The organism is Nocardia sp. NBC_01329 (genome assembly GCF_035956715.1).
In the GTDB taxonomy this organism is placed as follows: Bacteria; Actinomycetota; Actinomycetes; order Mycobacteriales; family Mycobacteriaceae; genus Nocardia.
This window is the reverse complement of record NZ_CP108381.1, coordinates 2,297,834-2,354,008: the sequence shown is the minus strand read 5'-3', so window position 1 is coordinate 2,354,008 and position 56,175 is coordinate 2,297,834. Positions and strand designations below refer to the sequence as shown.

Genomic DNA, 56,175 nt, shown 5'->3' with positions numbered 1-56,175 from the left:
TGGGTTCGTCGAGGACATAGATTCCGCCTTTTTCGGCCATCTGGGTGGCCAGTTTGATGCGCTGCCGTTCACCGCCGGACAGGGTGGTGAGTTGCTGGCCGAGGCGGAGGTAGCCGAGTCCGACATCGGCGAGGCGGTTGAGGATTTTGTGGGCGGCGGGGATGCGGGCGTCGCCGGTGGCGAAGAACTCTTCGGCTTCGGCGACCGACATCTCGAGTACTTCGGCGATATTGCGGCCGCCGAGCGTGTATTCCAGGACTGCGGCCTGGAATCGCCTGCCTTCGCATTCTTCGCAGGTGGATTCGACGGTGGCCATGACGCCGAGGTCGGTGTAGATGACTCCGGCGCCGTTGCAGGTGGGGCAGGCGCCTTCGGAGTTGGAGCTGAAGAGGGCGGGTTTGACGCCGTTGGCTTTGGCGAATGCTTTGCGGATGGGGTCGAGGAGGCCGGTGTAGGTGGCAGGGTTGCTGCGGCGTGAGCCGCGGATGGCGCCCTGGTCGATGGTGACGACGCCGTCTCGTCCGGTTACCGAGCCGGTGATCAGCGAGCTCTTACCGGATCCGGCGACGCCGGTGACGACGACGAGGGTGCCGAGCGGAATGTCGACGTCGACGTTGCGCAGGTTGTGGGCGTCGGCGCCGCGCACTTCGAGGGCGCCGGACGGGGTGCGCACGGTTTTCTTGAGGGCGGCACGGTCGTCGAGGTGGCGGCCGGTGAGGGTGTTGCTGGCGCGGAGTCCGTCGACGGTGCCTTCGAAGACGATCTGGCCGCCTTCGCTGCCGGCGCGCGGACCGATATCGACGATATGGTCGGCGATTTCGATGGCTTCGGGTTTGTGTTCGACGACGAGTACGGTGTTGCCTTTGTCGCGCAGTTGGCGCAGGAGGTCGTTCATGCGCGCGATATCGTGCGGGTGCAGGCCGATGGTGGGTTCGTCGAAGACGTAGGTGACGTCGGTGAGCGAGGAGCCGAGGTGGCGGATCATTTTGGTGCGTTGCGCCTCTCCCCCGGACAGGGTGCCGGAGGGTCGTTCCAGGGAGAGGTAGCCGAGTCCGATATCGGTGAACGAGTCGAGTAGGTGTTGCAGGCCTTTGACCAGCGGTGCGACCGAGGGTTCGTCGAGTTCGCGGACCCAGTCGGCGAGGTCGCTGATCTGCATGGCGCAGAGGTCGGCGATGTTCTTGCCGTTGATCGTGGAGGACAGGGCTTCTTTGGTGAGCCGGGTGCCGCCGCATTCGGGGCAGGTGGTGAAGGTGACGGCTCGTTCGACGAAGGCTCGGATGTGGGGTTGCAGGGCGTCGACGTCTTTGGACAGGAACGATTTCTGGATTTTCGGGATGAGGCCTTCGTAGGTGAGGTTGATGCCCTCGACCTTGATCTTGGTGGGTTCTTTGTAGAGCAGGTCGTGCAGTTGTTTCTTGGTGAACTTCTTGATCGGCTCGGCGGGGTCGAAGAAGCCGCAGCCGCGGAAGATGCGGCCGTACCAGCCGTCCATGCTGTAGCCGGGGACGGTGAGGGCGCCGTCGTCGAGGGAGAGGTTCTCGTCGTAGAGCGCGGTCATATCGAAGTCGGTGACCGAGCCCATCCCTTCGCAGCGTGGGCACATGCCGCCGAGGCGGCTGAAGGTGGCTTTTTCGGAGACCGTTTTGGCGCCGCGCTGCACGGTGATGGCGCCGCTGGCGGTGACCGACGGCATATTGAAGGAGTAGGCGTTGGGTGAACCGATATGCGGGTCGCCGAGGCGGCTGAACAGGATGCGCAGCATGGCGTTGGCATCGGTGGCGGTGCCGACGGTGGAGCGCGGGTTGGAGCCCATGCGTTCCTGGTCGACGATGATCGCGGTGGTGAGGCCTTCGAGCAGGTCGACGTCGGGTCGGGACAGTGTGGGCATGAAACCTTGGACGAAGGCGCTGTAGGTTTCGTTGATCATCCGCTGGGATTCGGCGGCGATGGTGGCGAAGACCAGGGAGCTCTTACCTGAGCCGGAGACGCCGGTGAACACGGTGAGCCGTCGTTTCGGGATCTCCACGCTGACGTCTTTGAGGTTGTTCACGCGCGCGCCCTGGACCCGGATCAGGTCGTGGCTGTCGGCGGCGTGTGTCGCGGACGCCGGAGTGCCGGTCTTCGTGGCGGTGCTCATCTATCTCCCTCTGGTCGGTCGCCGTTGTCTCCGGCCGATCGGGTGGAGCGGCGCGGTCTTCTCTCGGCGGCCCGCAATGTATCAGCGGGCCGGTGGTGAACAGGTGTTTCTCCGGCCGTTCGCGTCGGCCGGAGAGTTGTGTGGTGTCGGTCCGGTGGTCAGCTCAACTGCTGGATGCGGACCATATTGCCTGCGGGGTCGCGGACGGCGCAGTCGCGGATACCGTAGGGCTGGTCGGTGGGTTCCTGCACGATTTCGATGTCTCCGGCCTGGAGGCGTTCGAAGGTCCCGTCGAGGTCTTCGGTGGCGAGGTTGATACTCGCGTAGGTGCCTTTGGCCATCATTTCGGCGATGGTTTTGCGTTCGTCGTCGGTGATGCCGGGGTCGGCGGCCGGTGGGTGCAGGACGATGGATGTGCCTGGTTGGCCGGTCGGGCCGACGGTGATCCAGCGCAGGCCGTTGTAGCCGACGTCGTTGCGGATTTCGAAGCCGAGGGTGTCGCGGTAGAACCCGATGGCGGCTTCGGGATCGTTCTGCGGCAGGTAGCTGGCGTGAATGGTGATGTCCATGCCGATCACGCTAGCTGCGGGTCGGTCACCGGGGCTTCTCGATTCCTGATCGGTCTGGTCACCTGTTTCGCCGTGCACGACGGTATGCCCGCGGTGGCGTCGGTCTCCTGGCGTCGGTAGGCGCTCGGTGGCATCCCGACGAGTTCGGTGAAGCGAGTGCTGAAGGTGCCCAGCGAGGAGCAGCCGACGGCGAAGCAGACCTCGGTGACGCTGAGGTCGCCGCGGCGCAGCAGGGCCATGGCACGTTCGATGCGGCGGGTCATGAGGTAGCCGTAGGGTGCTTCGCCGTACGCGAGTTTGAACTGGCGGCTGAGATGTCCGGCGGACATGTTCACGCCGCGGGCGAGTGCTTCGAGGTCGAGAGGTTGCGCGTACTCCCGGTCCATCCGGTCGCGGACGCGGCGGAGCAGCGCGAGGTCGCGGAGGTGCTGTTCCGCGGTGGGTCTGCTGGTCACGTGGCCGATCGTTCCATATCGCGCCAGTGTTGCCCAGTTTCCAACGGTGGGGTTGTCGGTGCAGCGCCGGGCACGGGCGGTTCGGGGTGAGCAGGTGCGGCGTCAGAGGTGGTCGGTACTGCCGTTCTGTTCGCCGACGGGTGTCGCGCTGCCTGTCTCGGTCTCCGGGCGGGATGCGCGGCTTCGTCTGCGGCGACGCGGGGGGTGGCCGCGGAGGGCCGCGGCGAGGCGGGTGTGCGGCTGCCAGTTCAGTCCGTTGGGCAGCCCCCAGCCGAAGCGGACCGCGGCGAGGCGCAGCAGCAGGGAGCAGCAGATTCCGGCGACGATGCCGACTGCGGGGGCGCCGAGGTAGGTGCTGATGACCATGGTGCCTGCGACGACGGCGGCGACGGTGGCGTAGAGGCCGTTGCCGCCGAAGACGGCCGGGACCCGCCGGAGCAGGACGTCGCGGGTGGCGCCGCCACCTACTGCGGTGGTGATGCCCAGGAGTACCGCGGGGAGCCAGCCGAGGCCCGCGGCGAGGGTTTTCTGGGCGCCCGTGACCGCCCAGAAGCCGATGACGGCGGCATCGAGGGCGGTGAACAGCCGGTCCCAGGAGTGTTCGCTGAGGTGGATGAGGAATGCGATGAGGGTTCCGGCGACGGCGGTGGGCAGGTAGGCGTAGTCGGTGAGCGCTACCGGTGGTCCTTGTTGGAGCAGGGTGTCGCGGATGATGCCGCCGCCGAGTCCGGAGACGATACCGACGACCAGGAATCCGAACAGGTCGAGTCCTTCGGTGCGGGATACCGCGCCGCCGAGCATGGCGCAGGCGAAGACACCGGCGAGGTCGAGATATCTGGTGACCTGGTCGAGGGTGTCGATCGGCGCGGTCACCGGAGCAAACTAACACGGGGACGGACGGTTTTTCGGGGGTGGCGGGTGCCGTGAGTGAGGTGGACCACAGCGTCTGGCGGGTGGTCAGACGCGCGGTTTCACGGCCGCTCCCCCACCGGTGGCGAGCCGCATGAGGTCGGTGTCGAGGTCGACGGTGGTTTCGCTGCCCCCGGCGCTACCGAAGCTGTGCTGGTAGCTGTTCCATGATTGGTCTTTGACTTGGTGGGCGAATCCGCTTTCCATCAGCAGGACCAGTTCGAGGGCGGCGCGGTCGATGCGTTTGTTCAGGTCGTTGTCGCTCCAGTCTTCGGAGGCGGCGAACAGTGAGGTGGGCACTGTCATGGTGCGCAGGAAAGCGAACAGGGCGCGCATCTGTTCGTCGACGACCAGTGCGTGCCGGGCGGTGCCGGCGGTGGCGGCCAGGATGACCGGTTTCGCGATCAGCAGGTCGTTGTCGAGGACGTGGAAGAAGGAGGTGAGCAGCCCGCTGGGTGCGGCCTTGTAGACGGGTGCGGCGACGATCAGACCGTCGGCGGCGGTGAGGGTGTCGATCGCGGCGGTCATTTTCGGGCCCATGAGCTGGGAGACGAGCGCGGTGGTGATCTCGGTGGCCAGTTCCCGCAATTCGATGACGTCGATGGTGACGGTGGCGCCGCGGCGGCGGGCGAGTTCGCCGGCGCGTGCGGAGACGCGGTCGGCGAGCATCCGGGTCGAGGACGGGTTGCTCGTGCCGCCGCTGACCACGACCAGCCGGTAGGGGGTGGTGCCCTGGCCGTTGGTGGTTGTCATATCTCGTTCCTTTTCGTGGTGTCGGCGAGTTTGCCGCAGAGGTGTTCGAGGGTGCGTAGTTCGTCGTCGCTGAGGGCTCCGGTGAGGGCTCGGGCGACGCCGACGGCGTGGCGGCCGCCGATGCGGCGCTGCCGGGTCCGGCCCTCGGTGGTGAGGGAGAGCCGGACCCCGCGGCCGTCGTGCGGGTCGGGGGTGCGTTGCACGAGGCCGCGTTCGATGAGCCGGTCCACCATCCGTGACAGCGCCGGCTGGGTGAGCAGGACGTGCCGGTTCAGTTCGGCGGGCCGGATGGGTTCGGGGCATTTGGACAGTGTGTAGAGGACGTCGTATTCGCGCATGGTGAGCCCGTTCCACACGTCCTGTGCCGCGAACTGTTTCATCAGGACCGCGTGCGCGGTCAGTACCGTTTCCCAGGCGTCGTTGGCGAGCCGTCCGCTGGTTCTGGTCTTTTCGCGGCCGGGGCCGGTCTCGCTCATGCGGTGGCGTCCTGGTACGGGCTGGCGCCGGCCAGGTTGTCGCCCTGGTTGGCGTTGGGGCGGGCCTGCCGGGCCGGGTTGTCGCCGTATTCGGCGGCGACGCGGGCGAGGTGGGTGGGCGCGGGCGCGGATTCGGGATCGCGGCGGGCGTCGAGTTCCTTGCGCAGGACGGGGACCACTTCCGCACCGAGCAGGTCGAGCTGGTTCAGTACGGTTTTCAGTGGCAGCCCGGCGTGGTCCATCAGCCACAATTGGCGCTGGTAGTCGCCGAAGGTGTCGTGGAAGGTGAGGGTTTTGTCGATGATCTCCTGCGGGCTGCCGACCGACAGCGGGGTCATTTCGGCGAAGTCCTCCAGGGAGGGGCCGTTGCCGTATACGGGGGCTTCGTTGAAGTAGGGACGGAACTCGTTCCGGGCGTCCTGGGATTTCTCGGCGATATAGGCCTGTCCGCCGAGTCCGACGATGGCCTGTTTCTTGGTTCCGTGCCCGTAGTGTTCGAAACGCTGCCGGTAGAACTCGATGAGCTGCAGCGAGTGGGCGGTGGGCCAGAAGATGTGGTTGGCGAAGAACCCGTTGCCGTAGTAGGCGGCTTGTTCGGCGATCTCCGGAGTGCGGATGGATCCGTGCCAGACGAACGGCGGTACGCCGTCGAGGGGGCGCGGGGTGGCGGTGAAGCTCTGTAGCGGGGTGCGGTAGTTGCCTTCCCAATCGACGACATCTTCGCGCCACAGCCGGTGCAGCAGGTTGTAGTTCTCCAGGGCCAGCGGTAGTCCGGCGCGGATGTCCTTGCCGAACCAGGGGTAGACGGGTCCGGTGTTGCCGCGGCCGAGCATCAGGTCCATGCGGCCCTTGGACAGGTGTTGCAGCATGGCGTAGTCCTCGGCGATCTTCACCGGATCGTTGGTGGTGATCAGGGTGGTCGCGGTGGTGAGGATCAGCCGTTCGGTGGTGGCGGCGATATGCCCGAGCAGCGTGGTCGGTGAGGAGGAGAAGAACGGCGGGTTGTGGTGCTCGCCGATGGCGAAGACGTCGAGGCCGACCTCTTCGGTTTTGCGGGCGATCTGCACGATCGCGTCGATCCGTTCCGCTTCGCTGGGTGTCACGCCTGTCACGGGGTCGCGGGTGATATCGCTGACCGAGAAGATTCCGAACTGCATCTTGTGTCACTCCCACCGTAGTTTCTATGCGTTTGCATCTACTTGAACGGTGGAGTGGGTGGAGTTATTCCGTGCCGTGTACTCGGTCCGCCGCGATGGCGCCCCGGCAGATCGCGTCACCGCGGCCATCGCGCCCCGAGACATCAGGCCCGGTTCGGCTCACCACTGACCGGGCCGGGCTCGGGCGAGCGCAGCGGGGCCGGTCGCTGCGACAGGGAATCCAGATCGCGGATCGCGGTACAGCTGCGGCGGATCATGGCGGCGAACATGGTGTCGCCGCGTTCCGACGCGGTGCCGTAGGCGGCGCCGAACACCGTCACCAGCGGCCCCTGGAGGGCGGCGAACCGGTAGTCCTGCCAGCAGTCCTCGCGGGTGTATTCGGTGACACCCAGTTCGGTGAGGCGCTGATGATATGTCGCAACCAGGCCCTTCTCGACGGTCCGGCGGATTCCGGGGTCGAGGCCGGTGGTGACGAAATAGGCGAGGTCGCGCGCCGGTAGACCGAGGTTGACCGTTTGCCAGTCGACCGCGGTCACCTCCGGGGTGTTTCCCGGACCGAACAGTAGGTTGTCCAGGCGGTAGTCACCGTGGACGAGCCCGAACCGCTCGGGACGGGCCACCAACCAGTCGGCGATGACCTCGCCGCAGGCCCGCAGGGTGTCGCGATCCTCGTCGGTGAGCCGGTCGCCGAGGCGGTCGAAAAAGATATCGGTGGTGGGCGCGTAGAGCTCGCGCAGCGTTTCCGCCTCTTCCGGCTCGTTGCGGGTGAAACCCTCGATGTCGAGCAGCGTCTCGTCGCACCAGCGGGGTGCGTGCAAGCCCGCGAGGTTGGCCACGGCCGAATGGGCGTGATCGACCGGGCAGCCGGCGATCTGGTCACCTTGGCGAGCGGGTGCGAGATCTTCCAGCAGTAGAACGAATTCGGCTCCGTCGCTGTGCATCTCGGCATGGTGGCAACGCGGGGTGCGGACAGCGACGGTGGACGCGATATCGGTGTAGAAGCGGACTTCCTGACGGTAGGCGCCAGCCAGCATGGCGCGGACGCCCGGATCGGCGGCGGGGAGTTTGGCGAGCAATTGTTCCGGCACGGCATCTCCGGTGAGCCGTAGCCGGTGCACGGTGCCGATCTGGCCGGTGCCGACCGGTTCGGTGGTGACAGCGGTGACACGGCGGCCGAGGATGGCGGTGAGCCATTCGGGGGTGAGGTCGGCGATATCGGTGGGGCTGGTCATGCGCGGCTCCTGCCGGGGTTGGTGGGCAGGCCGGCGAACCGGGCAGGGGTGCGGCGCCGCCGCCACGCGTCGAGGACGGGAGCGAGTTCGGTGGGGGTGTTGCCGTGCAGGATGACTCCGTCGGCGCCGGCGTCGAACTGGTCGGCGATCCGTGCGGCGCATTGTCCGGGTGTTCCGGTGGCGGAGGCGGCGAGCCATTCGGCGGGCAGCAGATCTTCGACAGCGGCGAGGGTGGTGGTGTCGGCGACGGCGTCGAGGGCACCACCGGCTCCGGTGACCAGGGGGTGCGCGCGGAAGTCGTCGAGCACCTGTGGGTCCCAGCCGTTGGCCTGGGCCAGGACATCGCCGTACCCCTGCAGGTAGGTGCCGAGGCGGCCGACGAGTTTGCGCAGGCGGGCGGTTTCGCCCTGACTGTCGTCCACCACGGCCAGCACCGACCAGACGCGGATTGCCGCGGGGTCGCGATCGGCGGCTTCGGCGGCACCGCGGATGGTGTCGACGGCGTGGGCGGTGGTGTCGTCGGTGAAGAAGGTGTGCAGGACGACGGAGTCGGCGATCTGTCCGGCGAGACGCAGGGTGTTGTCGCCGATCGCGGTGAGGGTGATCGGAATGGCTTCGTCGTAGGTGGGGTTCAGGTGCAGGATCGGGTATTTCCCGGCGGGCCCGTCGTGCCCGACGACGGTCTCGCCGCGCCAGAGTCGTCGGTAGAGCTCGGCGGCGTCGCGCAGCTGGGCGGAGGTGATCCGCGGTAGGCCGATGACATCGAAGAGAGCGCCGAAGCCGCGGCCGAGGCCCAAGCTGTAGCGCCCCTGGGTCAGTCGGTGCAGGGTGACCGCACCGGAGGCGGTGATCAGCGGGTGCCGGGTGTTGTGGTTGGTGGCGGCGGTACAGATACCCAGGTCGGTGGTCACCGCGCCTGCGGCGGCGGCGAGGGCGAAGGCTTCTTTGGTGTTGAAGCGTTCGGACAGGAACATGGCGCCGAGGCCGAGTCGTTCGGCGTCGCGGGCTTCGTCGAGCAGGATGTGCGGGTCGGTGGCGTGTCCGGCGAGGCCGTAGCAGCCGAGTTCGGGGAATTCGGTCACTTCGACGCCCCGGCGTCGCGGCCGCCGATCATGCGGTGCAGTTCGTCCTGAGTCCAGGGCGGGGTGTCGTTGTGGTCGCGGAAGCCGAGGATGCTGGGCGTGGGACGGTCGTAGCGGCCGACGAATCCGCCCGCGGCGACGAAGATCTGCCCGGTAACCTGTGCGGCGGCGGCGCCGGCGAGGTAAAGGTAGAGCTGGGCGACGTAGTCGGCGGGCGGAGCGTCGAGGGCGGCGTTCTTGCTGATCTCGTCGAGCATGCCGCGGCGGTAGAGCTCCATGATCTTGGCTTCGTAGTCGAAGCCGCTGGAGAGCCGGGTTTTCGCGCCCGGGCAGATGACGTTGGCGCGAACCTTGTGTTCGGCGAGTTCCGCGGCGATGGCGAGGGTCAGGGAGTTGACCGCGCCTTTGCCCGCGGCGTACCCGGTGCCGCCGTAGTCGCCCAGATAGGCGAAGGAGCTGGTGTTGATGATGCTGCCGCGCCCCTGGGCGACCATTTTCGGGGCGGCGGCTCGGCAGGTGTTGAACGTGGTGGTGAGGTGGGAGTCGAGCAGGGCGCGCCAATCGCGGGTGCTGACGTCGAGGATGGAGGATCCGGTGGGTTCGGCGATGCCCGCGCAGTTGACGAGGACGTCGACGGCGCCGAAGGTGCGGACGCAGGTGTCGACGAGTTCGGTGGCGGTGGTTTCGTCGGCGGCGCTGCCGGTGACGCCGATGGCGCGGTGCCCGGCGAGGGTCAGGGAGTTGACTGTGCGTTCGACTGCGGGGGCGTTGCGTCCGTTGACGACCACGCCGGCGCCGTGTCCGGCCAGGGCGTGGGCGACGGCGTGGCCGATGCCGCTGGTGGCGCCGACGACTACGGCGCCGCGTCCCCACAGGGTCTGGTTTCCGCTCATGGGCCTGTTCTCACCCGCCTCTCTCACCCGAACACTATTCCGTACAGGTGTCCGGACAGTATCGCATCCCGACCGCGCGCCGGTGGTCGGTCGAGGCGTTGCGCAGACAGTCGTGCACCTTGCCCGCACACAACACCCCGTAGTACTGTCCAGACAGGTGTCTACCATAGATCCTGGACAGCAATCTGGGGAAGGATTTCCACATGACTTCGGTGAAACCGCCGCGGGTGTCCGGAGGCGAACACGAACACGGCCACCTGGAGGAATTCCGGACCGACCCGATCGCGCTGATGCGCCGGGTACGGGAAGAATGCGGGAACGTCGGCCAGTTCGAACTCGCCGGCCGCCACGTCGTCCTGCTCACCGGTGCCGAAGCGAACGAATTCTTCTTCCGCGCCGCCGACGAGGACCTCGACCAGGCCGCGGCCTACCCCTTCATGAAACCGATTTTCGGCGAAGGCGTGGTATTCGACGCCAGCCCGGAACGGCGCAAGGAGATGCTGCACAACTCCGCACTGCGCGGCGACCAGATGCGCGGGCACGCGGCGACCATCGAGAAAGAAGTCGACCGGATGCTGGCGACCTGGGGCGACGAGGGTGAGATCGACCTGCTCGACTTCTTCGCCGAACTCACCATCTACACATCCTCGGCCTGCCTGATCGGCACCAAGTTCCGGGAGGAACTCGACAGCCGGTTCGCACAGCTCTACCACAATCTGGAACGCGGAACCGACGCGCTGGCCTATGTGGACCCGTACATGCCGATCGAGAGCTTCCGGATCCGGGACGAATCCCGCGCCGCCCTGGTAGAACTCGTCCAGGAAATCATGAACGGACGGATCGCGAACCCGCCGGCCGACAAAGAGGACCGCGACCTCCTGGATGTGCTGGTGTCGGTGCAGAAAGAGGACGGCACTCCACATTTCAGCGCCAGCGAGGTCACCGGCATCTTCATCTCGATGATGTTCGCCGGGCACCACACCACCTCCGGCACTGCCGCCTGGTCGGTGATCGAGCTACTGCGCCACCCGGAAGCACTGTCCGGCGTGGTGAAGGAACTCGACGAGCTCTACGCCGACGGCCAGGAGGTGAGCTTCCACGCGCTGCGCCAGATCCCGCAACTGGAGGCGGTACTCAAGGAGACGTTGCGGCTGCATCCCCCGCTCATCATTCTCATGCGGGTCGCCCAGGGCGTGTTCGAAGTGTGCGGAAACCGGATCGAGCCCGGTGATCATGTGGCGGCGACCCCCGCGATTTCCAACCGGCTGGCCGAGGATTTCCCGAACCCGGACAGCTTCGATCCCGGCCGCTATATCGACCCCAACCAGGAAGACCTGATCAACCGCTGGACCTGGATCCCGTTCGGCGCCGGCCGCCACCGCTGTGTCGGCGCGGCCTTCGCGCTGATGCAACTCAAAGCGATCTTCTCGGTGCTGCTGCGGGACTGGGAATTCGAGATGCTGCAGCCCTCGGAAACCTACCGCAACGATCACTCCAAGATGGTCGTGCAGTTGCAGCAGCCGTGCCGGGTGCGGTACCGCCGCAGGCAGCCGGGAAACTAGACGGCCTACGCCATCACCCAGCGCTCCTGCAACGACGCCAGTTGTGGCCGAACCTGTCACCACCAGGGGTTCCGGTAGTAATCGCGCGAAAAACAACGAAGTTGCCTCGACCAGCGCTTATCCGCGCTCTGAGGTCCTGTACGAGGAGGGCGACCGCGCGCTGGAGGCCGAAGCGCGCAGACGTGTGGCGCAGCTGTCGCGCTGACCGGCGACTGAACCGCCCCGGGTGCAGAAAGGATTTCGATGGCCTGTTCGAGTTCGGCGATCTTACGTCTCTGCTCACGGATCGTCCGCGCCGCCCTGCCGTCGCTCCCTCGGAGTCACACGATCGATCTCGGCCTGCCGGACCACTTGCGCAGGGTGTCGGTGGTCATCTCCAGCAGGGCCGAGACCGTTTCATCGCGGCCCACTAGCTGTCCTAGTCGCCACGATGGTCGATACCAGCCGGACAGCCTTGGCCTTGGTCGCTTCGTCGTACTTCGCAGGCATGATCTGTCCATCTTTCCCGAGAAAGAAGGTGAGCACCAAACCCGGGGCGGTTCAAAAGGCATGGTCATCGTGGGTTTGTATCCGATCTGAGGACCGTGATGTAACGGTGCAAATCGGCCGATTGTTGCCGTCTTCCTCGTGCTCTGGCGAGGCATCGTCCAGCACCGGATCACAGAGCGGCGGGTTGTCTCGCGGCGCGGCTATGGAGGTCAGAGTCGTCCGACGACCTTCTGTGGTCGGACCCGGACGGTGGTGATGGCTACGTCTCCGTGCCGCGCTGCGGCGTCGGGGTTGTGCTCGGCAAAGGTCTGGCCTGTGTATTCGAGGGCGAGCTGATCGCGAAGTTCGTGGGCGCCTTCGGTACTCAATGTTGCGATTCCGCTGATCGCGGCATATGTGTAGGGCGCCTCGGGAGGACTGATCAACACGCTCACCCGCGGGTCGCGGCGCAGGTTTTGTTCTTTGCGACTGCCCACGGCGACGATGAACAGCACGTCCTCACCGTCTCGGGCCACCCACACGACCGACTGATGGGGGCTGTTGTCGGGCTGCAGGGTGGCGACAGTGGCGAACACCGGTGAATCGAGGACGCGGCGCAACCGGTCCGGCGAGACCCCCGGCGCGGCGTCGGCTACCCTGCCCAGCAGCGTGACGGTCTCGGTGAACAGCCTTCGGGCCGCGTCCGTGTCGAAAGCTGTCCCATCCACATCGAGTCGTTGACCGGTCACGATGGCGGTCAACGACTCCTGGGGTGGGTTGGCGAGCACTTCGAGGATCGGCACGATGGCTTGTTCGATGGGCTGCGCGCTCGCTCGCATCGCCTCGACCTGCGCGGCGGTCGAAGGGTCGTAGTCCCCGGAAAAATTGGTGTTCACCATGCCCGGGTGTAGCAGCACATAGCGAACCTTCCGTGATGAGTGCCGCCGGGCGAACTCGATCCCGAGGAGGTCGTTGAGTTGACCGCCTTGCGCCATCGCCCGCATTCCGTGATAGTCGGTCTCGCTCCCCAAGTCATCCCAGCGGATCTCGTCGGTCCCGCTGCCGGGTCCGGCGATGTTGAGAATCAACGGTCGTTCAGCCGCTTCGAGTAGGTCCAGCATCTCGTAGCTGATCACGAATCGGCTCAGATAGAACAGCGCGAATGTGTACTCGAAACCTTCGGTGGTGACCGCTCGGGTGGAGCGGTAGTGCCTGGCGCACAACACCACCGCATCCACCCTGGTGAACCTGACTCTGAGTTGCTCGATCGCCTGTCTTGTCTCCGCCACCGAGCTCAAATCGGCGGGCACGAAATATGCCTGATCAATCCATCCGAGTGCCGTCGCTTCGGCCAGGAATGCGCGGCCCTTCTCTGGATCGCGGCCGATGACAGCGACCCGCTGCCCTCGGGCCAGCCGGTCGAGCGCCACGGGCTTTGCCGATCCCGTCTGTACCGCCGAAGACCACTGTAGTTCCCACTTCGGCGCTACCGAATGCGGAGTGGGATTGCCGCGTATTGACTTCTGAACTCATTGGTTCATTTTATCGTACTGATCAGACTGCCTCGGCGGAGGAGGGTAGATCTTCCTCTCGGAGAAGCAGCCACCCGGATCCTGGTGCGTCGCATGAACGAGTTGTGGCTGACGGTTCCTGCGCCACGCATTCGGACAGTTCTGGGAGGGCTACCGCGAACACGCCGAACAAGGCTGGAACATCGACAAACCACTCCACGGCTACGTCAGCGAGCGAGTGCCACACCCAATCGCGGCCAAACGACAGGAAGGCCGCACCAAGTCCCCGACTCATCGTGGACCCCGACCGAGCATCGGCGGTGGCGCGGATCTTCCAGTTGCGACACGACGATCACCTTGCCTACGCAGTGAACCCGCCGTCCAACCTTGTATCCGATTCGGACCCGACTGGGCCGAACGAACCGGCCTGGTCGGTGTGTACGACAGCAATAGCCTGTGTTTTCCGTGCGATTACTACCGGAACCCCCACCACCGCCGGTGTGACGGCTCGCCAAGTACTTGGGGCCACTGCGGGTCGCGATCGTCGGTGCCGGGCCGGTCGCGTACGTCGGCGCCCGGCTGCGTGAACGCGGCCCGCTGCGTCCGACCATGGCGATGTTCGCCAGGCTGGCACGCTGGATGAAACAGGCCGACAACCGTTCCCGGGTTCTCGCCGGTTTGCATGAGCTCAGGGACCTGGCCGGCCGATCAGAACCCGGTGACCGATCCGGTGCTGTCCGACAGCTCGATGTCCGCACATCGGCATTACCGCGCGTTCATCAGCGGGGATGCCGGCAAACTCCGACGATGCGGCACCGCTGCCCGACTACGCCACCGCGCGGCGAGCGTAGGCGCGGACGTCGGCGTCCGGGTCGTCGACGGCTTTGCGGAGCAGGTCATGGGCCGGTTCGTGATCCGGCCACGACGCCAGCGCGAGGACCGCGGCCTTACGGACGTCCAGGTGGGGGTCGGTGAGCGCGGCGGCCAGCTCGGTGATAGCCGGGCCGGGTTCGGCGCCGGCGAGCCCTTTGGCCGCGCCCACCCGGACCTGCCAGGCGGTATCGCGCAGCGCCGCGGCGCAGGAGGCGATATCGGGTTCGGTGGCGCCGATATCGGCGAACGCGGCCAGTGCCGCCGCCCGCACCAGCGGGTCACGGTCGATGACCAGTCCGCGCACGGTCTCCGCGCCGCCGGTGCCGATGGTGGCCAGACCCTGCGCGGCGGCGATCCGGACCTCACGGTCGGTATCGGCGGCGGCGACGGCCAGCGCGTCGTATTCGTCCAATGAGACCAGCGCCCGCACCGCAGCGATCCGCACCCGGTGGTCGGGGTCCGCCAGGGCCGTACGGTAGTCGGCTGCCTTACCCGCGCGGGCAGCGCGCAACAGGTCGAGTACGACCGCGCGGACGACCGGATCCACCGATAGCAGTCGTTCGGCGAGACCCTCGGCGGACGGCAGCACCTCCACCAGTTCACGCAGCGCGGCCGCGGCGGCGGCACGCACCGGTGCGGCGCCATCGTCGAGCGCACCGACCAGCAGTGCCGCGAAACCGTCGGGGGTGTTCTCGGTGAGGGCCGCGATCGCCGCGACCCGGACCCGTTCGTCACTGTCGGAAAGGTATTCCGCCAATTCCCCGGCAGTGGGAGCGTCCAGCGCCAGCAGCGCGAGCAACCGGGGCGAAGCAGTGGGCGCCGGTTCGGGTGCGGCGGCCCGGGATGCGGGGGCTGGACTGCTCGGGGCGCGGCGGTGGCCGACGAGTTCGGGTTGCTCGACCGGCACCGGATCGCCCAGGGACGGCAGATCGTCGAGCCCGGGAACCGGCACCAGATACGGGGCGACCGGGCGTTTGAGGAACTGCATCGTGCCGTCGGCACCCTTGCACAGGTTCAGGTGATAGCGCCAGGCGACGTCGTCGCGTTCCGGCAGGTCGGCGCGTTCGTGGTAGAGACCCCACCGGGATTCGGTGCGGGTCAGTGAACTACGGGCCGCCATTTCCGCGCAGTCGCGGATGAAGGAGACCTCGGCCGCCCGCATGAGTTCGTGCGGGGTACGCGCGCCCATCTCGGCGAGATCGTCGCGCATCCGTTCGAAGGTTTCCACTGCCAGCGAGAGTTTCGCCGCGGTTTTCGGCGGTGCCACATAGTCGTTGACGAATCGGCGCAGTTTGTATTCGACCTGCGGTTGCGGTGGGCCGTCCGGATGGCGCAGCGGCCGGTAGACGAGTTCGTGGGCGGCGGCCACTTGATCGGTGGGCAGATCTGCGGGAGCCGCGGTATCGGCCAGCGTGCCGGCGGCGTGCGCGCCGGCGAGTTCGCCGAAGACGAAGGCGCCGATCATATAGTTGTGCGGGACGCATGCCAGATCACCGGCCGCGTATAGGCCGGGGACGGTGGTGCGGGCGTTCTCGTCGACCCAGACACCGGATGCGGAATGCCCGCCGCACAAACCGATTTCGGAGATGTGCATCTCGATATCGTGGGTGCGGTAATCGTGGCCGCGGTTGGCGTGGAAGGTGCCGCGGGTCGGGCGTTCGGTGGTGTGCAGGATGTCTTCGAGCGCCGTCAGCGTCTCGTCCGGCAGATGCGACACCTTCAGGTAGATAGGGCCGCGCGCGGAATCGATCTCCCGTTTGACCTCGGCGATCATCTGCCCCGACCAGTAGTCGGAATCGACGAACCGCTCCCCCTGCGCGTTCACCTGGTAGCCGCCGAACGGGTTGGCGACATAGGCGCAGGCGGGACCGTTGTAGTCCTTGATCAGCGGGTTGATCTGGAAGCATTCGATACCGCTGAGTTCGGCGCCCGCGTGATAGGCCATCGAATAGCCGTCACCGGCGTTGGTGGGGTTCTCGTAGGTGCCGTACAGGTAACCCGACGCCGGGAGTCCCAGCCGGCCGCACGGTCCGGTCGCGAGGATCACGGCTTTCGCACCGACCGTGACGAATTCCCCGGTGCGCGTATTCAGTGCGGCCGCGCCGACGGCCCGGCCGCCGTCGGTGAGCACCCGGACCGGCATGAGCCGGTTCTCGATCCGGATCTTCTCCCGCATCTTGCGCTGCCGCAGCACCCGGTAGAGGGCCTTCTTCACATCCTTGCCCTCGGGCATGGGCAGCACGTAGGAGCCCGACCGGTGCACGCGGCGGACCGCGTACTCGCCGTATTCGTCTTTCTCGAATTTGACGCCGTACTTCTCCAGGCGCTGCACCATCGCGAAACCGCGGGTCGCGGTCTGGTACACGGTGCGCTGGTCGACGATGCCGTCGTTGGCGCGGGTGATCTCGGCGACGTAATCTTCCGGTTCGGCTTTCCCGGGGATGACGGCATTGTTGACGCCGTCCATCCCCATGGCCAGCGCACCGGAATGCCGGACATGGGCTTTTTCCAGGAGCAGCACGTTCGCGCCCTGTTCGGCGGCGGTGAGCGCGGCCATAGTTCCGGCGGTACCACCGCCGATGACCAGCACATCGCAGTCCAGGCGTACCGTATCGGCGAGATCCGGCGCCGCGAACAGGGTGGGTGCGGTCACGACAGAGCCTCCACGAGTCGGTCGCGCTGCGGCTGCCGGTCGGCGGCCGCACGCGGATTCGGAACATCGATCAGGGCGCGCAACGGTTTCCCGGCGCGCCCGAGGACGGCGACCCGGTCACCGAGCAGCAGTGCCTCGTCCACATCGTGTGTGACGAACACGATGGTGGTGGGGTGAGTTCGCCAGGTCTCGATCAGCAGCCGCTGCATGGTGGCCCGGGTCTGGGTGTCCAGCGCGCCGAACGGTTCGTCCATCATCACCGCGCGCGGCGCCCCGGCGAGGCCGCGGGCGAGTTGCACGCGTTGCCGCATCCCGCCGGACAGGCTCTTGGGCAGGAAATCGGCGAACCCGGTGAGCCCGACCTCCTCGATCCAGCGGTCCGCGGTGGCGCGGCGCCCGGCCTTGGGCTCACCCCGCAGCCGCAGCGCCAGTTCGATATTGGCGCGGACACTGCGCCACGGCAGCAGCGCATTGTCCTGGAACACCACAGCACGGTCGCGGGAGGTGGTGATGACCGGTTCCCCGTCGGCGAGGATGCGGCCGGAGTCGGGTGGCAGCAGACCGGCCAGCGCCCGCAGGACCGTGGATTTCCCGCAGCCGGAGGGGCCGGTGAGGACGAGGATCTCGCCGGGCCGCACGTCCAGGGAGAGCCGCTCGATCACGGGGTCGCCGGTGTAGGACAGCGAGAGAGCGTCGAGGCGCAGGCTCATACCGGGAGTGCCGGTTTCGGCGGCGTGGGTTTCGGTGGTGAGTGTGGTGGTCATCGTTTGTTCTCCTCTCCGCGCGGCAGCCAGCGGGTGACCCGGCGGCCGGCCAGTTCGATCGCTGCCGAGGTACCGAAACCGAGGATGCCGATGGTGATGATCCCGACGAAGACCCCCGGATAGTCGACGATCGTGTAGGCCTGCCAAGTGCGATAGCCGACCCCGAGCCGTCCGGAGATCATCTCCGCCGACACCAGGCAGATCCAGGCGACACCGATCCCGACCGACAGCCCACCGAAGATCCCGGGAAGCGCACCGGGGAACACCACCCGCAGCAGCACATCCCACCGGTTACCGCCCAGGGTGCGCACCGAGTCCTCCCACAGGGTCGGCAGGGCGCGGACTGCGTGCCGGGTGCTGACCATGATCGGGAAGTAGGCGGCGAGGCTGGTGATGAACACGATGCCGGTTTCGTCGTCGGGGAACAGCAGGATGGCGATCGGCACGACCGCGATGGCCGGGATCGGCCGGGCCAGTTCGGTCAGCGGGCCCAGGATCCCGGCGAACAGCCGCGAGCGGCCCAGGGCGATACCGCTGGTGACGCCGAGGACCGTGGCGATACCGAAACCGGTGAGGATGCGGATCAGGGATTGCGCCAAGTCCAGGTAGTAGACGTCGGTGCCGAGTTGCCGCCCGAATGCGGTGACCACCTCGGTCACCGAGGGCAGGGTGTCGAAACGTAGCCACAGCCGGATATCGGCGCTGGTCAGTAGCTGCCAGAGCAGGATCGCGGCCAGGACCGAGCCGAGTCGCAGCAACCGGCCAGGCCACACCGACCGGGCGCGCAGACGCGCCGGCACGGTGGCGGTGGCCTGCGGTGCGGCGGGAAGGGTGGTCGCCACGGTCATGACCGGGCTCCTGCGACGGCTTGGTCGTAGGTCACCGGCACGGCGGCGGGATGGGCCTGCCGGTAGCGTTGCGCGGCCGCCTGGGTGGTGAAGGGCGCGAAAATGTTTCCGTCGCGCAGCCAGACCGCCTTATCGGCGAACCAGCGGGTGCCGAGTTCGGTGTCGACGATATACGCGGCGCGGATCTTCGAACCCTGGGCGCGAGCGTCGGCGACGGCGCGCAGCAGTTCGGTCGGGTCACCGGCCGGCTGGGTGGTGGCCTGGCCGTCTAGCCACAGTTCGGTACCGGAACCGGTGGTGTGGTTGGTCGTATCGGCCAGGGCCCTGTCGTAGTCCTGTCCGCGGGCGGCGAAGGCCGCGCGCAGTCGCTGGTCGTCGACGAAACCGTCGATGTCCAGGCCGGCGAAATCGCCGATCGACTTCAGGTACCGCACATCGTCTCGGAAAGCGGAGATCAGACTCGGTTTCAGGGTGGTGTCGAACGAGGTGCCGCCGGGGCCGTTGTACAGGTAGACGACCTCCTGCGGCAGACCCGAATCCTCGGCCACGATCCGCGCGGCTTCCAATGGCTGCTGCCACAGGAATTCGGTGGCGTCGAGTTGCGCCTGCAGGAAAGCGTCCACCACTTCGGGATGTTCGGCGGTGTAGTGCTCGCGGGCGACCACCCCGTGGAAGGTCGGCACATTCAGTTCGGCACCGTCGTAGAGCAGTTTCGCCTTGTCCTGGAACACCAGCAAGCCGGGCCACGCCACGAACTGGGACAGGGCGGCGACCTGGCCGGATTCCAGCGCCGATGCTCCGACCTGCGGCTGCTGGTTCAGCACCTCCACACCACCGGCCGGGTCGACCCCGGCGCGGGTGAGGGCCTGCACCAGGGTGCCGTGCCCGGCCGAACCGACGCTGGCCGAAACCTTCTTCCCGGCGAGGTCACCGATTCCGGTGAGCGGCGAGTCCGGCGGCACCACGACCATGTTCAGCGCGCCTTCGGGGTGGTAGCCGGTGACGGAGAGGAATTCGGTGCGGGAACGTTCTCCGGCCTGGGTGCGGGAGCCGTTGATGAGCAGCGGATAGTCGCCCATCGAACCGATATCGATCTTCTCGGCCACCATCTGCGCGGTGATGGGGGCGCCGGTGTCGTAGTCCTGCCAGTCGACTGTGTAGGCGGGCCCACCGTTCTCGGTGATCTGCCGGAGTCGCTGTTCCAGGTATCCCTGGGCGCGCAGCAGGGTGCCCGCGGTGACGGTATTGATGGTTTTGGACTGGTAGCCGACGACGACGGTGACGGTATCGCCGTCGGGGGCTTCTTCCAGTGAGCAGCCGGTGAGGGCCAGGGCCGCGGTGGCGGCCAGCACGGCCAGGCGTTTCAGAGCGGTCATAAGAGGTCTACCTCAGGAGATATGGCATGTTGACAGTGACGGCACCGGTGGGGCAGCGGGCGGCGCAGGGGCCGCAGTACCAGCATTCGTCGACGTGCATGAAGGCTTTCCCGTTGTCGGGGTTGATCGCGAGGGAGTCGAGCGGGCAGATCTCGACGCACAGTGTGCAGCCTTCGATGCACAGGGATTCGTCGATGGTCACGGGGATGTCGGTGCGCTGATCGGCCAATGCCATCTAGAGGACCTTCCATTCGGGGATGCCGCGGGAGAGGCTGCCGCGCAGCGTGATCCGATCACCGCGCATCCGGACGTATTCCAGGTCGACGGGGGTTCCGTCGTCGAGCCGAGTGAGGCGTTCGAGCATGAGCAGCGGAGCCCCGTCGGGAACCTCGAGGGTGGCTGCGGTGTGCCGGTCGGCGGGGACCGCTTCCACAGTGAGGTCGGCCGATCCCAGGGACCGGCCGCTGAGCTGTTCGAGGAGGACGAACACGTCGGTGTGCACGAGGTCGTGTTCGAGGACCCGCGCGCCGATTTCTGGGGTGAGGTAGGTGAGGTCGAGACTGAGTGGCTGCTCTGCGAGGTAGCGCAGCCGCTCCAGGTAGACGACCTGCTCGCCCGGTGCGATACCGAGGCGCCGGGCCACCGCCGGCGGAGCGGTGATGAGCTGGCCGGCCCGTACCTCGTTGCGGACGGTACCGCGGCCCTCCAGGGTTTCCTGCAGGCCCAGCAGCGCGTCGAGGCCGTGGTCGAATTTGCGGGCGGCCACCCGGGTGCCGACCCGGGGCGCGCGGTCGATGAGCCCTTCGTCGCGCAGCAGCGCCAGTGCGTCGCGGATGGTGTTGCGGGAGGTTTCGTGTTCGGCGGCGAGCCGTTGTTCGCTGGGCAAGGTGTCGCCCAGGGCGCCCGCGTGGATCTGGTGGCGGAGGATATCGGCAATGCGCCGGGCTTGGTCGGCTCGTAACCGGCGGACACCGGCCGTACCGCCTGCCCGCTCGGTGTTCTTATCGCTGACCTGCATGAACGCTGACGATAGTGGTGTTCTGCGGGGCGCCCGGCCCAGATGCGGGCGACGGTCGGACGGGGCGGTGGAATTCGCCGGTGGCGTCTGGGCGCGACCTGCGGGAATCCCCGCCGATCCCGCCATTACGCCACCCGCCCGGCGGCCGCCGGGGTTGGGATCAGACCGATTCGAATGATCGACCCGGACCGCGGCGGACGTATCGGGAAGGTGTGCACTCACAGTCCTGCGCGACCGGCCGGGGACGCCCCGATATCGGGCCGGACACATCCTGGGGCAGGCCCGCCGCGTCTTGACTTGGAGCGCTCTCCAGGTCGTAGCGTGTCGTCGACGGATAATCCACGACGGCAAGGGGAGACGAATCCGATGGAACTCGGGTTGCACATACCGATCTTCGAAATCGACGGCGGGACCGGTGCCATCGCCGGGGAACTGGCCCGGGTGGGCGCGGCAGCCGAGCAGGCCGGAGCGACCTGGCTGTCGTTCATGGACCATTTCTTCCAGATCGAGCCCACCGGATTGCCCGCCGACGCGAACATGCTGGAGGGCTACACCAGCCTGGGTTACATGGCCGCCCACACTTCCGATATCGAGCTCGGCCTACTGGTCACCGGCGTCACCTACCGGCATCCGGGCCTGCTCGCCAAGATCGTCACCACCCTCGACGTGCTTTCCGCCGGCCGCGCCGCACTCGGTATCGGGGCTGCCTGGTTCGAACGGGAACACCACGGCCTGGGCGTGCCGTATCCGCCGGTCGGGGAACGGTTCGACCGGTTGGAGGAGACACTCCGGATCTGCGCCCAGATGTGGGATCCGAAGAACAACGGGCCGTTCGAGGGCAAGCACTACCAGCTGGCGGAAACCCTGTGCTCCCCGCAGCCGCTGCACCGGCCGACCGTGCTCATCGGTGGCGGCGGCGAGAAACGAACCCTGAAGCTGGTCGCTCGCTACGGAGACGCCTGCAATCTGTTCGCGTCGAGCACCGAGGAGGTCGCGCACAAACTCGATGTCCTGCGCCGTCACTGCGACGATCTGGGCACCGACTACGACCGCATCCGCAAGACCGTGCTCGCGGGCAGCCCGGACCCCACCGCGCACGACGAATTCGTGCAGCAGATGGCCGGGTACGCCGGACTCGGTGTGCACATGGCGATCGTGATGCCACCGGGCGGTTCCCCGGCCGGTTGGATCGACACGCTCGGCCCGGTCGTGCCGCGACTCGCCGAACTCTGAGACCTCCCGCACCGCCCCGGGGGCCCTTGGTGGCAGCGGTACCTGCGTCCGGCGCGCGGCCGGACGCAGGTACCGCTCATTTCAATCCGAATCCGTGTCGCCGGCCCCGGCGAGGTGGCGGGCGAAGAACCGAGCCGTCACGCTCGTATTGGAGCACCGGGCAGCGCCTGCAGGGCGTTCAGGGTTGCCTGCCGTTACGGCGCCGTGCTCCGCCACCGACTTGTTGTAGTCGATGACGATCGGAGCAATCGGCTCGCCGATGCCGACGACCAGCGCGGATCCCGGCCGATATCGGAATTGCGCCACCCGCGCGGGAGTTGACAAGGTCGGGGTCGAGCCGATTCGAATGATCGTGCCGAATACGGTGCTACAGAATCCGATACATCCGGTGGTCGATGCGACCTTGACCGTATTCGCCGTAACCGACCACGACGAGTCCGCACAGCCATGAGTAACGCTCGTCGGAGGTTTCGAATCTCGGCGTCGGTCGCACGTAGCTCTCGTCGACGGTCAGTCGCTCCCCGTCGGCCAGACGCTGTCGCCCGTCCCGCGGGAATTGCAGTACTCCCCTCGACTCATAGTGGACAAGGACACTATCGTCGGTGCGCAGAGTCGCGCGAACGTCCATGCGACTGATCCCGTCGGCTCCCAGCCACACCCAGTCGCCGCCTCCTGGCAGCATTTCGCCCCGGAAACCCGGCCCGTGGAATCGACCGCCTTTGGTCACGAAAGTCATCCGGGTGCCGAGCGGGGTCGGGATTACCTGGGCGGGCTCCAGGTCGATGCTGAGATCGCAAAGATGCTCGACCGGCAATACATCGAGCAACGCCCGATCGAACAACTGCTCGGTCGGGCCGACGGCGCTCACGCAGCGCCCCCGAACGCGGCCTTCAACTCGGCGAAGTCGAAGAACGTGTCCTTGCGCGCGACGAGACCGTCAGACGCTACCTCGACGACGTCGAGGCAGTGAACACCCCGGCGATTTTCGCCGGGCCGTCGGAAAGTCAGCGTCCAGTCCAGAACCCAATGGCCGCTACCGAACAGCAGACGCCGCTCTTCGAAGCCGAAGCCCGGGTAGAGATCGAAGACCTGCGCGAACTCACGACGCAGGGCTTCACGGCCTTGGACTGCGGCGCCGCGACCATGGGCCTGGAACTGCGAGTCGGCGGTATGCAGAGCAACGATCGCGTCGATGTCGTGCACCTCCCATGCGGCGAAATATCGCTTCGCGATCGCGGAGAGATCAAGGGCTGTCGATGGGGTTGTCATGGCATCTCCTGAGGTCGGATACGCCAAGATTAAGAGATACGACCGTATATGTAAATACGTATGACCGTATAGTTGGATATGATCGTACGTATGACTCGAACGGGTGACGCACGCCGCACCGCAATCGTGGATCGTGCGATGCACGTCGCATCGATCGAAGGCATCGAGGGCCTGACGCTCGGGCGTCTGGCGGAGGTTCTGCACACCAGCAAGAGCGGAATCCAGACCCTCTTCGGCACCAAGCAGGAACTCCAACTCTCGATCGTCGCTGCCGCATCGCACGTCTTCGAGTGCGATGTTCTACTGCCCGCCGAGCGGCAGCAGGCCGGCCTCCCGCGACTGCGGGCGCTGATGTCGTATTGGATCGACTACCTGGAGATATTCGAGGGGGGATGCCTTTTCGTTGCTGCCGCAAGCGAACTCGACGGCCGGCCCGGACCCGTCCGAGACGCCGTCGCAGTCGCCGTCGCCCGGGCCGACGCCTTGCTTCGACGCGAGGTCGAACTCGCCCGGCGCCTCCGCGAGCTCCCGTCGGACACCGACGTCGAGCAACTCACCTTCGAACTGCATGCCATGGTGCTTCAGGCGAATCACGATCGCCAGCTTCTCGGCCGCAAGGACGCCCTGACCCGTGCCCGCAATGCGGTCGACCGCCTACTGGGGGTCGAGCAGCAAACATGTGACGCAGCGCCGCCCACCCGATAACTTGCCCCAGCACCCGAACCCTCGGCTCGCATGACGAATTCGTTCGGCAGATGGCCGGGTACGGCGAACTGTGACGTGTGCCGTCCCGGCCCCTACCCGGTGACCGGCACCGGCACCGGGTGCCCCGGGACGGCGTCGGCGGCGAGATCCCGGAAGATCCCGTTGCCCCCGGTGGTGCGTGAGAGCGCGTCCGCCGCCAGGATCACCGCGGCACCGGTCCAGGTGGTGCGCTCTACCGGCCACCGCTTCCCGTCCGCGTACACCAGACCGGTCCAGTAGGAGCCGTCGGTCTCCCGGAGATGCTGCATGCTGGCCAGCAGTTGCCGGGCGCGATCGTGGTCACCGAGAGCGTCCAGGGAGAGAACGAGTTCGCAGGTTTCGGCGCCGGTGACCCAGGGCCGATCGCTGACACAGCGGATACCGATATTGCCGACCACGAACGTATCCCAGCGTTCAGCGATCCGAGCGTGTCCGGCACGCCCGCGCAGCGCGCCGCCCAGGACCGGGTAGTACCAGTCCATCGAATACCGGTCTTTGTGGGTGAACACCTCCGGATGTTCCCGTAGCGCGGTGCCGAGGCGGCTACGGGCGGTTTCCCATTCCGGATGGGGATCGCCGAGCAGCCGTGCCAGCTTCAGCGCAGCGCCGATGCTGTGGTACATGCTGGCCGAACCGGTCACCAGCGCCTCGGGCAGCACCTTGTCGCCGTCGCGCAGCCAGTAGATCTCGCCGTGTTCACCCTGGGTGGCGATCACCAGGTCGATAGCGGCGGTCACCACCGGCCACAGATCGGCGGCGAACGCGGTGTCGCCGGTGACGGCGAGGTAGTGCCAGAGGCCGGTGGCGATATAGGCGCAGAAGTTCACGTCGGTGGCGGCGTCCTCGATCTCGCCGGCGCGGAACTGCATCGGCCACGACCCGTCGGGGCGCTGGGTGCGCGCCGACCAGGTGTAGGCGGCGACAGCTTCGTCGCGCAGCCCCGCGACGGTGAGCGCCATCGCGGATTCGATGTGATCCCAGGGGTCGGTGTGGCCGCCGTCGAACCAGGGGATGGCGCCGTCGGATTCCTGCGTGGCGGCGATGGACTGCGCGGTCTGCAGGGTTTGGCGGCGGGTGAGAACCGAAGGTACCGAAGGTAGTTCACCCACCGGCACTGGTCACCGCCGGTTTACCGAAGTAGAGGGCCACGCTCTTGCCGACCAGCGGATCGAGCAGTCGCTCGGCTGTGCGGGTGAGTACCGGCTGCTTCATCATGTCCCACACCAGCATCCGATGGTAGCCCCGTACCAGCGGATGCTCGGTCTTGTGCACGCCGACAGCGCATTTGATCCACCAGTACGGCGAATGCAGGGCGTGGACATGGGTGCGGTGGGTGTGCCGCAATCCGAGCGCGGTGACCTTGTCCCGCAACTCGTCCGCTTTGTAGATGCGGATATGGCCGCCCTCGTTGGCATGGTATTCGTCCGACAGCGCCCAGCAGACCCGTTCGGGCAGCCATCGGGGCACGGTCACCACCAGTTGTCCGCCCGGGCGCAGCACGCGTACGAGTTCGGCGATGGCGGCATCGTCGGCGGGGACGTGCTCCAGGATCTCCGAGGCGATGACGACATCGAACTCGCCTGCGCCATAGGGCAGGTCGAGAGCGTCACCGTGCACGGCTTCGGCTTTCGCCCCGGCGGGTGCCTCACCGACCTGGGCCATGGCCTCGAACATGGTGGCGACCCCGGCGAGTTCGGGAGCGTCCTGGTCGAAGGCGACCACATCCGCGCCCCGACGGTAGGCCTCGAACGAATGCCGGCCGGCGCCACAACCCACATCGATGACCCGGGTGCCCGGGCCGATTCCGGCGCGATCGAAGTCGACGGTCAGCACGAGGCGCCTCCTGGGATGAGTTCTGCGCCGGTGTGCCGGGCGATGGCCCGCTCGTACACCTGCACGGTCTGTGCGGCCACCGATTCCCAGCTGAACACCGAGACGGCCCGTTCGCGGCTGGCGCTCTGCATCTGCTGCCGCTTCTGCGGGGAATCCAGCAGTTGCCCGATCACCCGGGCCAGTTCGGCGGAGTCACCGGGTGTGGTGAGTTCGGCGCAGCTACCCGGTTCGCCCACGACCTCCGGGAGCGCACCGGTACGGCTGACCACCAGCGGGGTGCCCGAAGCCATGGCCTCCACGGCCGGCAGCGAGAACCCCTCGTACAGCGACGGGATGCAGGCGATCTCCGCCGACGCCAGCAGTTCGGCGAGTTCGGTGTCGGTGAGCCCGGCGCGGACGGTGACGATATCGGAGAGGCCGAGTTCGGCGATCTGCTTCTCGGTAGGGCCGTTGGGTTCCAGTTTCGCTACCAGCTGCAATTCCACCTTGTGGGTGATCCGCAGCCGGGTCAGCGCCCGCAGCAGGTGAGTAATGCCCTTGAGGGGTTTGTCGGCGCTGGCGACGGCGACGATCCGACCCGGTACCCGGGGCCCGCGCGGCGTGAACAGTTCGGTGTCCACGCCGAGCGGGACCACATTGAGCTGACCGGGGTCGACCCCGAAGTCGTCGGCGATATCGGTCGCCGACGAGGTGGATACGGTGAGCAGATCGGGAATCCGCCGGGCGATCCGCTCCTGCATTCCGAGGAATCCGTACCAGCGGCGCACCAGCGGCTTGCGCCGCCAGCTCGCGGCCGCCAGATCCACCTCACGGTCCTTGGTGATCGGATGGTGCACGGTAGCGACCAGCGGCAGACGTTTCGCGATATCGAGCAGCCCGCTCCCGAGGCACTGGTTGTCGTGCACCACGTCGAAGTCGTGGACTCGTTCTCGCAGCAGCCGGGCCGCGCGCATGCTGAAGGTGCGCGGCTCCGGGAAACCTGCCGTCCACATGGTGGCCAGTTCCAGCAGATCGATCCGATCCCGGATCTCGCGGGGATGGGGTGTGCGGAAGGGGTCCTCGTCGCGGTAGAGGTCCAGGCTGGGCACCTCGGTCAGGGTTACGCGCGGATCCAGGTCGGCCGGGTAGGGCTGGCCGGAGAACACCTCCACGTCGTGGCCGAGTTCGGCCAATCCGGCGCTGAGGCGGCGCACGTAGACCCCCTGCCCACCGCAATGAGGCTTGCTGCGGTAGGACAACAGGGCTATCCGCACTAGTTGTCCTCGCCCGTCTCGGTGATCGAATTCATGCTCCGCAGTTTGCCAGCCAGCCGTTCGAGATAGGCACGCACCTCCGGTTCGCCCTTGTCGGGCAAGCCGTACAGGACGTCGGTGACGCCGTCGGCGGCCCAGGAGGTCAGGCGGTCGGCGTCGGGTTTGAAATCGAGCGCCACCACGCGCGGCGCGCCGTCGCGGCCGGCGTCGGCCCAGGCCTTCTTCAGTGTCGCCAGACTGCCGGAGATATCGTTCTCCCCCGGGGTGGTGATCCAGCCGTCGGCGTGTTTCGCGATCCAGGCGCAGGTGCGTTCGGTACCGGCGGCGCCGATCAGGACGGGCACTGTCCGGTCGACCGGTTTGGGCCAGGCCCAGCTGGGGCCGAATTTCACGAAGTCGCCGTTGTAGGAGGCTTCGTCCTCGCGCCACAGCGCCCGCATGGCTTCCAGGTATTCGCGCAGCACGGTGCGCCGCTTGTTGCCGGGGACGCCGTGGTCGGCCAGTTCGTCGGTGTTCCAGCCGAAACCCGCGCCGAGGGTGACCCGGCCGCCGGAGAGGTGGTCGAGTGAGGCGATGGTCTTGGCGAGGGTGATGGGATCGTGTTCGACCGGCAGTGCGACCGCGGTGGCCAGTTCGATTCGTTCGGTGACCGCGGCGGCGGTGGCGAGCGAGACCCACGGGTCGAGGGTGCGCGTATAGCGGTCGTCGGGCAGGGAGGAGTCGCCGGTCTGCGGGTGCGCGGCTTCGCGTTTCACCGGGATATGGGTGTGTTCGGGGACGTAGAACGAGGAGAATTCGTTGTCCTCGGCGGCGCGGGCCGCGGCGGCGGGGCTGATCCCGCGGTCACTGGTGAAGAGAACGATGCCGAAGCGCATAGATGTGCCTTGTCTGTGGTGGTCCGGCGGGCCGTGGCCCGCGTCCGGGGTGGAGATCGTGGTTGTCAGTGACCGTTCTGGGCTGCTTTCTTCGCTTTCTCGGCATGCTGGCCGATCTGGGCGCCGATCACGTGGTCCAGTGAGGTGCCGGCGGGCCAGCCCACGTAGTGGCAGAGGAACAGCGAGATCTCCCGTAGCTGGGTTTCGTCGAGTTCTTCGTTCCGCAGGGCGGCGCCGACCTGGATACCGGCGACATCGAACAGGCCCTGGGCGGTGAGCGCCCCGAGGAGCAGCAGCCTGCGGTCGCGCAGAGTGAGGCCGGGGCGAGACCAGATATCGGCGAACAGGTGGTCGGCGGTGACGGCGAAATGGTCGCCGGGGCCGTCTTCGAATTCCCATCCGTAGACTTCCGCCATCTTGGCCAGCCCGCGTGCACGCACGGTGGACTCGGGTGTGGGGTCGCTCATGGCTGGCTCCTTCTCCGTCGGATCGGCCCGTCGGGAGTGTCTGGACAGGTGTACGGAATATAATTCGGACGATCTCCGACACGCAAGAACATGTTCTCGTTCACCACACGTAAAGCTAACGCGTCCGCACGTCGGGTGACATTCGCGATTCGCCTCGAACCCGAGTCCGATTCTGGGAAAATTGCTGAATCGTTGTCGGACACACCTGTCGATGGTAGCGTCCAGACACATGTCCAGCTATGTGTCTTCCCGGTGGGTGCAGCGCCCGTCATCCAGGAGGAACTCGTTCTCGGACCGGGCAGGTTCCCCCCAGGAGCGCCCTACCCGGCCGCCCCGGGAAACCGTCCCGCACACTCCACGCCGAGGGAGCACACACCATGAAGATCGTGGCCGATCTGGACCTGTGCCAGGGGCATGCCGTCTGCGCCGCGGAAGCACCCGACGTCTTCTCCGTGCCCAAACGCGGGCAGGTCGAGATCCTCGACCCGAGACCCGGTCCGGACCTGAAGGCCGATGCGGAGAACGCGGTCCGCTACTGCCCCACTCAGGCCCTCATGGTCGTCGCCGACGAGGGATGAGGGACCGACCGATCCGCACCCCGACAGGATCTTTTCGAAAGGGAACAATTCGATGACAGGTTTCGATCGCGCCGAACTCGACGAAATGGTGCGCCGCTGGGTCGCGGAGAACGAACGATGCGAGAAGCTCGGCGACTGGAAACCGCTGGCGCAGATGTACACCGCCGATGCCACCTACGGCTGGAACTACGGACCCACCGACGAATTCATGGCCGTCGGCCGTGACGAGATACGCGACCTCGCCCTCGGCCAGGAGATGGCGGGCCTGGAGGGCTGGCAGTACCCGTACCAGCAGTTCGTCATCGACGAACGCAGCGGCGATGTCATCGGCTTCTGGAAACAGGTCTACGACACCACGCCCCGCGCCGACGGCAGCAAGTACACGGTGAACGGAATCGGCGGCAGCTGGTTCCGTTACGGCGGCGACTACCAGTGGTCGTGGCAGCGCGACTTCTTCGACTTCGGCAACGTCTCGGCGCTGTTCCTGGAGATGATGACCGATAAGGCGATGTCGGACGGGATGAACGCGCGGATCGCCGAGGCCACCTCCCGCCGCTTGCCCGGGTGGTACCGGATCGGTACTTCGCCCGCCTCCCTGTGGTGACTGCGATGACAGCCCCCAACAGCCGATTCCACGATCTGAGTCGAGCACAGCTGGCCGCGCTCGTACCCGAACTGCTGCTGTGCGGGCAGCTGATCGACCGATCCGGGATGGCACACTGCATCTCCGCGTTCGGCCGCGAAGGTATGGCCGAGGTCGCGATAGAGGAATGGCAGCTGTCCAGCCCGATCTATACCCGGCGGATGCAGCAGGCCCTCGGGTACACCGGCGACGATGTGGTCACCATATTCAAGGGACTGCAACTCGATATCGGGGCGCCGCCGCAGTTCATGGATTTCCGGTTCCGCGTCGAGGACGCCCGCCACGGCGAGTTCTGGCTCGACCACTGCGGCGCCCTGGTCGATGTGGAACCGATGGGTCCCGACTACGTGACGGCCATGTGCCATGACATCGAGGACCCCACCTTCGATGCCACGGCACTGGCCACCAATAAATACGCCCAGGTCAGGCCCATCCATCGGCCACCGCGACAACCGGCCGACCGGCATCCCGTGTGCGCGTGGACGGTGGTCATCGACGAATCGCACACACCACCCGAGGTGCCGCGTAATACGCCGCTGGTCGCCGGATCGGTCGCCGCGCGATTACCGCTGGCCGATATCGATCCCGGCGACGAAGGTATGGCCGATTACAGCGGGCCACTGCTCAGCGATCTGCGGTTCACCGATTTCTCGCATTCGGCCCTGGTCCGGATCGCCGAGGAGGTGTGCCTGCAGCAGCATCTGCTGGTGCTCGGGTTCATGATCGCCGTACACGACCGCATCGATGACGATTCCGCCCTGGAGATCGGCCGCAAACAGCTCACCGGGATCGCCGCAGTCGCCTCGGAGCGGATCCGTGCCTGCCTCGGGCTGGGCACCGACCTGGAAGCGCTGGCCCAGGTACTGCGCGTACATCCCGCCCTGAACCCGCGGCATTACACCGATGTCGAAGTCGCGCCCGGCATCGGCGTGGTGCGGATCCGGTTCCCTGCGACCAGCGGCGCTCTCACCGACCGCGGCTGGCTGTCGATGATCGATCCGGATCATCTCGGTCCGCTGGACTCGCTGGTCCGCGGGGTCGACCCGCATCTGGGTAGCCGGGTCGTCGGCGACGGCCCGGAGGGTTGGATCGCCGAGATCTCGCGCGCCGACGAACCGTTCGCCGAAGCACCGGAGGTCGCCATCACCCGCTTCAGCACCGGTGTCGACTTCCGGTTCGCCGACCGCGGTATCCCGCTGCCCCTCACCGTTCTCTGACCCTCCCGGCACACCGGTGTGCCCGGCTCACCGCAGGACTGAATATGGCCAATAACTTCGCCGACCTGTTCGAACACTCGGTCGACGCCATGCCCGAAAGGATCGCGCTGATCGAGGAAGGCCGGCGCGTCACCTACCGCGAACTGGAGGAAGACGCCAACCGGCTCGCCCACCATCTCGCGGCTCAGGGGGTCACTCGCGGCACCCATATCGGATTCCAGATGCACAACAGCATCGATACGATGCAGACCCTGATCGCCTGCTTCAAACTGGCTGCCGTACCGGTCAACATCAATTTCCGGTACGGCCCCGACGAACTCGCCTACCTCTACGACAATGCCGACCTCGAATACCTCGTCTACCACGCCTGCTACGGCGACGCGGTGCGCGCGGCCGCGCAACGGTCGCCACGGCTGAAATATCTGTTGTGCGCGGCCGACGATCGAACCCCGGCGGATCCCGGCGTGGATTGCCTCGTCGAGGTCACCGCGGCGGCCCCCACGACCCGGCCCGAGGTGTCGCGGACCGCCGACGACCTGTTCATGATGTACACCGGCGGCACCACCGGTATGCCCAAGGGCGTGCTGTGGCGGCAGGAGGACATGTGGCGGGTGCTCGGTGGTGGGATCGACTTCTACAGCAACGAGCCGGTCGCCGACGAATACCAGCAATCGCGTACCGGTGCCGCGGGCGAACCCTCCACCTGGATGATCCTGCCGCCGCTGATGCATCTGGCGGCGATGATGCCGACCTTCATCGCCCTGTGGTCCGGCAACTGTGCGATCTTCGTACCCCGTTTCGATCCCGCGCACGTCTGGCGCACGATCGCCGCCGAGCGACCCGGGGTCCTGGTGGTCACCGGCGATGCGATGGCCCGCCCGTTGATCGACTCCTACCGTAGCGACCCGGTGGACGCGACCGGGCTGTTCATGATCGCCTCGGGTGCGGCGCTGCTCACCCAGTCGACCAAGAACGCGCTGCTGGATCTGGTGCCGAACCTGTTCGTCTCCGATTCCATCGGCTCCTCCGAAACCGGTTTCGGCGGGATCGGGTTCGCGCAGCGCGACGCCGACCCGGCCCGTAAACCCCGCGTATCGATCGGACGTGGCGCGGTCGTGGTCGACGACGCCGGACATCCGGTGGAGCCCGGAGCCGAGGGGTGGCTGGCCAAAACCGGGGCGGTCCCGCTCGGCTACTACAAGGATCCCGAACGCACCGACAAACTGTTCAAAGTGGTGGACGGGCAGCGGATCGTGGTCACCGACGACCGGGCCCGCCTGGAGGACGACGGCACCATCAGCCTCATCGGCCGCGGCAATATGGTGATCAACACCGGCGGTGAGAAGGTGTTCGCCGAGGAAGTGGAGGGCGTGGTGAAATCGCATTCCGCCATCTACGACGCCACGGTGATCGGGGTGGATCACGAACGCTGGGGTCAGCGGGTCGCGGTGGTCGTGAGCCTCACCGGCGACGGGTTGGATCCGGGCGATCTGCGCGCGCACGTCCGCACCCACCTGGCCGGATACAAGGTGCCCCGCGCGGTGTGGATCACCGAGACGATCGTCCGCTCACCCAGCGGTAAACCGGATTACACCTGGGCCAGGAAGTACGCGGCGGAGCGGGCGCCCGACCATGACGCGGACTGATCGGTCCGCGCCGGTCAGAGTTCCGGGCTGGGCGCGACCCGTTCCAGGACGCGCAGCGAGCTGGTCACCGATACCTCACGGAATTCGCCGCTCTCGAGCGCCCGGCGGTATATGCCATAGGGTGCCCGGCCGCCGTCGGCGGGGTCGGGGAACACATCGTGGATGGCGAGCCCACCCCCGGGGACCACCCATTTCACCCAGCCGCGGTAGTCGCGGTCGGCGGCTTCTTCGGTGTGGCCGCCGTCGATGAACAGGAAATCGATCGGGGTTCGCCAGGTGGCGGCGACGCGGGTGGAGGTGCCGACGATCGCGAGGACGGTATCGGAGAGGCCCGCGGTGTCGATGGTGTGCCGGAACCGGGGCAGGGTGTCGAACAGGCCGGTGACCGGGTCGACCAGGGAGGTGTCGTGGTACTCCCATCCGGGTTGGTGTTCCTCGGAGCCGTGGTGGTGATCGATGGTGAAGACGACCCCGTCCTGCGCGCGGGCCGCGGCACCGAGCAGCACGGCCGATTTACCGCAGTAGGTACCGATTTCGGTGATGACCCCGCCGCGGCAGTACTGCGCGGCCGCGGCGTACAGCGCGCGTCCCTCGTTCTCCGGCATGAATCCGGTGGCCCGGCGGGCATGGTCGAACAGCTGCTCGTCGGTCAGCGGCCGGGTGGGGACTGATAGTGGCATCGAGCATCCTTCTGAACAGGTACACGTGGTCCGCGGCGGCCGCAGCGAGAGCGGAGGCGGTGCATCATCGGGCTGTGGACTCTTTTGTTCGGGGATCACGCGGTCACGACGGTGACCCGACAGTACGTCATGGGGTGTGTGCTCGGAGATAGTCGATCGGGCACCTGACCGACACTACATATCCAGACAGGTGCCGGCGCCGTCGACGTTCCGGGCTCGCCCAGGCCGCCCCTGTTAGGGTCTGGAAATATGGCCTCCACTCCCGGTCGGCGGCCGCGCGCCGACGCGGCCCGAAATATCGAGCGGATCCTGGTGGCCGCGCACGAAGCGTTCTCCGAACACGGCGCGGATACGCAGCTGAGCGCGATCGCCGGTCGCGCCGGCGTGGGTGCGGCGACGCTGTATCGGCATTTCGCGAGCCGGGACGAGTTGATACAGGCCGTGCTCGCGCGGCGGTTCGACGAGGATGTCGAACCGGTGGTCGCCGTGGCGCTGGCCACGGCGGACCCATGGCGAGCCATGGTCGACATGCTGACGGTGTTACTGGAGGTCGCCGCAGGCGATCAGCGGGTGATCGCGGCCGCGCAGTCGCCGGATGTCTTCACCGGGTTGGCCGCACGGTATTTCGACGCATTCGGAATGGTGCTGCGGCGAGCGCAGGACGCGGGGGTGGTGCGCGATGATCTCGTGGCCGCGGATCTGCCCCGATTGACCACCATGTTGATCAGCGCGCAGCGTCTCGGGGGCGCCGAAGACGCCATGTTCCTCGGAATGGGTAGCGCCGGAAGCGGTCCGGGCAACGGATGGCGGCGATACCTCGCACTGATTCTGGATGCGATACGTCCGGCCGCGGCTACCCCCTTACCGTCGTTCGACACACGCAACGGCACAGGATCACACGACCGGAGTTGATTCGACGCCCGCCGAGGTGCGGCTCCAGGCACAAAGCGAGAGTCAACTCTCACTTGTGCTACCTTCGCCCGAGAGGGCAGACGAGAGTCGACTCTCGCTTACTTCGTTTGCGTACCTGCGTGATGACTGAACGGATTCGATCGATGACGCCCACGCCCCCCATACCTTTCTATCGACAACGTGAACTGTTCGACCTGTCCGCCGAACTCGTCCGACGCCGTGAAGCCGCACCGGTCAGCCGGGTTCGCTTTCCGATGGGATCGATATCGGTCCCGGTGTGGTTGGTCACCCGCTACCGCGACGCTCGGGAAGTGCTCGGCGATGCCGCGCTGTACAGCAACAGTTTCGACCGCATGGCCGAACACCTCGCCGAGACCCTCGGCGAGCGGGCCGCCGCGCAAATGGCCGATATCGCTCCCGGTCCGCTCGTTGCTGCCGACCCACCGGAACACACACGGCTACGCCGAGTATTGACACCAGCGTTCACCGTCAAGCGAATGCGCCGTTTGCAACCCAGGGTGGAGCAGATCGTCGTCGAACATCTGGACGCGATGGCCGCGCGCGGCGGACCGGTCGATCTGGTCGACAGCTTTGCGCTACCCGTGCCGTCACTGGTGATCTGCGAACTGCTCGGCGTGCCCTACGCAGACCGTGCCGACTTCCAGAAACGCGGCGCGGTCCAGCTCGATCGGTCACGCGGCCACGACGAGCGTGCGTCCGCCGGCGCCGAATCACGTTCTTATATGGCCGAATTGGTGCGAATGAAACGTTCCGACCAGGGGGGCGACCTGTTGAGCATGCTGGTGCTCGACCACGGCGACGCGCTCTCCGACGCGGATCTGATCGGGATAGGCACACTGCTGTTGCTCGCCGGGCACGAGACCACCGCGAGCATGCTCGCGCTGTCCACTCTGCTGCTGCTCGAACACCCGGACCAATGGGCGACACTACGGGAAGATCCGGCGAACGCGAGCCGGGCAGTCGAGGAACTGCTGCGTCATCTCTCGATTGTCCACCACCCCGGGATTCGAACAGCCCTGCAGGACACGATGATCGGCGAGCACCATATCGCGGCGGGCGATATGGTGCTCTGCTCGATCCCCAGCGCGAACCGCGATCCGATACTCGCCGGCGATACCTTCGACATCACCAGGAAGCCGAGCGGGCATCTGGCGTTCGGTCACGGCATCCACCATTGTGTCGGGGCGCCGCTGGCGCGCATGGAAATGCAGGCCGCCCTTCCGGAGCTGGCAAGCAGATTTCCCACACTGCGGTTGGCCGTATCGCCCGACGAACTCACGTTCCGAGCCGACTCGATCGTCTACGGCGTGCAGTCACTGCCGGTCGACTGGTAACCGCGATGCGTATTCGAGTCGATCACGGTGTCTGCATCGGATCGGGAAACTGTGTGTCGACCGCCGCGGCGGTCTTCGACCAGAACGACGACACCGGCCTCGTCGAAACTTTGACCGAGCACCCGGCGGCCGAACACCGGCACGCCGTCGTCGAGGCGATTTCGAGATGTCCGGCGCGCGCGATCACGGTAACCGAAGACAGCACAGTCGAAACACGACGCCCCGACAGGACGTCCGGGTGGCTGGTCACCAAGACGATCATCGTCGATGTGGGGATGCCTTACGCCGCATACCTGGCGTTGAAGCTGGTAGGGGTATCCGATGTCACCGCCCTCGTGGTCGCGGGCGGTGTGTCCGTACTGCGGGTCGGTGTGAGCTATATCCGACATCGACGGATCAGTGCACTGGCGATGCTCGTGACGGCTCGTTTCGCACTGGGCATCCTGGCGGGGTTGCTGACCGGCGATGCGCGGGTCGTGCTCCTCAAGGATCCGATCATCACCGCCGTGATGGGTGCGGCGATTCTGGCGTCACTGACACTGCGGCGCCCGCTGACCTTCTACATCCGTCGGGACTTCGTCCCGGATGGCATGAGCTGGGACGAGGCCTGGGATCATTCGAGGGCATTCCGGCGGCAGAACCGCATTATCGCAGCGGCTTGGGGAGCCGGTCTCGTCGGGGAGTCGGTGGCACGTGTCGCGCTGGTGCTCACCGTTCCGGTGCAGGTGGCCGCCGTTACGTCACCATTGTTCGGCACCACCTGCGTACTTCTGTTGTTCGGATGGATGAACTGGTACCTGCGGACACAGCGCACCACGACAGCCGAGGTGCGGTCGTAACGATGCGCCCGGTGGTTATGCCAGGAATTCGAATTCGGGCGTCGTTCGTCGGCGAATTTTGACGTCACTTCGGCTCGGTGATCGGTACGCCGCTTATCCGATGGCGTCGCGATCGGTCATACCAGCACAATGGACCGATGATGCGAATGGAGGCCGTGCGCGGCGACATCACCGAACAGCAGGTCGACGCGGTGGTCAACGCCGCGAATTCCTCGTTGCTCGGTGGCGGTGGCGTCGACGGCGCCATTCACCGCAGGGGCGGACCCGAGATCTTGTCGGAGTGCCGAGACCTGCGCGCCGCGCACCTCGGCAAGGGGCTGCCGACCGGGCAGGCGGTGGCGACGACCGCGGGACGACTGCCCGCGCGCTGGGTGATCCACACCGTGGGCCCGGTATGGTCGGCCACCGAGGACCGCTCGGCGTTGCTCGCCTCCTGCTACAGCGAATCCCTGCGTGTGGCAGCGGAACTGGGTGCCGAGACTGTGGCCTTCCCCGCGATCTCCACCGGCATCTTCGGCTGGCCGATGGACGACGGTGCCCGAATTGCCGTCGAGACGGTGGGTGCCGCGGAAGCGGCCGTCGAATATGTGCGGTTCGTGCTGTTCGACGAGCGAGCACTTGCGGCCTTTGCCGCAGCACTGGAATAGAGCGGGCGTGCAACAGCGGTTCAGTGCCAAAGGACCGGACCCGAGTAGCGGACGGGCCGGCCGCGAGCACCGCGAGACCGTCCCACCCGTGCGCTGCGAGAGAGTTGATCCGACACCTGCTCGGCACTAGTATCTAGACACATGTCCGAAGGCGATTCCAGAATTCTCGAGGCCACCCGGCGGCGCCTGAGCGGCAAGCAGGCGGACACCGTGGAAAAACTCACCGGAGCCGCGATGGAAGTGCTGTCCCGGGAAGGCTTCGCCGGACTCACCATCCGGATGGTCGCCACCGAGGCCGGCGTGGGCACCGCGACCGCCTACACGTACTTTTCCTCGAAAGAACACCTGGTCGCAGAGATCTTCTGGCGCCGAATCAGGTCTTCGAAGACCCCGGTCAGCGACGACACCGACCCCACTGTCCGGGTAGTCGCCGAACTCCGCGGTATCGCTCTGCTCGTGGCCGACGAACAGGAACTGTCCGGTGCGGTGACCAGCGCACTGCTCGGCCGCGATCCCGATGTCGAGCATCTGCGCACCCGGATCGGAATGGAGATCCGCCGGCGCATCACCCGGGCACTGGAACCCGAAGCCGATCCCGAAACCGTGGAATCGCTGGAACTGCTGTACGCGGGGGCGCTGGTGCGGGCGGGGATGGGCTACGAATCGTATGCCGATATCGCCGACCGGCTCGAACGAGCGGCGATGCTCGTCCTGAAATGAGCCCGTACGGGCGGGACTGCTAGCCGGTCACCGCCGCGCGGCGCGCATGGGAGTAGATCAGCCGCGCGTACTCACCGAGAAGTTCCTCCAAGCGCACCTGCTGGCCGGCGGCCACCATCTGCTGGTATCCGATGAGCAGCGCCATACCGAGTTCGGCATCGACCCCGGCTATCCGCTCGTCGTCCACCACGCTCATGATGGTTTTCCGCACGGTGCGGCGCCGGGACTCGTCGACCCGCTTGAGCGCCACCCCCACCGCTTCATCATTGGCGGCCCACGCCCGGATCGCGGCCTCCGCCCGATGGTGCAGGCCCAGCGTCAGATTCGACAGAGCCTGAATCGCCTCGTCCGGTGTGGACGGATCGAAGTTGAGGGTGCGCAGGATCAGCACCTGCCGGTTCTCCCAATGATCCAGCAGCGCATCCACATACGACTGCCAACTGCCGAAATGGTGATAGAACGATCCGCTGGTCACCCCGAGCCGCCGGCACAGCACCCCGATGTTCAAGTGCCGGAAACCGAGCTCGGACAGAACCTCCAGGCCGGTGTCGAAGTAATTGTCCTTACTGACGATACGAGACATACGGCGCCGATCTCTTCGGTGAACGGGTGGGATTTCGAGGATCGAACAGTACCCCATAACACCACGTCCCGGCCGCGAGTGGTGACAGGTCAGCGCAGGCCTACGCCGAGCAGCGCGTCCACGGCAGCCGCGATATCGGCGCCCGCGCCGGGATCGGCGCCACCGTAGGCGAGAGTGTCACGCGCCCAGGCGTCGACGGCCGCCAGCGCGGCCGGAGTATCCAGATCGTCGGCGAGATGAGCGCGCAAGCGGCCGACAGTACCGTCGGCCGGAGGCGCGGCGGATACTGCCGCAGCCTGCCGCCAGCGCTGCAGCCGCGCTTCGGCTTCGGTGAGCACACTGTCGGTCCACATCCGGTCCGTGCGATAGTGGCCGGCGAACAGTCCCAACCGGATAACCGCCGGATCCACACCCTGGGCCCGCAGCTTCGAAACCAGCACCAGATTGCCCTTGGACTTGGACATCTTCTCCCCGTCCAGCCCGATCATCCCGGTGTGCACATAGTGGCGGGCGAAGCGGCGGCCCGCGGCCAGAGCCTCACCGTGCGCCGCGGAGTATTCGTGATGCGGATAGATCAGATCGCTACCGCCACCCTGGATATCGAATTCGGTACCGAGCCGGTTCACCGCGATCGCCGAGCATTCGATATGCCAGCCCGGACGACCCGGACCGAACGGCGACGACCACGACGGCTCCCCCGCGCGTTCGGCCCGCCACAGCAGAGCGTCCAACGGATCACGCTTACCCGGGCGGTCCGGGTCGCCCCCGCGTTCGGCGAACAACCGTTCCATCGTCGGCCGGTCATAGCCGGATTCGTACCCGAACTGCTCGTTGGCGTCGGTCCGGAAATAGATATCGGGGTACTGCTCGTCCTCGACGGTGTACGCGGCACCGGCGGCCAGCAGTTTCCCGACCAGTTCGACGACCTCGTCCACCGATTCGATCGCGCCCACGTACTCCCGCGGCGGCAGCACCCGCAGCGCCGCCATGTCCTCGCGGAACAACTCGATCTCGCCGGTGCCCAGATCCCGCCAGTCCACCCCGTCCCGGTTCGCCCGCTCGAACAGCGGATCGTCGACATCGGTGACGTTCTGTACGTAATGCACCTCGTGTCCGCCGTCGCGCAGCACCCGGTTCACCAGATCGAAGGTGAGGTAAGTGGCGGCGTGGCCGAGGTGGGTGGCGTCGTACGGGGTGATCCCGCATACGTACATGGTGGCTATCCGGCCGGGGGTCACCGGCCGGATACAGGAGTCGGCTGTGTCGTGCAATCGCAACGGTGGCCCTGCTCCGGGGACCGCTGGAATCGGGGTATCGGACCAGGACTGCATACCTTCGAGAGTAGAGGTCGCGACACCCCGCACCCCGCCCACCCCGGCGGGCGATCCACTACCACGATCATCTAGGGCGCCCGGACCTGCGCCGACGCCGTGCCCAGCGGAAGGCAACCGTTGGAGTCGGGCAGAGCCGATCCCGCGACAGCCCGGTCACGGATTCAGAAGGCCGGCCACGGAATGGGGCGCGATGTCTCGGGGAACGGCAGTACCGGCTCGTCCAGCAGACGTTTCGCGCGCCGCAACAGCGCGTCGATCTCGGGGTCGGTGAGATGGTCGGCCAACCGGCCGGCGAGCTCACCGGGCAAGGTTTCGGTGAACGCGGCGATATCGGCGAGCAGATCCCCCGGTATCGGCTCCCCCGCCCAGCCCCACAGCACCGTGCGCAGTTTGTTCTGCTGGTGCAGACAGATCCCGTGATCGACGCCGTACACATCGCCGTCCACCGATTCCAGCGCATGCCCGCCCTTGCGGTCGGCGTTGTTCAACAACACATCCAGCACCGCCATCCGCAGCAACCTCGGATCGTCGGCGTGCACCAGCGCCACTTCGTCCCCGGCGCCGTCATAGGCACGCAGCACCTCCCGGAACCCGTCCGGCACCACCTCCGGTGGGCACAGATCGACCAGGTCCAGCCGGGCGCTGCCCGGATCCCGGGGTTCGCGGGTGGTGATCCAGCGCTGCACCATGCCGGGACCGTAAGGCCCGTCCCGCAACACCGTTTCCGGGATCACCGTCCACCCCAGCGCGTCGCCGATCAGATACGACGCCACCTCACGTCCGGCCAGTGTCCCGTCCGGGAAATCCCATAGTGGTTGCTCGCCGCGGATCGGCTTGTACACCACCCGCAAGTCGCCGTCGGCGGCGGTCAGATCGCAGACCAGCGTCACATTGCTGGCGACCCCCACCCGGCCCAGCACCGTCAGCTCACCCACGTGCAGAGCGTCCACGGCGCCGGACACGATCATTCCTCCAGATCGCTCGCGCCGAACAGTTCACCGCGCTTGTAGCCGTTCGTGCGTACACACATGTGCCCACGCGCCGACAACGGTTCCCCGCACAACGGGCACGGTGGCCGGCCGGCCGCGATCACCCGGGTCGAGCGCAGCGCGAACTCGCGCGCCTGATCGGGAGTGAGAAAAACGCGCACCGCGTCCGGGCCCTCGTCGGTGTCGTCGAGTACCACCGATTCGTCGACCTCGGTCTCGGTGATCGCCAGCAGTTCCACCACCACCGCGCCCGCGTCGGCGTCCCAGCCCAGTCCCATGGTGCCGACCCGGAACTCCGCATCGACCGGCGTCACCAACGGAGCGTTGTCGTTGACCTCATCGGCCTGCGGCGGTACCTCGGCACCGAATCGCCGCGCCACCTCGTCGAGCAACAGTCCCATCCGGTCGGCGAGAACTTTGACCTGCTGCTTCTCCAGCAGCACACTCACCACCCGGGGTTCCTCCACCGCCTGCAAGTAGAACGCGCGATCGCCCGGCTCACCGACAGTTCCGGCGACGAAACGCTCGGGGGTGCGGAAAACATGGATTGCGCGTGACACATGCACCTCCTGATACGTAACCCTGTTCGGCTGCGGTGCTCCGCTGCGCCGTATCCCGGCGCGGACGCCGATTCACCCGATCCGAGCCGCGCCCGCCGGTATCGGGCATACCCATTATCCGTCTTTCCTTCCCGCACCGATCTCCCCGCCGGGCACAGGTCCCGATGTGCCGGATTCGGCCTTCGGCGCGGGCGCCAGACCGGACAGGTCCGCACCGGTGTCGTTCATCCGGGTGACGAACGGCGCGGTGCGGGTGTAGCGGATGACGCTCAGCGAAGCGGGCTCGACCATGATCCGCTGGAAGCCGTCGAGGTGGATCCCGAGCGCGTCGGCGAGCACCGACTTGATCACATCACCGTGGGTGCAGGCCACCCACAGTTGGTCCCCGTCGTGCAGTTCGGCCAATGCCCGGTCGTGTTCCCGGATCGCCGAAACAGCCCGCGCCTGCACCTGCGCCAACCCCTCGCCACCGGGGAACACCGCAGCCGAAGCATGCCGCTGCACCACCTGCCACAGCGGTTCCTGCAGGAGGTCCCGGATCTTGCGGCCGGTCCACTCGCCGTAGTCGACCTCGGCGAGGCGGTCGTCGACCACCGGTTCCAGACCGAGTTCGGCTGCCAGCGGCGATACCGTGCGCTGGCAGCGCAGCAGCGGGGAGGTCACGATCCGTGAAATCGGCAGGCCGGTGAGCCGGTCGGCGACGGCGCGGGCCTGTTCACCACCGCGGTCGGTAAGTTCCACACCGGAACTGCGACCGGCGAGAGTGCCTCCGATATTGGACGTCGACACACCGTGTCGCAGCAGGATCACCGTCATGCGGCCAGCCTAATGGGCGCAGTCGGGCCCAGCCCATCCGCAAGACTTCGCACGACTGGAGCGAACACGCACCGGGCCACCACCGGGCCCATACCGGTACCGATCATGTGGCCGACACGACTCCGCCCGCGAGCAGGCCGATGATCACGAACCCCAGCACGATCCGGTAGCCGACGAACCAGTAGAACGAATGCTTCTCCACGAACCGCAGCAACCACGCCACCGACACATAGCCGACGACGAACGAAACCAGGGTCGCCACCAGCAACTGCGCGCCCGACGCGTTCAAGCCCTCACCCGCGGGTTCGAAAGCGTCCGGGAGACTGAAAAGTCCGGACGCGGTCACCGCCGGTATCGCGAGCAGGAACGAGAACCGAACCGCCGCCTCACGTTTCAGACCGAGGAACAGGCCCGCGCTGGCAGTCGCACCCGACCGGGACACACCGGGGATCAGTGCCAGGCACTGCGCGAAACCCATCGCCAGACCGTCGCGGGTGGTGAGCTGTTCCAGCGGCCGCTCTTTCCGGCCGAAATGTTCGGCCGCCGCGATCACCAGCGCGAACACGATCAGCATGATCGCCACCAACCACAGATTGCGGGCCCCGGTACGGATCTGATCCTTGAAGACCAGCCCCAGCACGCCGATCGGGATGGTGGCAATGATCACATACCAGCCCATCCGGTAATCGAGTTCGCGCTGCGCCTCGGCGCCGGGGTCGTATCCGGCGGGGCCCGATCCGGTGACGACCGGAAGTTTGGTGGTGACCATTTCGCTGACCGGCACGTTCTCCCGGGAACGCACGGTCAGCTTCTCGAACACGGTGGCGCACCACACACAGATGATTCGCCAGATGTCCTTGGCGAAGAACAGCAGGACCGCGGCCTCGGTTCCGAGCTGAGTGACCGCGGTGAACGAGGCGCCCGCGTCATCACCGAAAAACACCGAGGACACGATCCGCAGATGCCCCGACGACGAAACCGGAAGGAACTCCGTCAAACCCTGCACCAATCCGAGCACCAACGCCTGCAGCCAGGTCATCGACTCGCCAACCACACGTCCTCCTGTACAACGCCGAAAACCCGCTCCGCCTTCGGTCTTACGGCACCCCGGACGCAGCCGGGCACGGCGACGACCGGCAGCGACCCTACAGTGCCCGCGCCAAGCCCTGCTCGGCGGCCACTCGCGCGGCGGACACGCCGCGCGGACGGTTCGTCGCGGACCGCCTCCGCGCGAACACGCTCTAGGCTGGACGCCGTGAGGAAACGTCGAACCGTGCCGTGTCTTCTGACCACCTCCGGGCCCCACACGCTCATGCCGGACACGGGGACTCGGTGATGGAACAGCGCACCGTCGGCCGCAGCGGGCTGCGGGTTTCACGAATCGGCCTGGCCACCCATACATGGGGTAGCCATACCGACCCCGATACCGCCGCCGCGCAACTGATCGCGTTCGCCGAATCCGGCGGCACCCTCGTCGACACCTCACCCGCCTACACCGGTGGGGCCGCGCAACGGATCCTCGCCGACCTCCTCGGTGATCTGGTGTCACGCGATGAACTCGTCCTGTGCGCGGGCGCGGGCCTGGTACCGCATCTGCCCTCGGTTCCCGTCGGCAGCGACCCGCCGCCCCACGGGCAGGCCCGGATCACCGTCGACTGCTCACGGCGCACCCTGCTCCGGCAACTCGACCGCACCCTGCTGGAACTGGGCACCGACCACCTCGACCTGTGGCAGGTCACCACCTGGGACCCCGGCACCCCGCTCGACGAGATCGCCGCCACCCTGCAGTACGCGGTCAGCTCCGGGAGAACCCGGTACGCGGGGGTCCGCGGATTCACCGCCTGGCAGCTGGCCAGCCTCGCCGCGGTCAGCCCGATCACCGCCGTGCAGACCCCGTATTCGCTGCTCACCCGCGGCGCGGAGGACGATACGGCGCCCGCTGCCACACACCACGGCGCCGGACTGGTGGCCACCGCACCGCTGGCGGGCGGCATCCTCACCGGCAAGTACCGCGACGGTGTCCCCGCCGATTCCCGCGCCGCCGACGAGGCCACCGCCGCCGAGATCCGCGGCCGTCTCGACGACGACCGCGCCACCGCCGTGGTCGATGCTCTCGTCACCGCCGCCGACGGGCTGGCCACCTCACCGCTGGCGGTCGCGCTGGCATGGGTGCGGGACCGGCCCGGGGTCGCGAGCATGCTCGTCGGCGCCCGCGATATGGGTCAGCTCACCGGGGTGCTGGCCGCCGAGACGCTGGAACTGCCCCGGGCGATCGCCGCCGCCCTCGACGATGTGAGCTCCACCCCGTAGACCGGGGGCGGGCACTCACCACACACACCCGTACGGATTAGCCTTGCCTTCATGAGGTATCACCGGGTCCGATCCGGACGGGCGCGCGCACTGCTGGCCGGACTCGCGGCGGGTCTACTCGTACTCACCGCGGCATGCGACAGCGCCGAACCGGCCGGCGCCACGGGACAGGGCCCGGCGACCGCGGCCCTCGACAACCTCGACCCGGTGCCCATCACCCCGGCACCCACCCCGGTCCTGCCGGCCACCGTCCGCTCGTTCGACGGCACCGATGTCACCGTCACCGACGCGAGCCGCATCGTCGCCGCCGACCGGTACGGCACCCTCGCCCAGATCGTATGGGCGCTCGGTCTGGGCGAGAACCTGGTGGGCCGCAGCACCGCCGCATCGTTCCCCGCCGTTTCTCATCTGCCGAACGTCACCGGCGGCAACGGCGCACTCAACGTCGAATCGATCCTCGCGTTACGGCCCAGCGTGTTCCTCACCGACACCACCAGCGCTTCCCCGGCGGTCCGGGAACAGTTGCGCGCCACCGGGATCACCGTCGTCTATTTCGACCCGGAACGCACCATGGAGGGCGTGGTCCCGCAGATCGAAGCGGTTGCCGCCGCTCTGGGAGTACCGCAGCGCGGACAGGAACTCGGGCAGCGCACCAGCGACGAGATCACCGCCGCCAGCGCCGCGGTACCCGCCCCGGACCCGCGGCTTCGGATCGCGTTCCTGTACCTGCGATCCAGCGCGATCACCATGCTCGCCGGGCCGGGCTCCGGCGCCGACGCGCTCATCGCGGCGCTGCACGCCGAGGACGCCGGACAGCAGGCCGGGCTCACCGAACCGTTCACCGCCATCACCAGTGAAGCCATGATCGCAGCATCCCCGGATGTGCTGCTGGTCATGACCGACGGGATGAAATCGATCGGCGGGGTCGACGGAATCGTGCAGATCCCCGGGATCGCGCAGACTCCGGCCGGGCGCGACAAACGCATCATCGACATGTCCGACGCGGTGCTGTTGTCGTTCGGCCCGAACACCGGCCGCGTCATCTCCGCCCTGTCCGACGCCGTCTACGGCCGAACCGGCGCATGAGCGAGTCGGGCCCGGAGGGGCAGCGCAGCGTAACTCCGCAGGGCCCTCGCTCATGCGCGATGGGGACAGCGTGACCGTAGAGCTGGATGAACCACCTCCCCCGGCCACCGGTCATCCGCAACGCCGGGCCGTCCTCGCCTTCACAATCGCCACGGTGGTGCTGGTGGCGCTGGCGCTGGCCTCCGCCGCCATCGGGCAGGTACCGACCACTCCCGCCGAGGTCGCCGGCAGCGTCGCCCACCGCATCGGACTGGACTGGGGGCCCATGCCCACACACCCAGCCGGGGAGGTCACGCTCTGGGAGGTCCGGTTCCCGCGGGTCGTGCTGGCCATCCTGGTGGGGGCCGCCCTCGCCACCGCCGGTGCACTACTACAGGGCGTGTTCGCCAACCCACTCGCCGAACCGGGCGTGATCGGCGTGTCCGCGGGTGCGGCGGTGGGTGCCGGGACCGTGATCGTATTCGGCGGGGCATTCGTCGCCGCCTGGTCGGTCGCGGCCGCCGCGTTCGCCGCCGGACTGGTCACCACGGCGCTGGTGTACATGCTGTCGCGATCGGGCGGCCGCACCGAGGTGGTGACCCTCGTACTCACCGGTGTCGCCATCAACGCTTTCGCCGGCGGGCTCATCGCGTTACTGCTGTTCGTCGCCTCACCCGCCGCCCGCGACCAGATCGTGTTCTGGCAGCTCGGCAGCCTCAACGGCGCCACCTGGGATGCGGTCACGATCGTCGCGGTACTCACCACCGCCGGAGTCGCCGCCGCGGTACTCGTCGCACCCCGGCTGGATCTACTCGCGCTCGGGGAATCAGCGGCCCGCCATCTCGGTGTCGACGTGGAACGGCTCCGGCGCACGGTGATCGTGATCGTCGCGGTGCTCACCACCGCGGGGGTGGCGTTCACCGGCATCATCCTGTTCGTCGGCCTGATCGTCCCGCACGTGGTGCGGATGATCGTCGGGCCGGGTCATCGGGCCCTCATCCCGGTCAGCGCCGTCCTCGGCGCCGTGGTGCTGCTCGCCGCCGACGTCGCCGCACGCTCCCTGGTCGACAATGCCGACCTGCCGCTGGGCATGCTCACCTCGCTCATCGGCGCCCCGTTCTTCTTCTGGCTGTTGCGTCGCACGCGGGCGCGAGCGGGAGGCTGGGCATGACAACCGCCCCGACCCCACTGCGCCGCGGCCTCACCGGGCTGCTGCGCCGCGCCCACGAACTGCCCCGCACGCCGGAGACGGGCAGCGTCACGGTGCGGGCGCGGGGGGTCACGCTGGACCGGCACGGGGGCGGCGGCGGGACCCGACGGGTACTCGACGGGGTCGATTTCGAGGTCTCGGCCGGTGAGGTCGTGGCCTTGGTCGGCCCGAACGGTGCCGGGAAATCGACGCTGCTCGCGGTGCTGGCCGGTGAACTGGAAGCCGGGCACGGCAGTGTCGAACTCGACGGCCGCCCGCTCGACCGGTGGACACCGATCGATATGGCCCGCCGCCGCGCCGTACTGCCCCAATCCCACACCGTCGGGTTCCCGTTCACCGCCGCCGAGGTGATCGCGATGGGTCGCGCGCCCTGGCAGCGCACCCCGCGCGCCGCGGGCGACCACGAGATCATCGCCGCCGCCATGGCAGCTACCGACAGCACCCATCTCGCCGGCCGCGCGTTCCCGAGCCTGTCCGGGGGTGAACGGGCCCGGGTGGCGCTCGCCCGGGTACTGGCGCAGGACACCACGACCCTGCTGCTGGACGAACCGACCGCCGCCTTGGACCTGGGACATCAGGAGGCCGTGCTCACTCTCGCCGCCGAACGTGCCGCCGCCGGTGCCGCGGTGGTGGTGGTTCTGCACGATCTGGCGTCGGCCGCCGCCTACGCCGATCGTGTCGCCGTCCTCGACGCCGGACGGGTCGCGGCCGCCGGGCCACCGCGCGAGATCCTCACCAGCGAGCTCCTCAGCCGCGTCTATCGATACCCGGTCGAGGTTCTCGACCATCCCGGTACCGGCGCGCAACTGGTCCTGCCCGCCCGCCGGGCGCGCGGCTGAATGTCACCGAACCCGATCGCCACAACGTGACTCAGCGGTGGCGGACATCGACCGGCCCGGCCGCCAGACGAGTTTCAGCACGGCCGGGGTGAGCAGCATCCGGATCACCGTAGCGTCCAGCACCAGTGCCGCGATCATCCCGTAGGCGATGTACTTCATCATCACCAGCTCCGAGAACCCGAACGCGCCCGTCACCACGATCAGGATCGCCGCCGCCGACGTGATCACCCCACCGGTGTGCGCGATCCCGTAGCGGATCGCCTCCGGCGGGTCGGCCCCGGCGGCCCGCGCCTCCACCACCCGCGACAGCAGAAACACCTCGTAGTCGGTCGACAACCCGAACACCACGGTCACGATCAGCACCAGCACGGCGAACATCAGCGGGCCCGGCGTGAAATCGAACAGCTCCGCCCCGTGCCCCTCAACGAAAATCCAGGTCAGGATGCCCAGGGTGGCGCCCAGGCCCAGCGCCGACATGGCCACCGCCTTCACCGCCAGGATCAGCGACCGGAACGCCGCGTACATCAACGCCAGCGCGGCCGCCACCAGAATCGCCGCCAACAGCGGCAGTCCGTCGAGCAGCCCGTGGATACTGTCGCGTTCCAGCGCCGGTACCCCGGCCACCATCACCCGCACACCGTCGGGTTCCTCGATACCGCGCAGCACCGCGATCGCGGTATCGGCGGCCCGATCATCGACAAGGCCCGCCTCCAGCACATTGATACCGTCCCGGGTGGGTGCCGCCGGTTCGAACGGGCCGGTCAACCCCGGGGTCGCATTCGCCTGGATACGGATATCGCTCAGCTGCGACGCATCCGCACCGGTCACCACCAGACGCAACGGCTCGGTCCGGAAACCGGGGAACAACACGTCGAAATCCTCCTGCGCCACCCGCGCCGGATTGTCCTGTGCCAGATACTTTTCGCTCAGACCCCCGAACTCGATATACCGAAACGGCACCATCAGCAACAGCAGGCCCAGCACCACCGGAACGATCACCGCCCACGGCCGCGCCATCGCCCATACAGCCAGCCGGGAGAAGATGCCCCGGTCGATCTCGGCTTCCGTACTCGCCCGCGCGAACCGCCGCCACTGCCACAGATCGATCTTCGTACCCGCGACCGCCAGCATCGCCGGAAGTGCGGTCACCGACAACACAGCCGCCAGCAGTACCGAACTGATCCCGCCGTAGGGCACCGACCGCAACACCCCATTCGGGAAGATGAACAGCGCGCCGAGACTGACCGCGATGATCGCCGCCGAGAACAGCACCGTGCGGCCGGCCGTGGCGACCGTCCGCGCCACCGCCTCCTCCACACTGCGTCCGGCCGCCAGCTCCTCCCGGAACCGGGTCACGGTGAAAAGGCCGTAATCGATCGCCAAGCCGAGACTCACCAGTGTCACCACCGCGCTGGCGAAAACATTGACGTCGATATAGCCGGTGAGCATCCGCATGATGCCTTGGGTTCCCAGAATCGTCATCCCGCCGACGAGCACCGGCAGCGACGCGGCCACCACCCCGCCGAACACGAAGTACAGCAGGATCGCGACCAGCGGAAGCGCGATCATCTCCGCCCGCCGGATATCGTCCTGCATCCCGGTGTTGATTCCCTCCACCACCGGCTGCAACCCCGCCGCCTGCACGGTCGTCCCCGCCGGGCCGGTACCCGGGCCGTCCGACGCCAGATCGCCGAGAATCGCCTGATAGTTGTCGACGGTCACCGAACCCTCGCCCCGCAGGCCGATACTGGCGAACGCATGGGTGCGGGAAGCGTCGGCGAACTGCCCCGACAAGGCAGTGTCCCAATAACTGTCGATGCGCAGCACCTCGCCGGGATGTTCCCGCAGCAGACCGGCCAGCTGCGCGGTCACCGCCGCCCGCACCTGCGGATCGTCCACCGTACGGCCCGGCGGCGCGGTGTACAGGGCGATCACGTCACTGTCGGTGTCACGACCGAACGTCGTATCGGCCAACTTCGACGCGGCCACCGATTCACTCGACTCGTCGAACCAGCCCTCCTGGGTCAGCCGGTCCGCTAGATCGCGGCCGTACAGACCCGATACCGCCACCAGGAACAGGAACAGCGCGAGCATCGCGACCCGATGCCGGTACACGAAACGACCCCACCGGTAAGTCCCCGCCGTGAGCATCTCCGCAGGTCCCGCCTAGCCGCACGCCGCAGTTCGGTAATCGGCCGACCGCAGGATCCCGCACAGATCGGTTCGCGACAGCTTCCACGAGCCGTCGAGGAAGATGAAATGCACCACCGTGGTGCGGACCGCGGTCCCGGAACCGTCCTTGTCCAACCGCATTGTCGCGGTCACCGTCCCGTCGTGGTTGTCGAACACCGGGTCGGTCACCCCGTACACCGCCCGCGGATTGTCCTGCAACGCCTTGTACATATCCGGGATAGCCTGAGCGAACGCCTCCCCGTCCTCGATCAGCGCGATACGCTCCGCATCCGGCAGCGCCGGGTCCAGCGCCCGTTTGATCTGGCCGTCCAACTCCGCCGCCGTCGGCAACGCCCGCGCCGCCAGTTCCCGCGACGTCGCCGACGCGGACGCGGACAACGCGGCCTTCGCCGATGCTCGCGCCGACGCCACCGCCTCCTCGTCCACCCCGGACCCGCAGCCGGTGGCCGACACCGCCACCACGAGCAGAATCACGAGTGACATGAATCCGGCGCGCACTCCGCGCACCAGCCGGGAAACAGGCATGTGCCGCATCGCGTCCTGAAAACCATCATTCACTGCATACCCTCGATCACCGACCCGATCCGGGCCAGCAGCGCCCGAACGGTCGGAACATTACGGCCCCGCGGCGGCGGCTGGGCCGCGGGGAGCAGGTCACGCACCAATGCCACCACACTGCGCACATCGTCGAGATCGGTATCGGTCACATGGGATTCCGCGATCGCGACGACATCCTCGGCGCCCGGCACCTCCTCCTGATCGAGATCCGGTCGGTACACCTCCAGCCGCAGCGTCGCCCGCACCGTGCGGAACGCGAAAGTCCGCCCGTCACCGGTATGACCGAATCCGTGCGCGAACGGGCCCGTGGTCACCTCGTCGGCGGAAAAACCCGGCACCTCGTGCATCGTCAACTCCTGACCTCCGCACCGTCTGATCCGTACGGTAACCCGGCCCACAGTTGAGCCCGGCTGCCGACACCCCACATACCCCGCTGCCACCGCGGTCAACCCCGTCGTGATCAGATGATCGAATGCAGCATCGGTCGTTTCCGGACACAACGCAACGGGTCCGGCGCCGCAGCCCTCGCGTTACCGTCGCCGCGACACTGCTCGCCGCCGCGGTCCTGCTGACCGGCTGCTCCGGCGACTCCGAGCCGGGACCCGGCGATGTACCCACCCGCGAACCCGCGACGCCGGCGGTATCACCGCCGGTCACCACCGAGCCCGCCGGGCAGGTGTATCCCGCCCCGGCTCCGCTCACCGCTCTCGTCAGCGACCCCGGCAGCGGAAAACTCGCCGGACTCGACACCGCCGGGACCACCCTCGTCCTCTTCACCCCGGCCACCGAACCCCCCACCACCCAGGAAGTGCGGCTCCCCACGCCCGCCACCACGATCGCCGCGGGAACCCCCGGTGAGATCCTCGCCGCCACCGACGGCGCGATACTGCGCATCGACGCCGCGACCCGGGCCCTCACCCGCATCCCGGTAGACGGGGACCTGCGCAGTGTGCGGTCCCGGCCCGACGGCACCCTCATCGCCGGCACCGCCGACGGCCGCGTCGTAGTTCTCGACCGGACGGGCGAAGTCCGGCAGACAGTGTCCGGTCTGGTCTCCGCCGACACCATCGCCCTCACCGGCGACGCCCTCGCCGTCCTCGACCGCCGCCAGACCCTGCTCACCGAGATATCGCCCGGATACGAGCGGCTCGGGCTCGCGCTGCGGGCCGGTTTCGGCGCCGCGAACCTCGTCGAAGCCCCCTACGACCGGGTTGTGGTCACTGATCCGGACAGCGGCCAACTCCTGGTGTTCACCACCGATCCGCTCGTCCTGCGCCAGCGCTACCCGGTAGGATCGTCGCCTTACGCACTCACCTACGACCGGCGTTCTGACACCGTATGGGCGACGTGCACGCAGAGCAACGAGATCGTCGGCTACGACCTGTCGACGGGAACACCGCGCGAGGTGGGCCGGTACTCCACCGTCCGGCAGCCGAATGCGGTCACCGTCGACGACGCGACCGGCGATCTCTACATCGGCTCCGCGACCGAACCGGGTCTGCAGCGCATCCCCGCGGACCAGCGCAAGAGAGGGCAGTGATGGCATCCACTCGACGTGGCGCGACCTCGCGCACCACGCTCCCGGCCACCTGGGACACCAGCAGCGAAGACTACGAGTACGTACCGCTGCGCCTGCCGCCCGACGTCACCCGGGTCACCGCCTCCATGCGGCTGGCGATCCAGGCCGAATACGGCGGCTGGGAGCTCTCCCGCGTCCGCGCCTACACCGACGGCAGCCGCCGCGTCCTGCTACGCCGCCGCAAGACCGCGCTCGCCGGCCCCGCCGGGCATTCCGCGGAGCTATGAGCGTGCTGTACCGACTACTGCTCCGTGTCATGTTCCTGCTCCCCCCGGAACGCATCCACCGGATCGTCTTCGGCGTGATCCGAGCGGCCACCGCCCTCGCCCCCACCCGAGCCCTGCTGCACCGCCTGTTCGGCGTGGACGACCCCATCCTGCGCACGACCGCGTTCGGAATCGAATTCGAGACCCCGCTCGGCCTGGCCGCCGGATTCGACAAGGACGCCACCGGAGTCGATGCCTGGGGCGCCCTCGGTTTCGGATTCGCCGAGATCGGCACCGTTACCGCCGCCGCCCAGCCCGGCAACCCGCAGCCCCGCCTGTTCCGGCTCCCCGCCGACCGGGCCCTGATCAACCGGATGGGGTTCAACAACCACGGCGCCGCCGCCGCGGCCGCCCGCCTCCACACCCGGACGACGACCGTGCCGATCGGGGCGAATATCGGCAAAACCAAAGTGGTCGACGCCGCGCATGCTGCCGACGACTACGCCACCAGCGCCCGCTTGCTCGGGCCGCTCGCCGATTTCGTGGTCGTCAACGTCAGTTCTCCGAACACCCCGGGACTGCGCGACCTACAGGCCGTGGAATCTCTGCGCCCGGTCCTCACCGCCGTCCTCGACAGCGTGCGGGTGCCGGTTCTGGTCAAGATCGCGCCCGACCTTTCCGACGAGGATATCGACGCGGCCGCCGATCTCGCCGTGGAACTCGGTGTCGCCGGGATCGTGGCCACCAACACCACCATCGGCCGCAGCGGGCTCGCCAGCGACCCCGAGCAGGTCGCCGCGATCGGGGCCGGTGGGCTGTCCGGCCCACCGGTGGCCGACCGCGCTCTCGAAGTGCTGCGGCGGCTGTACGCCCGAGTCGGCGACCGGCTCGTCCTGGTCTCCGTAGGCGGAATAGAAACCCCCGAGCAGGCCTGGGAACGTATCCTCGCCGGCGCCTCCCTCCTTCAGGGCTACACCGGATTCATCTACGGCGGACCGCTGTGGGCCCGGCGCATACATCGGGGAATCGCCGCACAACTGCGAGCTGGGGGCTACCGCAGCCTGGCCGACGCCGTCGGCGCCGGCCACGCCGCACACCGCTGAACGGACGGGGCACTCACGCAGCGGTTCCGCTGCGGACCGCGCCGGGGTCATCCCGATAGGACGCGCCCGGCGCGATCCGATCGTTCATGAACTCGGCTTCCAGCAGCCGAGCCTCCACCCGTTGCGCCAGCAGCACGATCACCTGCTCCCACACGAGGCCCATCAGGTCCACCGACGCCACCGCACGGGCCAGTGCCGGCTCGTCGTGTATCAGCGCGGGATCGGACAAGGTCTCGTCCACGGCCATACCTGCGTAGGCCTGGTCGAACGACAGATAGCGGCCGGGCAACCAGCTCAACTGCCACCAGGACCCGTGCCGTGTCTGCACGCGCTCGGCGAATTCGGGGGAAATCGCACTGGTCATCAGCCAGTCGGTGATGTGGATGGTCACAGCTGCCTCCTAGAGGGGCTCGGCACCGAGACCGGGCCGGAGAATCGGCCGGCACGGCAATCGCTGCCGTCGGGGATGAACGACGAATCGGCGGGGCGCTCAGCGCGCCTTCGCGGAGGACGGCTCCGGATCCGCACTCACACGATCGATACCTCGTCGTGCTTCGCCTCGACGCCCTCTTGACAGGGATTTCCTAACTGCGATCACCAGGCCCTCCCGTTCCTCTTGACCGAGGGAAAACTCCCTTCAAGTCTGTCATTTGACACCACCTCGGTCAATGCGTATGTCAAACGCCCTTTGCATTATGGTTATTGCCAATACCGAACGTGTCGAAACCCGGCCGGCGACGGAACACCAGGAAGGCGAGCCATATGGTCCCCCACGACGACACGGCCATCGTCGCGATCCGCAATATCCTCACCAGGTTGTGCAAACGCTCCGGCCTCAGCGCGGACCGGCTGCGAACGACCGAGATCGACATAAACCCCCTCCTCGACCTGCCCGCCGTGAAGCGATACGCGGAGGAACACAGCACCACCCGCCGCCAAGCCGTCCTCCCCGTCGTACGCGAGCACGCTCGGCGACTGCCACCTACCCATCGCGTGATCACCGACGCCGAATTGTCATTGGGGCTGCTCCGAGAATCCGATCCGGGCGAGACCGATCTGTCCGCGCTCTACTCCCAAGACCTCGGCGCCCGCCGCGAATACCTCTCCGCACACTGGAGCAGGCTGCACCGACTCGCCGCCGCGGACCCGATCCCCCCCGCTCCCACGGTTCGTTCCCTCCGCGCGACCCCCGAACGCCGGGCCTTCACAGCACTGGCCGCACTCCTGGTCACCGGGACCGTTCACACCGACGACCGCTACGGTCGCATCCCCGCACGAGCACAAACAGGAACCCTCACCGTCATCGGCGACGCCGTGATCGACCACGTCTACCAGGTGGACACCATCCCCGACGCCCGCGGTTTCGCCCGCGGTCGCTTCACTGCGAACCCCGGCGGCAAAGGCTTGAATTGTGTTGTCGCCGCAGCACGTCTGGGAATAGATGTCCGATTCATCACCTCGGTCGGCGACGACGAGGGCGGCAGGCGGATCCTCGACTACCTACGCTCCGAGAACATCGATACATCATTGGTGCGAGTGGTACCGAACGCGGCCACGCCGATCACTGCGCTGATCGTGAGCCGCACAGGGATCACCGGCACCATCGCGTGCGCCGATGATCGCAATCGGCTGACCGACACAGAACTCACCGCTCCACTCGTCCGATCCGCCCTCGCCGATTCCGACGCGGTCCTCATCACCCTCGAACCCCCACTGCCGGTCATCGAACAGGCACTGGCAACAGTCCAAGCCCTGGCGGACCCACCACCGGTGCTCGTGACCTCGGCGAAGGTCGATACCCCACAGGTCCTCTACCGCTATCTGTCCTCTGTCGACTACTTGATCGGATCCCTTCGTGAACTGGACTACCTCGTCCCGGAGGTACCCGCCCGCTCCGGCCCACATATCGCGGAGCAACTGCGCATGCTGGGCGCCCGAGCCGTCTGCGTCGTCGAGGACTTCGGCTGCACTGTGCGCTCCGATCAGCTGGCACTCGATATCCCCCGTATGCAGGCCGCCGCACTCACCGATATTCCGGGCTCACGGTCCGCCTTTGTCGGCGCACTCATCTACCGCCTGCTCTCGAACACCCCCGAGCGGGAAACGACAGATCCAGCGCGCCGTTCAGTGAACGAACACGACTTCGCGTGGGCAACCGCCGCCATGGTCGCGACACAATCCTTCGCCGGGGACATTCCCGGCACAATGCCGACGGTCGACGAGGTGGACCGAATCATTCGCCTGACATCCGAAAAACACTGATCTCGATAGGCGCCACACGAGGCGACGTGTACCGAATCGCGACCGCTGACCATACCTCCGAATGCCACTCCGAGGCCGCCGAGACCTACGCTGCGGGCGCCCACGCAGGCAATTCGCCGTACAGGACCCCGAACCCCCGGTAACATAGTGATACACATCACTCCTGCGGCCGACCGTCTCCGGCGGCACCGGTAGTACACGTGTCCGCGGGCACATCCAGCACCGGGATCGGACCATGACCACAGACATCGCCTACCGGCACCACACAGGCACCCTCGTCGACACTGTGCCCGCCGCCTTCCAGCAGACCCTCACCCTCCGCCCGGACGGCGTCGCTCTCCGCACCGTCGGGGACACCCAGCAGATCACCTGGCGCGAATACGGCGCCCGGGTCCGCGTGCTCGCCGCCGGACTGTCCGCACTCGGACTCCACCGCGGCGACACCCTCGGCGTGATGCTCACCAACCGCCCCGAATTCAACCTCCTCGACACCGCGGCCCTACACGTCGGCGCCACCCCGTTCTCCGTCTACAACACCTGCTCGCCCGAACAGATCGCACACGCCTTCACCAACGCCGGAAACAAGATCGTCGTCACCGAACAGCAATTCCTCGACACCATCCACGCCGCGGGTATACCCCTCGACCACATCGTGGTCGTCGACGGTCCCGCGGAGGGCACCGTATCCCTCACCGAACTGGAGACCCACCCCGATCCCGACTTCGACTTCGACGCGGCGTGGCAGGCCGTCGAACCCGGCGACCTGGTCACCATCATCTACACCTCCGGCACCACCGGGCCCTCCAAGGGCGTCGAGCTCACCCACCGGAATGTGCTCGCCCAGATCACCGCACTCAACAGCGGGCCCATGGACGTCGGACTCGACGACCGCGCACTGTCCTACCTGCCCGCGGCGCA

General features: G+C 67.3%; 56 protein-coding genes (2 of these 56 only partly in view). 21 read left to right on the top strand and 35 right to left on the bottom strand.

Features of this window, described 5'->3' with window-relative positions:
• From OG405_RS11060 to OG405_RS11015, 10 genes are all read right to left on the bottom strand, one after another.
• On the bottom strand, positions 1 to 2,140 hold the 5' portion of the coding sequence (locus OG405_RS11060) for an excinuclease ABC subunit UvrA (protein WP_327151530.1). Its footprint begins 251 nt before the window's first position; 2,140 of the gene's 2,391 nt are visible here — the first part of the coding sequence; it begins with the start codon at positions 2,138 to 2,140; the stop codon falls past the left edge of the window.
• Between the two features lie 158 nt (positions 2,141 to 2,298).
• On the bottom strand, positions 2,299 to 2,709 hold the full coding sequence (locus OG405_RS11055; protein WP_327151529.1) for a VOC family protein: 411 nt from the start codon (positions 2,707 to 2,709) through the stop codon (positions 2,299 to 2,301).
• 5 nt (positions 2,710 to 2,714) lie between these two features.
• Complete coding sequence (locus tag OG405_RS11050; protein ID WP_327151528.1) at positions 2,715 to 3,164, bottom strand: helix-turn-helix transcriptional regulator; 450 nt, start codon at positions 3,162 to 3,164, stop codon at positions 2,715 to 2,717.
• A 102-nt stretch (positions 3,165 to 3,266) separates the two neighbouring features.
• Positions 3,267 to 4,037, bottom strand: a complete 771-nt coding sequence (locus tag OG405_RS11045) for a trimeric intracellular cation channel family protein (protein ID WP_327151527.1) — start codon at positions 4,035 to 4,037, stop codon at positions 3,267 to 3,269.
• An 84-nt stretch (positions 4,038 to 4,121) separates the two neighbouring features.
• Positions 4,122 to 4,826 carry a CE1759 family FMN reductase gene (locus tag OG405_RS11040; protein ID WP_327151526.1) on the bottom strand — a complete coding sequence of 235 codons (705 nt, stop codon included), beginning with the start codon at positions 4,824 to 4,826 and terminating at the stop codon, positions 4,122 to 4,124.
• Positions 4,823 to 5,302 (bottom strand): MarR family winged helix-turn-helix transcriptional regulator, encoded by a 480-nt coding sequence (locus OG405_RS11035; RefSeq protein ID WP_327151525.1) that lies wholly within the window; start codon positions 5,300 to 5,302, stop codon positions 4,823 to 4,825. Before OG405_RS11035 ends, OG405_RS11040 begins: the two co-directional genes overlap by 4 nt.
• Complete coding sequence (locus OG405_RS11030; protein WP_327151524.1) at positions 5,299 to 6,459, bottom strand: LLM class flavin-dependent oxidoreductase; 1,161 nt, start codon at positions 6,457 to 6,459, stop codon at positions 5,299 to 5,301. The genes OG405_RS11035 and OG405_RS11030 overlap by 4 nt, the downstream gene beginning before the upstream one ends.
• Before the next feature lie 143 nt (positions 6,460 to 6,602).
• Entirely contained in the window at positions 6,603 to 7,691 is a 1,089-nt protein-coding gene (locus OG405_RS11025; protein ID WP_327151523.1) for a phosphotransferase family protein, read from the bottom strand.
• The gene (locus OG405_RS11020) at positions 7,688 to 8,773 is read right to left on the bottom strand and encodes a TIGR03857 family LLM class F420-dependent oxidoreductase (protein WP_327151522.1); all 1,086 of its coding nucleotides are present in this window, start codon (positions 8,771 to 8,773) and stop codon (positions 7,688 to 7,690) included. Before OG405_RS11020 ends, OG405_RS11025 begins: the two co-directional genes overlap by 4 nt.
• A complete protein-coding gene (locus OG405_RS11015; RefSeq protein ID WP_327151521.1) occupies positions 8,770 to 9,666 on the bottom strand; it encodes an SDR family NAD(P)-dependent oxidoreductase in 897 nt (298 codons plus the stop codon). The genes OG405_RS11020 and OG405_RS11015 overlap by 4 nt, the downstream gene beginning before the upstream one ends.
• Before the next feature lie 203 nt (positions 9,667 to 9,869).
• Between OG405_RS11015 and OG405_RS11010 the strand changes: the two genes are divergently transcribed.
• Positions 9,870 to 11,228, top strand: a complete 1,359-nt coding sequence (locus tag OG405_RS11010) for a cytochrome P450 (RefSeq protein ID WP_327151520.1) — start codon at positions 9,870 to 9,872, stop codon at positions 11,226 to 11,228.
• Between the two features lie 698 nt (positions 11,229 to 11,926).
• Here OG405_RS11010 and OG405_RS11005 read toward each other — a convergent pair.
• The 7 genes from OG405_RS11005 to OG405_RS10975 form a co-directional block, all read right to left on the bottom strand.
• Positions 11,927 to 13,126 carry a TIGR03618 family F420-dependent PPOX class oxidoreductase gene (locus OG405_RS11005; protein WP_327151519.1) on the bottom strand — a complete coding sequence of 400 codons (1,200 nt, stop codon included), beginning with the start codon at positions 13,124 to 13,126 and terminating at the stop codon, positions 11,927 to 11,929.
• Between the two features lie 907 nt (positions 13,127 to 14,033).
• Entirely contained in the window at positions 14,034 to 16,733 is a 2,700-nt protein-coding gene (locus tag OG405_RS11000) for a fumarate reductase/succinate dehydrogenase flavoprotein subunit (protein ID WP_327151518.1), read from the bottom strand.
• Positions 16,730 to 17,497 carry an ABC transporter ATP-binding protein gene (locus OG405_RS10995; protein WP_327151517.1) on the bottom strand — a complete coding sequence of 256 codons (768 nt, stop codon included), beginning with the start codon at positions 17,495 to 17,497 and terminating at the stop codon, positions 16,730 to 16,732. Before OG405_RS10995 ends, OG405_RS11000 begins: the two co-directional genes overlap by 4 nt.
• On the bottom strand, positions 17,494 to 18,345 hold the full coding sequence (locus tag OG405_RS10990; RefSeq protein WP_327151516.1) for an ABC transporter permease: 852 nt from the start codon (positions 18,343 to 18,345) through the stop codon (positions 17,494 to 17,496). The genes OG405_RS10995 and OG405_RS10990 overlap by 4 nt, the downstream gene beginning before the upstream one ends.
• On the bottom strand, positions 18,342 to 19,721 hold the full coding sequence (locus OG405_RS10985; RefSeq protein WP_327151515.1) for an ABC transporter substrate-binding protein: 1,380 nt from the start codon (positions 19,719 to 19,721) through the stop codon (positions 18,342 to 18,344). Before OG405_RS10985 ends, OG405_RS10990 begins: the two co-directional genes overlap by 4 nt.
• Before the next feature lie 7 nt (positions 19,722 to 19,728).
• Positions 19,729 to 19,956, bottom strand: coding sequence for a 4Fe-4S dicluster domain-containing protein (locus tag OG405_RS10980; protein WP_068035570.1), 228 nt, complete (start codon positions 19,954 to 19,956; stop codon positions 19,729 to 19,731).
• Complete coding sequence (locus OG405_RS10975; protein WP_327151514.1) at positions 19,957 to 20,739, bottom strand: GntR family transcriptional regulator; 783 nt, start codon at positions 20,737 to 20,739, stop codon at positions 19,957 to 19,959.
• Positions 20,740 to 21,105: 366 nt separating this feature from the next.
• Here OG405_RS10975 and OG405_RS10970 point away from each other — a divergent pair, with 366 nt between their 5' ends.
• The gene (locus OG405_RS10970; protein WP_327152303.1) at positions 21,106 to 21,972 is read left to right on the top strand and encodes an LLM class F420-dependent oxidoreductase; all 867 of its coding nucleotides are present in this window, start codon (positions 21,106 to 21,108) and stop codon (positions 21,970 to 21,972) included.
• 367 nt (positions 21,973 to 22,339) lie between these two features.
• Here OG405_RS10970 and OG405_RS10965 read toward each other — a convergent pair whose 3' ends face one another.
• Together OG405_RS10965 and OG405_RS10960 are read right to left on the bottom strand one after the other, a co-directional pair.
• Positions 22,340 to 22,840, bottom strand: a complete 501-nt coding sequence (locus OG405_RS10965; RefSeq protein WP_327151513.1) for a DUF3237 domain-containing protein — start codon at positions 22,838 to 22,840, stop codon at positions 22,340 to 22,342.
• Positions 22,837 to 23,241 (bottom strand): nuclear transport factor 2 family protein, encoded by a 405-nt coding sequence (locus OG405_RS10960; RefSeq protein ID WP_327151512.1) that lies wholly within the window; start codon positions 23,239 to 23,241, stop codon positions 22,837 to 22,839. The genes OG405_RS10965 and OG405_RS10960 overlap by 4 nt, the downstream gene beginning before the upstream one ends.
• A gap of 90 nt (positions 23,242 to 23,331) precedes the next feature.
• On the opposite strand from OG405_RS10960, the gene OG405_RS10955 reads away from it, so the two are divergent.
• Entirely contained in the window at positions 23,332 to 23,946 is a 615-nt protein-coding gene (locus tag OG405_RS10955) for a TetR/AcrR family transcriptional regulator (protein WP_327151511.1), read from the top strand.
• 92 nt (positions 23,947 to 24,038) lie between these two features.
• Here OG405_RS10955 and OG405_RS10950 read toward each other — a convergent pair whose 3' ends face one another.
• The 5 genes from OG405_RS10950 to OG405_RS10930 form a co-directional block, all read right to left on the bottom strand.
• The gene (locus OG405_RS10950; protein ID WP_327151510.1) at positions 24,039 to 25,100 is read right to left on the bottom strand and encodes a prenyltransferase; all 1,062 of its coding nucleotides are present in this window, start codon (positions 25,098 to 25,100) and stop codon (positions 24,039 to 24,041) included.
• On the bottom strand, positions 25,087 to 25,818 hold the full coding sequence (locus OG405_RS10945) for a class I SAM-dependent methyltransferase (protein WP_327151509.1): 732 nt from the start codon (positions 25,816 to 25,818) through the stop codon (positions 25,087 to 25,089). Before OG405_RS10945 ends, OG405_RS10950 begins: the two co-directional genes overlap by 14 nt.
• Positions 25,812 to 27,071, bottom strand: coding sequence for a glycosyltransferase family 4 protein (locus OG405_RS10940; RefSeq protein ID WP_327151508.1), 1,260 nt, complete (start codon positions 27,069 to 27,071; stop codon positions 25,812 to 25,814). Before OG405_RS10940 ends, OG405_RS10945 begins: the two co-directional genes overlap by 7 nt.
• Positions 27,071 to 27,946 (bottom strand): LLM class F420-dependent oxidoreductase, encoded by an 876-nt coding sequence (locus OG405_RS10935; RefSeq protein WP_327151507.1) that lies wholly within the window; start codon positions 27,944 to 27,946, stop codon positions 27,071 to 27,073. Before OG405_RS10935 ends, OG405_RS10940 begins: the two co-directional genes overlap by 1 nt.
• Positions 27,947 to 28,011: 65 nt before the next feature.
• Positions 28,012 to 28,413 carry a carboxymuconolactone decarboxylase family protein gene (locus tag OG405_RS10930; RefSeq protein WP_327151506.1) on the bottom strand — a complete coding sequence of 134 codons (402 nt, stop codon included), beginning with the start codon at positions 28,411 to 28,413 and terminating at the stop codon, positions 28,012 to 28,014.
• A gap of 377 nt (positions 28,414 to 28,790) precedes the next feature.
• Here OG405_RS10930 and OG405_RS10925 point away from each other — a divergent pair, with 377 nt between their 5' ends.
• The 4 genes from OG405_RS10925 to OG405_RS10910 are packed head-to-tail and all read left to right on the top strand — an operon-like array spanning position 28,791 to position 32,497.
• Positions 28,791 to 28,991 carry a ferredoxin gene (locus tag OG405_RS10925; RefSeq protein ID WP_327151505.1) on the top strand — a complete coding sequence of 67 codons (201 nt, stop codon included), beginning with the start codon at positions 28,791 to 28,793 and terminating at the stop codon, positions 28,989 to 28,991.
• A 52-nt stretch (positions 28,992 to 29,043) separates the two neighbouring features.
• Positions 29,044 to 29,595, top strand: a complete 552-nt coding sequence (locus OG405_RS10920; RefSeq protein WP_327151504.1) for a nuclear transport factor 2 family protein — start codon at positions 29,044 to 29,046, stop codon at positions 29,593 to 29,595.
• Between the two features lie 5 nt (positions 29,596 to 29,600).
• Positions 29,601 to 30,851 carry a hypothetical protein gene (locus OG405_RS10915; protein WP_327151503.1) on the top strand — a complete coding sequence of 417 codons (1,251 nt, stop codon included), beginning with the start codon at positions 29,601 to 29,603 and terminating at the stop codon, positions 30,849 to 30,851.
• Between the two features lie 44 nt (positions 30,852 to 30,895).
• Positions 30,896 to 32,497, top strand: coding sequence for an acyl-CoA synthetase (locus tag OG405_RS10910; RefSeq protein ID WP_327151502.1), 1,602 nt, complete (start codon positions 30,896 to 30,898; stop codon positions 32,495 to 32,497).
• Between the two features lie 14 nt (positions 32,498 to 32,511).
• Here OG405_RS10910 and OG405_RS10905 read toward each other — a convergent pair whose 3' ends face one another.
• Positions 32,512 to 33,177 carry a class I SAM-dependent methyltransferase gene (locus OG405_RS10905; RefSeq protein WP_327151501.1) on the bottom strand — a complete coding sequence of 222 codons (666 nt, stop codon included), beginning with the start codon at positions 33,175 to 33,177 and terminating at the stop codon, positions 32,512 to 32,514.
• Between the two features lie 249 nt (positions 33,178 to 33,426).
• Between OG405_RS10905 and OG405_RS10900 the strand changes: the two genes are divergently transcribed.
• The 5 genes from OG405_RS10900 (at position 33,427) to OG405_RS10880 (ending at position 37,650) form a co-directional block, all read left to right on the top strand.
• The gene (locus OG405_RS10900) at positions 33,427 to 34,089 is read left to right on the top strand and encodes a TetR/AcrR family transcriptional regulator (protein ID WP_327151500.1); all 663 of its coding nucleotides are present in this window, start codon (positions 33,427 to 33,429) and stop codon (positions 34,087 to 34,089) included.
• A gap of 143 nt (positions 34,090 to 34,232) precedes the next feature.
• Positions 34,233 to 35,444, top strand: a complete 1,212-nt coding sequence (locus OG405_RS10895; RefSeq protein ID WP_327151499.1) for a cytochrome P450 — start codon at positions 34,233 to 34,235, stop codon at positions 35,442 to 35,444.
• Positions 35,445 to 35,497: 53 nt separating this feature from the next.
• The gene (locus OG405_RS10890) at positions 35,498 to 36,283 is read left to right on the top strand and encodes a VC0807 family protein (RefSeq protein WP_327151498.1); all 786 of its coding nucleotides are present in this window, start codon (positions 35,498 to 35,500) and stop codon (positions 36,281 to 36,283) included.
• Between the two features lie 137 nt (positions 36,284 to 36,420).
• A complete protein-coding gene (locus tag OG405_RS10885) occupies positions 36,421 to 36,930 on the top strand; it encodes an O-acetyl-ADP-ribose deacetylase (RefSeq protein ID WP_327151497.1) in 510 nt (169 codons plus the stop codon).
• A gap of 141 nt (positions 36,931 to 37,071) precedes the next feature.
• Positions 37,072 to 37,650: a TetR/AcrR family transcriptional regulator gene (locus OG405_RS10880; protein WP_327151496.1), complete on the top strand. Its 579-nt coding sequence runs from the start codon at positions 37,072 to 37,074 to the stop codon at positions 37,648 to 37,650.
• A 19-nt stretch (positions 37,651 to 37,669) separates the two neighbouring features.
• On the opposite strand, the gene OG405_RS10875 is transcribed toward OG405_RS10880, so the two are convergent.
• The 6 genes from OG405_RS10875 to OG405_RS10850 form a co-directional block, all read right to left on the bottom strand.
• Positions 37,670 to 38,233, bottom strand: coding sequence for a TetR/AcrR family transcriptional regulator (locus OG405_RS10875; RefSeq protein ID WP_327151495.1), 564 nt, complete (start codon positions 38,231 to 38,233; stop codon positions 37,670 to 37,672).
• Between the two features lie 89 nt (positions 38,234 to 38,322).
• A complete protein-coding gene (gene mshC, locus OG405_RS10870) occupies positions 38,323 to 39,564 on the bottom strand; it encodes a cysteine--1-D-myo-inosityl 2-amino-2-deoxy-alpha-D-glucopyranoside ligase (RefSeq protein ID WP_327151494.1) in 1,242 nt (413 codons plus the stop codon).
• Between the two features lie 164 nt (positions 39,565 to 39,728).
• Complete coding sequence (locus OG405_RS10865) at positions 39,729 to 40,535, bottom strand: SCO1664 family protein (protein WP_327151493.1); 807 nt, start codon at positions 40,533 to 40,535, stop codon at positions 39,729 to 39,731.
• Positions 40,532 to 41,116 carry a DUF3090 domain-containing protein gene (locus tag OG405_RS10860; protein ID WP_327151492.1) on the bottom strand — a complete coding sequence of 195 codons (585 nt, stop codon included), beginning with the start codon at positions 41,114 to 41,116 and terminating at the stop codon, positions 40,532 to 40,534. Before OG405_RS10860 ends, OG405_RS10865 begins: the two co-directional genes overlap by 4 nt.
• Before the next feature lie 114 nt (positions 41,117 to 41,230).
• The gene (locus OG405_RS10855; protein ID WP_327151491.1) at positions 41,231 to 41,932 is read right to left on the bottom strand and encodes a histidine phosphatase family protein; all 702 of its coding nucleotides are present in this window, start codon (positions 41,930 to 41,932) and stop codon (positions 41,231 to 41,233) included.
• A 103-nt stretch (positions 41,933 to 42,035) separates the two neighbouring features.
• Positions 42,036 to 42,971 (bottom strand): undecaprenyl-diphosphate phosphatase, encoded by a 936-nt coding sequence (locus OG405_RS10850; protein ID WP_327152302.1) that lies wholly within the window; start codon positions 42,969 to 42,971, stop codon positions 42,036 to 42,038.
• 296 nt (positions 42,972 to 43,267) lie between these two features.
• Between OG405_RS10850 and OG405_RS10845 the strand changes: the two genes are divergently transcribed.
• From OG405_RS10845 to OG405_RS10830, 4 genes are read left to right on the top strand one after another with little or no spacing between them, the layout of a single operon-like run.
• Positions 43,268 to 44,242 carry an aldo/keto reductase gene (locus OG405_RS10845; protein WP_327151490.1) on the top strand — a complete coding sequence of 325 codons (975 nt, stop codon included), beginning with the start codon at positions 43,268 to 43,270 and terminating at the stop codon, positions 44,240 to 44,242.
• 51 nt (positions 44,243 to 44,293) lie between these two features.
• A complete protein-coding gene (locus tag OG405_RS10840; RefSeq protein ID WP_327151489.1) occupies positions 44,294 to 45,328 on the top strand; it encodes a heme/hemin ABC transporter substrate-binding protein in 1,035 nt (344 codons plus the stop codon).
• 52 nt (positions 45,329 to 45,380) lie between these two features.
• Complete coding sequence (locus OG405_RS10835) at positions 45,381 to 46,478, top strand: FecCD family ABC transporter permease (protein WP_442790692.1); 1,098 nt, start codon at positions 45,381 to 45,383, stop codon at positions 46,476 to 46,478.
• A complete protein-coding gene (locus OG405_RS10830; RefSeq protein WP_327151488.1) occupies positions 46,475 to 47,356 on the top strand; it encodes a heme ABC transporter ATP-binding protein in 882 nt (293 codons plus the stop codon). Before OG405_RS10835 ends, OG405_RS10830 begins: the two co-directional genes overlap by 4 nt.
• A gap of 3 nt (positions 47,357 to 47,359) precedes the next feature.
• On the opposite strand, the gene OG405_RS10825 is transcribed toward OG405_RS10830, so the two are convergent.
• From OG405_RS10825 to OG405_RS10815, 3 genes are read right to left on the bottom strand one after another with little or no spacing between them, the layout of a single operon-like run.
• Positions 47,360 to 49,507, bottom strand: coding sequence for an MMPL family transporter (locus tag OG405_RS10825; RefSeq protein WP_327151487.1), 2,148 nt, complete (start codon positions 49,505 to 49,507; stop codon positions 47,360 to 47,362).
• 15 nt (positions 49,508 to 49,522) lie between these two features.
• Entirely contained in the window at positions 49,523 to 50,074 is a 552-nt protein-coding gene (locus OG405_RS10820) for a hypothetical protein (protein ID WP_327151486.1), read from the bottom strand.
• 29 nt (positions 50,075 to 50,103) lie between these two features.
• Positions 50,104 to 50,454 carry a hypothetical protein gene (locus tag OG405_RS10815; RefSeq protein ID WP_327151485.1) on the bottom strand — a complete coding sequence of 117 codons (351 nt, stop codon included), beginning with the start codon at positions 50,452 to 50,454 and terminating at the stop codon, positions 50,104 to 50,106.
• 125 nt (positions 50,455 to 50,579) lie between these two features.
• Between OG405_RS10815 and OG405_RS10810 the strand changes: the two genes are divergently transcribed.
• The 3 genes from OG405_RS10810 to OG405_RS10800 are packed head-to-tail and all read left to right on the top strand — an operon-like array spanning position 50,580 to position 52,995.
• Positions 50,580 to 51,647 carry a hypothetical protein gene (locus OG405_RS10810; RefSeq protein ID WP_327151484.1) on the top strand — a complete coding sequence of 356 codons (1,068 nt, stop codon included), beginning with the start codon at positions 50,580 to 50,582 and terminating at the stop codon, positions 51,645 to 51,647.
• Complete coding sequence (locus OG405_RS10805) at positions 51,647 to 51,913, top strand: DUF5703 family protein (RefSeq protein ID WP_327151483.1); 267 nt, start codon at positions 51,647 to 51,649, stop codon at positions 51,911 to 51,913. The genes OG405_RS10810 and OG405_RS10805 overlap by 1 nt, the downstream gene beginning before the upstream one ends.
• Positions 51,914 to 51,918: 5 nt before the next feature.
• A complete protein-coding gene (locus OG405_RS10800) occupies positions 51,919 to 52,995 on the top strand; it encodes a quinone-dependent dihydroorotate dehydrogenase (RefSeq protein ID WP_327152300.1) in 1,077 nt (358 codons plus the stop codon).
• Positions 52,996 to 53,008: 13 nt separating this feature from the next.
• On the opposite strand, the gene OG405_RS10795 is transcribed toward OG405_RS10800, so the two are convergent.
• Positions 53,009 to 53,386, bottom strand: coding sequence for a hypothetical protein (locus OG405_RS10795; RefSeq protein WP_327151482.1), 378 nt, complete (start codon positions 53,384 to 53,386; stop codon positions 53,009 to 53,011).
• Positions 53,387 to 53,757: 371 nt separating this feature from the next.
• Here OG405_RS10795 and OG405_RS10790 point away from each other — a divergent pair, with 371 nt between their 5' ends.
• A complete protein-coding gene (locus OG405_RS10790; protein WP_327151481.1) occupies positions 53,758 to 55,257 on the top strand; it encodes a carbohydrate kinase family protein in 1,500 nt (499 codons plus the stop codon).
• A gap of 235 nt (positions 55,258 to 55,492) precedes the next feature.
• A protein-coding gene (locus tag OG405_RS10785; protein ID WP_327151480.1) for an AMP-dependent synthetase/ligase crosses the window boundary here: on the top strand, positions 55,493 to 56,175 show its 5' portion. Its footprint extends 1,150 nt past the window's final position; 683 of the gene's 1,833 nt are visible here — the first part of the coding sequence; its start codon is at positions 55,493 to 55,495; the stop codon falls past the right edge of the window.

What these genes read in the sequence shown, in the direction of transcription:
- OG405_RS10935 (WP_327151507.1), bottom strand. Translation starts at nt 27,946, where the DNA reads ATGCGCTTCGGCATCGTTCTCTTCACCAGTGACCGCGGGATCAGCCCC.
- OG405_RS10845 (WP_327151490.1), top strand. Translation starts at nt 43,268, where the DNA reads ATGGAACAGCGCACCGTCGGCCGCAGCGGGCTGCGGGTTTCACGAATC.
- OG405_RS10900 (WP_327151500.1), top strand. Translation starts at nt 33,427, where the DNA reads ATGGCCTCCACTCCCGGTCGGCGGCCGCGCGCCGACGCGGCCCGAAAT.
- OG405_RS10805 (WP_327151483.1), top strand. Translation starts at nt 51,647, where the DNA reads ATGGCATCCACTCGACGTGGCGCGACCTCGCGCACCACGCTCCCGGCC.
- OG405_RS10810 (WP_327151484.1), top strand. Translation starts at nt 50,580, where the DNA reads ATGCAGCATCGGTCGTTTCCGGACACAACGCAACGGGTCCGGCGCCGC.
- OG405_RS11035 (WP_327151525.1), bottom strand. Translation starts at nt 5,302, where the DNA reads ATGAGCGAGACCGGCCCCGGCCGCGAAAAGACCAGAACCAGCGGACGG.
- OG405_RS10980 (WP_068035570.1), bottom strand. Translation starts at nt 19,956, where the DNA reads ATGGCATTGGCCGATCAGCGCACCGACATCCCCGTGACCATCGACGAA.
- OG405_RS11025 (WP_327151523.1), bottom strand. Translation starts at nt 7,691, where the DNA reads ATGACCAGCCCCACCGATATCGCCGACCTCACCCCCGAATGGCTCACC.
- OG405_RS10995 (WP_327151517.1), bottom strand. Translation starts at nt 17,497, where the DNA reads ATGACCACCACACTCACCACCGAAACCCACGCCGCCGAAACCGGCACT.
- OG405_RS10865 (WP_327151493.1), bottom strand. Translation starts at nt 40,535, where the DNA reads ATGATCGTGTCCGGCGCCGTGGACGCTCTGCACGTGGGTGAGCTGACG.
- mshC (WP_327151494.1), bottom strand. Translation starts at nt 39,564, where the DNA reads ATGCAGTCCTGGTCCGATACCCCGATTCCAGCGGTCCCCGGAGCAGGG.
- OG405_RS10955 (WP_327151511.1), top strand. Translation starts at nt 23,332, where the DNA reads ATGACTCGAACGGGTGACGCACGCCGCACCGCAATCGTGGATCGTGCG.
- OG405_RS10840 (WP_327151489.1), top strand. Translation starts at nt 44,294, where the DNA reads ATGAGGTATCACCGGGTCCGATCCGGACGGGCGCGCGCACTGCTGGCC.
- OG405_RS11030 (WP_327151524.1), bottom strand. Translation starts at nt 6,459, where the DNA reads ATGCAGTTCGGAATCTTCTCGGTCAGCGATATCACCCGCGACCCCGTG.
- OG405_RS10825 (WP_327151487.1), bottom strand. Translation starts at nt 49,507, where the DNA reads ATGCTCACGGCGGGGACTTACCGGTGGGGTCGTTTCGTGTACCGGCAT.
- OG405_RS11010 (WP_327151520.1), top strand. Translation starts at nt 9,870, where the DNA reads ATGACTTCGGTGAAACCGCCGCGGGTGTCCGGAGGCGAACACGAACAC.
- OG405_RS10820 (WP_327151486.1), bottom strand. Translation starts at nt 50,074, where the DNA reads ATGCCTGTTTCCCGGCTGGTGCGCGGAGTGCGCGCCGGATTCATGTCA.
- OG405_RS10975 (WP_327151514.1), bottom strand. Translation starts at nt 20,739, where the DNA reads ATGCAGGTCAGCGATAAGAACACCGAGCGGGCAGGCGGTACGGCCGGT.
- OG405_RS10880 (WP_327151496.1), top strand. Translation starts at nt 37,072, where the DNA reads ATGTCCGAAGGCGATTCCAGAATTCTCGAGGCCACCCGGCGGCGCCTG.
- OG405_RS10835 (WP_442790692.1), top strand. Translation starts at nt 45,381, where the DNA reads ATGCGCGATGGGGACAGCGTGACCGTAGAGCTGGATGAACCACCTCCC.
- OG405_RS10985 (WP_327151515.1), bottom strand. Translation starts at nt 19,721, where the DNA reads ATGACCGCTCTGAAACGCCTGGCCGTGCTGGCCGCCACCGCGGCCCTG.
- OG405_RS10905 (WP_327151501.1), bottom strand. Translation starts at nt 33,177, where the DNA reads ATGCCACTATCAGTCCCCACCCGGCCGCTGACCGACGAGCAGCTGTTC.
- OG405_RS10790 (WP_327151481.1), top strand. Translation starts at nt 53,758, where the DNA reads ATGGTCCCCCACGACGACACGGCCATCGTCGCGATCCGCAATATCCTC.
- OG405_RS10925 (WP_327151505.1), top strand. Translation starts at nt 28,791, where the DNA reads ATGAAGATCGTGGCCGATCTGGACCTGTGCCAGGGGCATGCCGTCTGC.
- OG405_RS10850 (WP_327152302.1), bottom strand. Translation starts at nt 42,971, where the DNA reads ATGACCTGGCTGCAGGCGTTGGTGCTCGGATTGGTGCAGGGTTTGACG.
- OG405_RS10960 (WP_327151512.1), bottom strand. Translation starts at nt 23,241, where the DNA reads ATGACAACCCCATCGACAGCCCTTGATCTCTCCGCGATCGCGAAGCGA.
- OG405_RS11055 (WP_327151529.1), bottom strand. Translation starts at nt 2,709, where the DNA reads ATGGACATCACCATTCACGCCAGCTACCTGCCGCAGAACGATCCCGAA.
- OG405_RS10915 (WP_327151503.1), top strand. Translation starts at nt 29,601, where the DNA reads ATGACAGCCCCCAACAGCCGATTCCACGATCTGAGTCGAGCACAGCTG.
- OG405_RS10910 (WP_327151502.1), top strand. Translation starts at nt 30,896, where the DNA reads ATGGCCAATAACTTCGCCGACCTGTTCGAACACTCGGTCGACGCCATG.
- OG405_RS10855 (WP_327151491.1), bottom strand. Translation starts at nt 41,932, where the DNA reads ATGACGGTGATCCTGCTGCGACACGGTGTGTCGACGTCCAATATCGGA.
- OG405_RS10885 (WP_327151497.1), top strand. Translation starts at nt 36,421, where the DNA reads ATGATGCGAATGGAGGCCGTGCGCGGCGACATCACCGAACAGCAGGTC.
- OG405_RS10920 (WP_327151504.1), top strand. Translation starts at nt 29,044, where the DNA reads ATGACAGGTTTCGATCGCGCCGAACTCGACGAAATGGTGCGCCGCTGG.
- OG405_RS10815 (WP_327151485.1), bottom strand. Translation starts at nt 50,454, where the DNA reads ATGCACGAGGTGCCGGGTTTTTCCGCCGACGAGGTGACCACGGGCCCG.
- OG405_RS10875 (WP_327151495.1), bottom strand. Translation starts at nt 38,233, where the DNA reads ATGTCTCGTATCGTCAGTAAGGACAATTACTTCGACACCGGCCTGGAG.
- OG405_RS10895 (WP_327151499.1), top strand. Translation starts at nt 34,233, where the DNA reads ATGACGCCCACGCCCCCCATACCTTTCTATCGACAACGTGAACTGTTC.
- OG405_RS11015 (WP_327151521.1), bottom strand. Translation starts at nt 9,666, where the DNA reads ATGAGCGGAAACCAGACCCTGTGGGGACGCGGCGCCGTAGTCGTCGGC.
- OG405_RS10930 (WP_327151506.1), bottom strand. Translation starts at nt 28,413, where the DNA reads ATGAGCGACCCCACACCCGAGTCCACCGTGCGTGCACGCGGGCTGGCC.
- OG405_RS10990 (WP_327151516.1), bottom strand. Translation starts at nt 18,345, where the DNA reads ATGACCGTGGCGACCACCCTTCCCGCCGCACCGCAGGCCACCGCCACC.
- OG405_RS10970 (WP_327152303.1), top strand. Translation starts at nt 21,106, where the DNA reads ATGGAACTCGGGTTGCACATACCGATCTTCGAAATCGACGGCGGGACC.
- OG405_RS10830 (WP_327151488.1), top strand. Translation starts at nt 46,475, where the DNA reads ATGACAACCGCCCCGACCCCACTGCGCCGCGGCCTCACCGGGCTGCTG.
- OG405_RS11040 (WP_327151526.1), bottom strand. Translation starts at nt 4,826, where the DNA reads ATGACAACCACCAACGGCCAGGGCACCACCCCCTACCGGCTGGTCGTG.